This is a genomic window from Nitrospirillum amazonense (genome assembly GCF_007828035.1).
GTDB classification, from domain to species: domain Bacteria; phylum Pseudomonadota; class Alphaproteobacteria; order Azospirillales; family Azospirillaceae; genus Nitrospirillum; species Nitrospirillum amazonense.
Window position 1 is genome coordinate 625,469 of record NZ_VITV01000001.1, and the last position, 56,878, is coordinate 682,346.

The 56,878-nt window shown below is 68.3% G+C and carries 50 protein-coding genes and 1 riboswitch (2 of these 51 cut by a window edge); of the genes, 20 read left to right on the plus strand and 30 right to left on the minus strand.

Annotated features, from left to right (window positions below):
• From FBZ87_RS02690 to FBZ87_RS02700, 3 genes are all read right to left on the minus strand, one after another.
• A protein-coding gene (locus tag FBZ87_RS02690) for a prolyl oligopeptidase family serine peptidase (RefSeq protein WP_145608818.1) crosses the window boundary here: on the minus strand, positions 1-387 show its start. Its footprint begins 1,743 nt before the window's first position; 387 of the gene's 2,130 nt are visible here — the first part of the coding sequence; its start codon is at positions 385-387; its stop codon lies beyond the left edge, outside the window.
• 136 nt (positions 388-523) lie between these two features.
• A complete protein-coding gene (locus tag FBZ87_RS02695; protein WP_145608819.1) occupies positions 524-1,138 on the minus strand; it encodes a helix-turn-helix domain-containing protein in 615 nt (204 codons plus the stop codon).
• Between the two features lie 262 nt (positions 1,139-1,400).
• Positions 1,401-3,926, minus strand: coding sequence for a methyl-accepting chemotaxis protein (locus FBZ87_RS02700; protein ID WP_145608820.1), 2,526 nt, complete (start codon positions 3,924-3,926; stop codon positions 1,401-1,403).
• Between the two features lie 229 nt (positions 3,927-4,155).
• On the opposite strand from FBZ87_RS02700, the gene FBZ87_RS02705 reads away from it, so the two are divergent.
• Positions 4,156-4,677 carry a hypothetical protein gene (locus tag FBZ87_RS02705; RefSeq protein ID WP_145608821.1) on the plus strand — a complete coding sequence of 174 codons (522 nt, stop codon included), beginning with the start codon at positions 4,156-4,158 and terminating at the stop codon, positions 4,675-4,677.
• Positions 4,678-4,715: 38 nt separating this feature from the next.
• Here the strand turns inward: FBZ87_RS02705 and FBZ87_RS02710 are convergent, their stop codons facing one another.
• The 3 genes from FBZ87_RS02710 to FBZ87_RS02720 all read right to left on the minus strand — a co-directional run bounded on the left by FBZ87_RS02710 (position 4,716) and on the right by FBZ87_RS02720 (position 6,889).
• On the minus strand, positions 4,716-5,903 hold the full coding sequence (locus FBZ87_RS02710; protein WP_145608822.1) for a GGDEF domain-containing protein: 1,188 nt from the start codon (positions 5,901-5,903) through the stop codon (positions 4,716-4,718).
• Between the two features lie 130 nt (positions 5,904-6,033).
• Entirely contained in the window at positions 6,034-6,231 is a 198-nt protein-coding gene (locus FBZ87_RS02715) for a hypothetical protein (protein ID WP_145608823.1), read from the minus strand.
• Positions 6,232-6,262: 31 nt separating this feature from the next.
• Positions 6,263-6,889, minus strand: a complete 627-nt coding sequence (locus FBZ87_RS02720; RefSeq protein WP_145608824.1) for a PadR family transcriptional regulator — start codon at positions 6,887-6,889, stop codon at positions 6,263-6,265.
• Between the two features lie 163 nt (positions 6,890-7,052).
• Between FBZ87_RS02720 and FBZ87_RS02725 the strand changes: the two genes are divergently transcribed.
• From FBZ87_RS02725 to FBZ87_RS02745, 5 genes are all read left to right on the plus strand, one after another.
• On the plus strand, positions 7,053-7,829 hold the full coding sequence (locus FBZ87_RS02725; protein WP_145608825.1) for an SDR family NAD(P)-dependent oxidoreductase: 777 nt from the start codon (positions 7,053-7,055) through the stop codon (positions 7,827-7,829).
• Positions 7,826-8,221 (plus strand): Rieske 2Fe-2S domain-containing protein, encoded by a 396-nt coding sequence (locus tag FBZ87_RS02730; RefSeq protein WP_211106821.1) that lies wholly within the window; start codon positions 7,826-7,828, stop codon positions 8,219-8,221. The genes FBZ87_RS02725 and FBZ87_RS02730 overlap by 4 nt, the downstream gene beginning before the upstream one ends.
• Entirely contained in the window at positions 8,221-9,177 is a 957-nt protein-coding gene (locus FBZ87_RS02735) for an RHO alpha subunit C-terminal catalytic domain-containing protein (protein ID WP_145608826.1), read from the plus strand. Before FBZ87_RS02730 ends, FBZ87_RS02735 begins: the two co-directional genes overlap by 1 nt.
• Positions 9,174-9,734, plus strand: a complete 561-nt coding sequence (locus tag FBZ87_RS02740) for a GNAT family N-acetyltransferase (RefSeq protein WP_145608827.1) — start codon at positions 9,174-9,176, stop codon at positions 9,732-9,734. Before FBZ87_RS02735 ends, FBZ87_RS02740 begins: the two co-directional genes overlap by 4 nt.
• Positions 9,735-9,815: 81 nt before the next feature.
• On the plus strand, positions 9,816-10,787 hold the full coding sequence (locus FBZ87_RS02745) for a rhamnan synthesis F family protein (RefSeq protein WP_145608828.1): 972 nt from the start codon (positions 9,816-9,818) through the stop codon (positions 10,785-10,787).
• 6 nt (positions 10,788-10,793) lie between these two features.
• On the opposite strand, the gene FBZ87_RS02750 is transcribed toward FBZ87_RS02745, so the two are convergent.
• The 6 genes from FBZ87_RS02750 to FBZ87_RS02775 form a co-directional block, all read right to left on the minus strand.
• On the minus strand, positions 10,794-12,476 hold the full coding sequence (locus FBZ87_RS02750; protein WP_145608829.1) for a methyl-accepting chemotaxis protein: 1,683 nt from the start codon (positions 12,474-12,476) through the stop codon (positions 10,794-10,796).
• A 162-nt stretch (positions 12,477-12,638) separates the two neighbouring features.
• A complete protein-coding gene (locus FBZ87_RS02755; protein ID WP_145608830.1) occupies positions 12,639-13,199 on the minus strand; it encodes a TetR/AcrR family transcriptional regulator in 561 nt (186 codons plus the stop codon).
• A gap of 3 nt (positions 13,200-13,202) precedes the next feature.
• Positions 13,203-13,667, minus strand: coding sequence for a nuclear transport factor 2 family protein (locus tag FBZ87_RS02760; protein ID WP_145608831.1), 465 nt, complete (start codon positions 13,665-13,667; stop codon positions 13,203-13,205).
• Between the two features lie 119 nt (positions 13,668-13,786).
• Entirely contained in the window at positions 13,787-14,464 is a 678-nt protein-coding gene (ribB, locus tag FBZ87_RS02765; RefSeq protein WP_145608832.1) for a 3,4-dihydroxy-2-butanone-4-phosphate synthase, read from the minus strand.
• A 159-nt stretch (positions 14,465-14,623) separates the two neighbouring features.
• Positions 14,624-14,780: riboswitch (FMN riboswitch) on the minus strand.
• Positions 14,781-14,876: 96 nt separating this feature from the next.
• The gene (locus FBZ87_RS02770; RefSeq protein WP_246134198.1) at positions 14,877-15,797 is read right to left on the minus strand and encodes a heme-dependent oxidative N-demethylase family protein; all 921 of its coding nucleotides are present in this window, start codon (positions 15,795-15,797) and stop codon (positions 14,877-14,879) included.
• A gap of 5 nt (positions 15,798-15,802) precedes the next feature.
• Complete coding sequence (locus FBZ87_RS02775) at positions 15,803-16,885, minus strand: 3-oxoacyl-ACP synthase III family protein (RefSeq protein ID WP_145608833.1); 1,083 nt, start codon at positions 16,883-16,885, stop codon at positions 15,803-15,805.
• 75 nt (positions 16,886-16,960) lie between these two features.
• On the opposite strand from FBZ87_RS02775, the gene pseG reads away from it, so the two are divergent.
• Together pseG and FBZ87_RS02785 are read left to right on the plus strand one after the other, a co-directional pair.
• Complete coding sequence (gene pseG, locus FBZ87_RS02780) at positions 16,961-18,022, plus strand: UDP-2,4-diacetamido-2,4,6-trideoxy-beta-L-altropyranose hydrolase (RefSeq protein ID WP_145608834.1); 1,062 nt, start codon at positions 16,961-16,963, stop codon at positions 18,020-18,022.
• 19 nt (positions 18,023-18,041) lie between these two features.
• Positions 18,042-22,133 carry a DEAD/DEAH box helicase gene (locus tag FBZ87_RS02785; RefSeq protein ID WP_145608835.1) on the plus strand — a complete coding sequence of 1,364 codons (4,092 nt, stop codon included), beginning with the start codon at positions 18,042-18,044 and terminating at the stop codon, positions 22,131-22,133.
• Between the two features lie 6 nt (positions 22,134-22,139).
• On the opposite strand, the gene FBZ87_RS02790 is transcribed toward FBZ87_RS02785, so the two are convergent.
• The 8 genes from FBZ87_RS02790 to pseI form a co-directional block, all read right to left on the minus strand.
• On the minus strand, positions 22,140-22,373 hold the full coding sequence (locus FBZ87_RS02790) for a hypothetical protein (protein WP_145608836.1): 234 nt from the start codon (positions 22,371-22,373) through the stop codon (positions 22,140-22,142).
• Between the two features lie 71 nt (positions 22,374-22,444).
• The gene (locus FBZ87_RS02795) at positions 22,445-23,764 is read right to left on the minus strand and encodes an amidohydrolase family protein (protein WP_211106822.1); all 1,320 of its coding nucleotides are present in this window, start codon (positions 23,762-23,764) and stop codon (positions 22,445-22,447) included.
• A complete protein-coding gene (locus FBZ87_RS02800) occupies positions 23,761-25,290 on the minus strand; it encodes an amidohydrolase (protein ID WP_186454532.1) in 1,530 nt (509 codons plus the stop codon). The genes FBZ87_RS02795 and FBZ87_RS02800 overlap by 4 nt, the downstream gene beginning before the upstream one ends.
• Before the next feature lie 257 nt (positions 25,291-25,547).
• A complete protein-coding gene (locus FBZ87_RS02805; protein WP_145608837.1) occupies positions 25,548-25,814 on the minus strand; it encodes an acyl carrier protein in 267 nt (88 codons plus the stop codon).
• Positions 25,811-26,647 carry an alpha/beta fold hydrolase gene (locus FBZ87_RS02810; protein ID WP_145608838.1) on the minus strand — a complete coding sequence of 279 codons (837 nt, stop codon included), beginning with the start codon at positions 26,645-26,647 and terminating at the stop codon, positions 25,811-25,813. The genes FBZ87_RS02805 and FBZ87_RS02810 overlap by 4 nt, the downstream gene beginning before the upstream one ends.
• Positions 26,648-26,650: 3 nt before the next feature.
• The gene (locus tag FBZ87_RS02815; protein WP_145608839.1) at positions 26,651-26,884 is read right to left on the minus strand and encodes a phosphopantetheine-binding protein; all 234 of its coding nucleotides are present in this window, start codon (positions 26,882-26,884) and stop codon (positions 26,651-26,653) included.
• A gap of 14 nt (positions 26,885-26,898) precedes the next feature.
• Positions 26,899-27,663 (minus strand): cytidylyltransferase domain-containing protein, encoded by a 765-nt coding sequence (locus tag FBZ87_RS02820; RefSeq protein ID WP_145608840.1) that lies wholly within the window; start codon positions 27,661-27,663, stop codon positions 26,899-26,901.
• Positions 27,660-28,712, minus strand: coding sequence for a pseudaminic acid synthase (gene pseI, locus FBZ87_RS02825; protein ID WP_145608841.1), 1,053 nt, complete (start codon positions 28,710-28,712; stop codon positions 27,660-27,662). Before pseI ends, FBZ87_RS02820 begins: the two co-directional genes overlap by 4 nt.
• Positions 28,713-28,900: 188 nt before the next feature.
• Here pseI and FBZ87_RS02830 point away from each other — a divergent pair, with 188 nt between their 5' ends.
• Both FBZ87_RS02830 and FBZ87_RS02835 read left to right on the plus strand, forming a co-directional pair.
• Positions 28,901-29,560: a hypothetical protein gene (locus FBZ87_RS02830; RefSeq protein ID WP_145608842.1), complete on the plus strand. Its 660-nt coding sequence runs from the start codon at positions 28,901-28,903 to the stop codon at positions 29,558-29,560.
• Positions 29,561-29,702: 142 nt separating this feature from the next.
• Positions 29,703-30,497: a HEAT repeat domain-containing protein gene (locus FBZ87_RS02835; RefSeq protein WP_186454533.1), complete on the plus strand. Its 795-nt coding sequence runs from the start codon at positions 29,703-29,705 to the stop codon at positions 30,495-30,497.
• Here FBZ87_RS02835 and FBZ87_RS02840 read toward each other — a convergent pair.
• The 3 genes from FBZ87_RS02840 to FBZ87_RS02850 form a co-directional block, all read right to left on the minus strand.
• Positions 30,494-31,489, minus strand: coding sequence for a KpsF/GutQ family sugar-phosphate isomerase (locus tag FBZ87_RS02840; protein ID WP_088873952.1), 996 nt, complete (start codon positions 31,487-31,489; stop codon positions 30,494-30,496). The two genes, FBZ87_RS02835 and FBZ87_RS02840, sit on opposite strands and share 4 nt — an antisense overlap.
• A 159-nt stretch (positions 31,490-31,648) precedes the next feature.
• Complete coding sequence (locus FBZ87_RS02845; RefSeq protein ID WP_145608844.1) at positions 31,649-33,730, minus strand: O-linked N-acetylglucosamine transferase, SPINDLY family protein; 2,082 nt, start codon at positions 33,728-33,730, stop codon at positions 31,649-31,651.
• Positions 33,727-35,214 (minus strand): tetratricopeptide repeat protein, encoded by a 1,488-nt coding sequence (locus FBZ87_RS02850; RefSeq protein WP_145608845.1) that lies wholly within the window; start codon positions 35,212-35,214, stop codon positions 33,727-33,729. Before FBZ87_RS02850 ends, FBZ87_RS02845 begins: the two co-directional genes overlap by 4 nt.
• A 99-nt stretch (positions 35,215-35,313) precedes the next feature.
• Here FBZ87_RS02850 and FBZ87_RS02855 point away from each other — a divergent pair, with 99 nt between their 5' ends.
• Complete coding sequence (locus FBZ87_RS02855; RefSeq protein ID WP_186454534.1) at positions 35,314-36,432, plus strand: aromatic ring-hydroxylating oxygenase subunit alpha; 1,119 nt, start codon at positions 35,314-35,316, stop codon at positions 36,430-36,432.
• On the opposite strand, the gene FBZ87_RS02860 is transcribed toward FBZ87_RS02855, so the two are convergent.
• The 3 genes from FBZ87_RS02860 to FBZ87_RS30000 form a co-directional block, all read right to left on the minus strand.
• Positions 36,429-38,108 (minus strand): DUF885 domain-containing protein, encoded by a 1,680-nt coding sequence (locus FBZ87_RS02860; RefSeq protein ID WP_246134199.1) that lies wholly within the window; start codon positions 38,106-38,108, stop codon positions 36,429-36,431. The genes FBZ87_RS02855 and FBZ87_RS02860 overlap by 4 nt on opposite strands.
• 157 nt (positions 38,109-38,265) lie before the next feature.
• Positions 38,266-39,387 carry a glycosyltransferase gene (locus FBZ87_RS02865; protein WP_186454535.1) on the minus strand — a complete coding sequence of 374 codons (1,122 nt, stop codon included), beginning with the start codon at positions 39,385-39,387 and terminating at the stop codon, positions 38,266-38,268.
• Positions 39,388-39,649: 262 nt separating this feature from the next.
• On the minus strand, positions 39,650-40,288 hold the full coding sequence (locus FBZ87_RS30000; protein ID WP_145608849.1) for an RT0821/Lpp0805 family surface protein: 639 nt from the start codon (positions 40,286-40,288) through the stop codon (positions 39,650-39,652).
• Positions 40,289-40,628: 340 nt separating this feature from the next.
• On the opposite strand from FBZ87_RS30000, the gene FBZ87_RS02875 reads away from it, so the two are divergent.
• The 3 genes from FBZ87_RS02875 (at position 40,629) to FBZ87_RS02885 (ending at position 44,368) form a co-directional block, all read left to right on the plus strand.
• Positions 40,629-40,847, plus strand: coding sequence for a hypothetical protein (locus tag FBZ87_RS02875; RefSeq protein ID WP_040845900.1), 219 nt, complete (start codon positions 40,629-40,631; stop codon positions 40,845-40,847).
• A gap of 438 nt (positions 40,848-41,285) precedes the next feature.
• The gene (locus FBZ87_RS02880) at positions 41,286-43,385 is read left to right on the plus strand and encodes a methyl-accepting chemotaxis protein (RefSeq protein ID WP_186454536.1); all 2,100 of its coding nucleotides are present in this window, start codon (positions 41,286-41,288) and stop codon (positions 43,383-43,385) included.
• Between the two features lie 11 nt (positions 43,386-43,396).
• Entirely contained in the window at positions 43,397-44,368 is a 972-nt protein-coding gene (locus FBZ87_RS02885; protein WP_145608851.1) for a BMP family lipoprotein, read from the plus strand.
• Positions 44,369-44,571: 203 nt separating this feature from the next.
• Here the strand turns inward: FBZ87_RS02885 and FBZ87_RS02890 are convergent, their stop codons facing one another.
• Together FBZ87_RS02890 and ada are read right to left on the minus strand one after the other, a co-directional pair.
• A complete protein-coding gene (locus FBZ87_RS02890) occupies positions 44,572-45,300 on the minus strand; it encodes a 2OG-Fe(II) oxygenase (RefSeq protein WP_211106823.1) in 729 nt (242 codons plus the stop codon).
• A gap of 8 nt (positions 45,301-45,308) precedes the next feature.
• Positions 45,309-46,382 carry a bifunctional DNA-binding transcriptional regulator/O6-methylguanine-DNA methyltransferase Ada gene (gene ada / locus FBZ87_RS02895; protein ID WP_145608853.1) on the minus strand — a complete coding sequence of 358 codons (1,074 nt, stop codon included), beginning with the start codon at positions 46,380-46,382 and terminating at the stop codon, positions 45,309-45,311.
• Between the two features lie 232 nt (positions 46,383-46,614).
• Here ada and FBZ87_RS02900 point away from each other — a divergent pair, with 232 nt between their 5' ends.
• Both FBZ87_RS02900 and FBZ87_RS02905 read left to right on the plus strand, forming a co-directional pair.
• On the plus strand, positions 46,615-46,881 hold the full coding sequence (locus FBZ87_RS02900; RefSeq protein ID WP_145608854.1) for a metal-sensing transcriptional repressor: 267 nt from the start codon (positions 46,615-46,617) through the stop codon (positions 46,879-46,881).
• Between the two features lie 111 nt (positions 46,882-46,992).
• Positions 46,993-48,153 carry a hypothetical protein gene (locus tag FBZ87_RS02905; RefSeq protein WP_145608855.1) on the plus strand — a complete coding sequence of 387 codons (1,161 nt, stop codon included), beginning with the start codon at positions 46,993-46,995 and terminating at the stop codon, positions 48,151-48,153.
• A 192-nt stretch (positions 48,154-48,345) separates the two neighbouring features.
• Here the strand turns inward: FBZ87_RS02905 and FBZ87_RS02910 are convergent, their stop codons facing one another.
• Both FBZ87_RS02910 and repA read right to left on the minus strand, forming a co-directional pair.
• Positions 48,346-49,344, minus strand: a complete 999-nt coding sequence (locus FBZ87_RS02910) for a ParB/RepB/Spo0J family partition protein (protein WP_145608856.1) — start codon at positions 49,342-49,344, stop codon at positions 48,346-48,348.
• Positions 49,341-50,597: a plasmid partitioning protein RepA gene (gene repA / locus FBZ87_RS02915; RefSeq protein WP_145608857.1), complete on the minus strand. Its 1,257-nt coding sequence runs from the start codon at positions 50,595-50,597 to the stop codon at positions 49,341-49,343. The genes FBZ87_RS02910 and repA overlap by 4 nt, the downstream gene beginning before the upstream one ends.
• 1,159 nt (positions 50,598-51,756) lie before the next feature.
• On the opposite strand from repA, the gene FBZ87_RS02920 reads away from it, so the two are divergent.
• From FBZ87_RS02920 to FBZ87_RS02935, 4 genes are all read left to right on the plus strand, one after another.
• Positions 51,757-52,695 carry a replication initiator protein A gene (locus tag FBZ87_RS02920; protein ID WP_145608858.1) on the plus strand — a complete coding sequence of 313 codons (939 nt, stop codon included), beginning with the start codon at positions 51,757-51,759 and terminating at the stop codon, positions 52,693-52,695.
• Positions 52,696-52,795: 100 nt separating this feature from the next.
• Positions 52,796-54,907: a S46 family peptidase gene (locus tag FBZ87_RS02925; protein ID WP_145608859.1), complete on the plus strand. Its 2,112-nt coding sequence runs from the start codon at positions 52,796-52,798 to the stop codon at positions 54,905-54,907.
• Between the two features lie 234 nt (positions 54,908-55,141).
• Positions 55,142-55,591 (plus strand): hypothetical protein, encoded by a 450-nt coding sequence (locus tag FBZ87_RS02930; protein ID WP_246134200.1) that lies wholly within the window; start codon positions 55,142-55,144, stop codon positions 55,589-55,591.
• Positions 55,592-55,859: 268 nt separating this feature from the next.
• On the plus strand, positions 55,860-56,878 hold the start of the coding sequence (locus tag FBZ87_RS02935; RefSeq protein WP_246134201.1) for a S46 family peptidase. It continues 1,027 nt past the right edge of the window; 1,019 of the gene's 2,046 nt are visible here — the first part of the coding sequence; the start codon lies at positions 55,860-55,862; its stop codon lies beyond the right edge, outside the window.

A 56,878-nucleotide genomic window follows, 5' to 3' on the forward strand; every position in this document is an offset into this window, starting at 1 on the left:
GGTCTGCCAGTCGGGCTTGTCCTTACGGAAGCTGGCCAGGGTGGTGGTGCGCCACAGGCCCTGCACGTGGTCGGCGTCCTGCCAGAAATTATAGACGGCGTCGCCGCGGAAGCTGACGCCCGGCACGCGGTCCTTGCTTTCGGCGATGGCCGTCGCCTCCGCCAGCAGGGCGGGGTAGCGCGGGTCGGCCTGCAGCACGGCGGTGGAGCGGTCCGTTTCCGCCTTGGCCCAGGCCAGGGCGTCTGCGTTGTTCATATCCTCCATCCACGCCCGGCTGTCCTCGGGGATGCCGGTGGGCGGCGTGGCGGGTGTGGAATCGGCGAAGGCGGCGGTCGCCCCCAGCATCAGGCCGGGCGACAGCAGAAGTGCGCTGATCGTGTTTTTCATGAACCCCATCCGTGAGGGCGGCCGACCGCTGCCACGGATCGCCCCTGCCCCTGTCTGTTGCCTTTAGTAGTGGGTCAGGACGAGGCCGGATGCAATACGCTGCTTAGGACAAATGGAGGTGACCCGGAAGTCGATCTCAGGCATCGGCCTCGCCGGCCTCGATGACGCCATCGGCCGACTTGCGGAAGATGGACGGGGTGCCGACGTACAGCAGCACCACGTCCTGGTCCGAGGCGTTGCGGGCGCTGTGCGGCTGCAGGCTGTCGAAATGCAGGCTGTCACCCGCACCCAGCTTGGCCTTGGTCTTACCCACCGTCCCCGTCATCTCCCCCTCCACGACGTAGAGGAAATCCTCGCCGTTGCGCTGGTCGGTGGGGAAGGCATGGCCGGGCGGCACCCGCATCAGGATGATGTCCAGCTTGCGGTCCGCCAGGTTGCTGGCCAGGTCGATGTAATCCACCGGGCTGTCGACCTCGATGCGCCGGGGCTTGGCCGCGCGGTGAACGATGGTGCCGCTGTCCGGCACCTCCATGAAATAGGTGAGGTCCACGGTCAGGGCGTCGGCCAGGGCCAGCAGCGAGACCAGCGAGGGCACGCTCAAATCCCGTTCCGCCTGGCTGATAAAGGGGGCGGACAGGCCGGAGCGCTCGGCCACCTGCTGCAGGGTCAGGCCCAGCGCCTTGCGCCGCGCGCGGATACGGTCGCCCATAGGCATTTGCCGCCGGCGGTCGGTGGCGCTGACGATCTGCATGACTGTATGCCCCCCTTTAACTCAGGCCCATCCCGGCGCCCCCCGGCACCGTCCCGTCTTTACCCCGGTTGGTCCCGGGATACGCGATGGCGGCTTAACGTTTGTCCCTCCCTGGTAATGCGCCCTCGCGCGCGGGTAAAGCCGTCAACCCCCGCCGCCGCCGCATAGCGGCGACGCCTGGGGCGGGACGGTTCAAATTTGTGGATGCGTCAAAATTTTGCATGGGCGGCCGAATGGCCGCACCCCCGCGATTTGGGGCACGCTATTCATCCTTGAACGCCACGCGGACATTGCCCCAGATGCGGCCGCGCACCCGGATGGGGGCGTCCACCTCCTTCAGGCGAACGATGACCCCGCCGCCCATGTCTCGCGAATAGGACTGCACCAGGAAATCGCCGGTGTTACGGCCGGCGGCCAGGCCGGCGCGGTCGTTAAACAGGCGGCGGTTGCGGCTGTGCGCCATGTTCCAGGTATAGTCGCCCGGCCGTTGCGGCTGCGACACCCGCTTCATGTGGGTGGGCAGATAACCCGAGGGCACAACGGCGGCGCAGAACTGGATGCGCGGGTCGCCTGCCGCCACCGGTTCCTGGATGTCGGGGAACAGGCGGTCGGTGATGGGGGTGTAGGCCGCCATGTACTGCTGCGGATCGGTGTCGGGAATGGGGTCCAGGTCGTGCGAGAACAGCGCCGTCTCGGTGATTTCGCCCGCCTGCAGGGCCCTTTCCAGCGCCTGGCCCATGCGGCCGGCGGCGCCCAGCGCCAGGTCGATGAAGCCGCGGTGCCGTTCCAGCGCCCGGTCCAGCGTCGCCTTCAGCCGGCTTTGGGTCGCGGCATCGACATGGATGAAGCACAGGTGCAGGCCCAACTCGCTGGTGCCCGCCACCACCGCCGCCACCGTGCCCACACCCTCCACGGCCAGCGCCACCTCCTGCTGGTCGGCCAGGGCGGGCAGGCCGTCCGCCGCGACCAGGGCGCCGCGCGCCGACAAGTCCTGTAGCCGGCCGGCGTAGGGGCGGCCGTTCACCTCCACCGTCGCCGGCATGTCGCAGGGCACGCGGTCGGCGGCGCGGCGGTCACCGGCCAGCGACTGGCGCAAGGCGATGGTCATGCGCCGCTTCAGGTCCACCACCGCGGTCTGCGTTTCGCCAACCCGCAGATCCAGGTCGGCGGCGATGGTGGCGATCTCATCAGATTGTCCCCGGATGCTGCCCACGCTGTGCGACACCTGCCGGGCGGCGCCGGCGGATTCCGACGCGCTGCGCCCGATCTCGGCATTGGCGGCGGATTGCTGCTCCACAGCCGCCGCCGTGGCGGACGAGGCCTCGTTGATTTCACTGATCACGGTGATGACAGCACGGATGGCGTCCACGCTGGCCGACACGGCGCCGCGCAAGCCCGCCACCTGGGTCCCGATGTCGTCCGTGGCCTTCTGCGTCTGGCCAGACAGCGACTTCACCTCATGCGCCACCACGGCGAAGCCCTTGCCGGCGTCACCGGCCCGCGCCGCCTCAATGGTGGCGTTCAGGGCCAGCAGGTTGGTCTGACCGGCGATATCGGCGATGAGGTCGGTGACGGTGCCGATCTGGCGCGTCGCCTCCTCCATGCGTTCGATGGCGCCGGCGGCCAGGCGGGCGCTGTCTACGGCGCGGCGGGCCACGTCGCTGGAGCGGGCGGCCTGGCGGGCGATCTCATCCCCGGCGGCGCCCAGCTCCTCCGTCGCGGCGGCGACGTTGCCGGCGTTGCCGCTGGCCTGCTCCGCCGCGGCCGACACGGCCACCGTGTTCTCCCGCACCACGGTCACGGCCTGCTTCAGATGGGCCACCCCATCCACCGCGCGGTGGCTGCCCCGCTCCACCCCCATCCAGGTGGCGGTCAGGTCGGCCTCGATGGCGCGGCAGGTTTCCAGCAACGCCAGGCGCGCCTCCTCGCGCGTGCGCTCCATCAGTTCCACCCGCTCGTCTGTGCTGAAGGCCAGGCGCGCCCGCAGGGCCCGCAGCGTCGCGGTCATGGCCTGGAACTCCGCCACCGGGTCCGCCGGCATGGCGTGGTCGAATTCCCCCGCCGCCACGGCGGCGAAGTGCCCCTCCACCCGGCCCAGGGCTTGGCGCAGAGTGCGCAGGATCAGGCTGCCGCCCAGCACGGACACGGCCAGCGACACCAGGATGATGGCGGCGTTGGCGCCCAGCCACAGGGCGCTGTTGGCGCCCGCGTCCATCTTTTCGCCAAAGGGCCCGAGGAAACGCAGGCCGCCCGCCACCAAGGTGCAGGCGATCATGGTGCCCATGGTCAGGATCATGCGGCCGCGCACACTGCCGGCGTAGTGGCGCAGGCGGGGACCAAGGCCATTGGCCACGGCCACGCCGTCCTTGAGAGTCCCCCGGCCAGCGCGAAGCTCGGCATACAGCGCCTCGGCCGCGCGCACCTCGTCCCGGCCGGGCTTGCTGCGGATGGAGATGAAGCCCGCGACCGTGCCGCCCTCCATCACCGGCGTGACATTGGCGCGCACCCAATAATGATCGCCGGCCTTGGTGCGGTTCTTGACCAGCCCGTCCCAGGGCCGGCCGGCGCGGATGGTGGCCCAGAGGTCGGCGAAGGCGGCCTTGGGCATGTCGGGATGGCGCACCAGGTTGTGCGGTGCGCCGATCAGTTCCTCATGGCTGAATCCGCTGAGGCGGACGAAGGCGCGATTGGCATAGGTGATGCGGCCCGACGGATCGGTGCGGGAGACCAGCAGCTCCCCCTCGCGCAACTCCACCTCACGGTTGGTCACGGGCCCCGTGTCGCGCATCGCATTCCTCCCCCGAGTACCTGTCCCAGGCCGTTCCTTTCGCCCCCGATACGGGCTCTGGCCTGGTGTCCAGCCTCGCGCCGGAAAGGTTAACCCGGCGTAAAGGCTTTAGCCGCCTGACCAAAAGTAGTGAATCATCCCCCTAAAAAGTCATTAATCTCTGATATTGAAATTAATAATGATTCTCACTATCGTGGTCCGACCGGAAATCACAGCTGCCAGGCCCGAGATGCCCCACGATCTGATGATCACCCACCGCGACAGCCTGCCTCAGCCCGCGCCGCTGGAAGGCCTGAGTTCCGGGGAAAGATTGCTGGTATGGAGCCTGCGCCACATGGCCCAACCGTATTCCAGCCCGGCCCGGCGCGGCTGTCCCCTGATCCGCCACGCCTTCCTGCAGGCCTGCGGTGAGGACGCGGACGAGGTGATGGCCACCTTCCGCGCCTTTCTGCTGCTGTACGGCCGCTCGGCCCGGCAACAGCCGCTGGTGGGGTGCCCCGGTTGCCAGGATCTGACGCCGGATGAGCGAAAGCTGCTGCGCCTGCTGGCCTTGGCACAGCCCTCCGCCGACCCCACCGCCGCCGCCCGGCTTTATGCCTTGGTGGAGCACCTGATGCGGCCGGGGACCACCGACGGCCTGATGGTGGCGTCCCGCGCCATGGCCGGCGCCCTGGCTGCCCACGGCCTTTCCCTGCCGGTGCGGCCCATGGCGCTGGAACGCACCGCCACCCCCGGTCGCTATGACGCCTGACGCAGCGTGACACCTTCCGTGGTCCGGAAAGGCGGCGATCAGGAATCCGCGCTGAGGTGCACGCGGTTGCGGCCCGCCGCCTTGGCGGCGTAGAGGGCCAGGTCGGCCCGGCGCAGCGCGTCGGCCAAGCCGTCGTCCCCGCCGGACACTCGGGCGGCGCCGATGCTCACCGTCCAGGCCAGGGTGGCATGGCCGTTGACCGGGGCCGCCTCCACCACGCGACGCAAGGTCTCGGCCCGGGCAGCGGCGTCCACGGTATCGGCGTCCGGCAGCAGGACGGCGAATTCCTCGCCGCCGATGCGGCCCGCCACCTCGCCCTCCCGCAGCCAGCCTTGCAGCAGCCGGCCGAACTGGGACAGCACACGATCACCCGCAGCGTGGCCCAAGGTATCGTTGATGGCCTTGAAATGATCGATGTCGATCATCAACAGGGCTTGGGGCTGGCCCGCCTCACGCCCGCGGCGCACCTCCCGCTCCCCCACATCCAGGAAATGGCGGCGATTGGGCAGGCCGGTCAGCACATCGCGGGTGGCCATGTCGTAGAGGCGGCCGGCATAGGCCTTCAGCCGGCCGACCAGGGGGCGGAAGATGAAAACGGCCTCGGCCAGCAGGGTGGTCAGCAGGATGGCCAACACGCCCTGCTGCGCCCGCCGCAATCCTTCGATGCGCTCCGTCGCCTCGGTCTCGAATTGGCGGACCGCCTGGTCCAGCATGGGCATGATGATGTCGCGGGTTTGATCGCGGATCTCGCCGAAGGCGCGGGCGCGGATGTCGGCCGTGCCCGCGTCCAGGGGCTGCGGCCCCTCCGACCCCGCCAGGATGCGGGCGGCCAGAACCAGATCGCGGGTGCGGCGGTCCAGGTCGGTGGGCGGGGAGAAGTAAAGGGCGCGGGCGGCGTCCGACAGGCCATGGGTGATGCCCATGTCGCCGGTGCCGCCCAGCAGGGCGCGATGCGCCCGTTCCATGGTGGCGGCCGCCTGCAGCAGGGGGACGCGCGCCGCCTCGTCATGGCCCTCATAGAAGTCGCGGGCCAGCAGGCCGATGCGCTGCGACAGCATGCGCTGACGGCCGGCGACATTGATGATGGTGCCACTGTCGCGCTGCTGGGAAATGACATGGTCCAGCAGCAGGTGCACCGATCCCGACAGCAGGGCGATCAGGGACAGGGCGGCGACATAGGCCACCGTCAGGCGGCGCGTCGGAAGGCTGTCGTCGGCACGCGTCATGGTATCGGGGCGGTCCTGCGAAGGGGACGGGCGTCCCCTGCAGGGATACGGCCGCGCTTGCCAAGTGAAACTGGCCTGATCATCAACCGGACCGTTTCGTATGACAAGTGTTGGCGCCCTGACCAGAGGGCTAGTGCCGGTCCCCGGGGCCGGGAACGTCCCTGCCTTGTTCGGAGTCTTCCGGGAAACGGGCCGCGTCACGGTCTTCGCTCAGGTGAACGACCCGCCGCCCCAGGGATTGGGAACGGGACAGGGCCTGCAGGCGGCCCCGGATGTCGATGGCGTTCACGTCACGGGTCCGGGGCAGGTCACGGGTACGGGTGGGCATGGACGTCCTCTCCGTTCACGTGGGATGGCCGTCAGGCCTGTTCGATGGCTTGCGCGGCTTGGTCCAGGGCCTGGGCGATGGCGCGCGCCTGCTCTTCCGTCAGGGTCCCGCCGCGCAGACGCAAGCGCAAGGCCATTTTCAGGTTTTCCATGGCACGGACGACGGGTGCCGGGGGCATCCAGCCGCGCACCGCGCTGATCTTGTCCAGCCGTTCCTTGATGGCGGCCAGGACGTGGCGGTTTTCCTCCAGGAAGGCGGCGCCGCTCTCGGTCAGGGTGTACAGCTTCTTGCCACCCTCGCCCACCGAGACCTCGGTATGGCCCATTTCCTCCAGCAGGGTCAGCGTCGGGTAGACGACGCCGGGGCTGGGGCTGTAGCCGCCGCCGACCTTTTCCTCGATGGCCTTGATGATCTCGTAGCCATAGCGGGGCTTTTCCCGGATGAGGTCCAGGAACAGGAAGCGCAGGTCGCCATTCTCGAAGACGCGGGCGGCACCGCCTCGGCCACCCCGGCCGCCGAAGCCCTCACCCCGCTCGCCCCGGCCCCAATGATCGCCGTGGCCGCCCCAGGCGCCCCAGAAGCCCTCGCCGTCGCGGCCCCGGGCGTGGCGACGTCCCCCCTCGGGGTGTTTGCCGCCATGATGTTTGAAAAAGTGCATGATGGTCTCTCGATCCTATCTCGTCTGTTATTCGATATATCGTGAATTAAGATATATCTCGATCCTTTCTTGAGTCAAGGCGTCACCGCCGGAATTTATCGCAGATCATTGACGGCCCCGCCTCAGGGCCCGGATAGTCGGGGCGAAAGATAAGGAAATGCCCATGCCCCAGCCCAGCGACACCCTGCACAATCCCATGAGCCTGGCCGGCCGGTCCCTGCTGGTCACCGGCGCGTCGGCCGGCATCGGCCAGGCCACGGCCGTGCTGCTGTCGCGCCTGGGGGCCCGCGTAACCCTCAACGGCCGGGACGAGGGGCGGCTGGCCGACACCCTGTCGCGCCTCACGGGTGAAGGGCACCGCGTGGCCCCCTTCGACATGGGCGACCTGGACGCCATCCCGGCCTGGATGAAGGAGCAGGCGGCCCTGTCCGGGCCCTTCGACGGGGTGGCACACTGCGCCGGCATGCAGACGCTGCGCCCCATCCGCATCTTCTCCCAGGAATTCTTCGACCAGGTGATGCGGGTCAACCTGGGCTCGTGCCTAGCACTGGCCAAGGGCCTGCGGCAGAAGGGCGTGCGGGCCGAGCGCTCGGCCATGGTTTTCATCTCCTCCACCGCCGCCACCGCCGCCTCGCCCGCCAACATCGTCTACGCCGCGGCCAAGGGTGGCATCATCGCCGCCACCAAGGGCCTGTCGGCCGAGTTGCTGCCGGACGGCATCCGCGTCAACTGCGTGGTGCCCAGCATCGTCATGACCGACCTGATCGAGCGCGGGTTCGAGAAGCTGAGCCAGGAACAGATCGACCATCTGCAGCGGCTGCAGCCCCTGGGCTTCGGCCATGTCGACGATGTGGCCCACGCCATCGCCTATCTGCTGGCCGACACCGGCCGCTGGATCACCGGCACGGCCCTGACCGTCGACGGGGGACGCACGGCGTGACGGCCCCCTGGATCAAGCTGGGCGACGCCGCCAGCGTGGCCGGCCATGGCGATTACCTGACGGGCCGGGCGCCGGATGCCGCCGGGGCCGCCATCCCCGTGGTGGTGCAGAATTTCCAGGGTGCCTTGAAGGCCTTCCGCAACGTCTGTTCCCACCGCTACGCCCTGATCCACGACCAGCCGTGCGGGCGTGGCCTGCTGCGCTGCCCCTATCACGGCTGGGTCTATGACGCCGCCGGCGTGCCCATCGGCATTCCCTTCGACGACAGCGACTTCCGCCTGGATGCGGAGGCTCGCCGCCGCCTGGCCCTGGCGCCGGTGGGCCTGGCCGTGGCCAACGGCCAGGTGTGGGTGAACGCGGACGCCGCCGCCATCTTCACGGAGCCGGCGTGATGGGGGAAATGCTGCCCGCCCGCTGGTTCGATGATCCCGATTGCCACGCCCGGGAACTGGCGGTGTTGCGTCGGCAGTGGCTGTACGTCGGCACCCGGTTCGACACGCCCCTGACACGTACGGTACTGGGCACACCCGTCACTGTGACCGCCGCGCTCACGGCCACGGATGGCCAGGGCCGCGCGCTGGAGGTGGACGCCTGCGGCGCCTTCGTCTTCGTGCGGCTGCAAGGCGGCGGCCCGGGCCTGGCCGACCACCTGGGGCCGGTCGCAGGGCACCTCGCCCGGCTGTCGGGCCAGTGCGACCAGCCCATCGCTGAGGACCACGTGGAGTTCGCCGCTAATTGGAAGGCGCTGGTGGAAAACACCATGGACGACTTCCACGGCTCCACCGTCCACCCCACCACCATCCATCCCGCCGTGCACGCCGACTGGCAGACACATCTGGAAACCACCCGCCACGGCCGGCACAGCACATCCAGCTGGCTGTTGTCCGATGGGACGGAGACATGGTGGCGGCGTATCGACGGCAAGGTGGGTCTGCGCCGCGTGGTGGACCACGCCCGCTATGACCATTGCTTCGTCTTCCCCAACCTGTACGTGGCCAGCTTTTACGGTGCCATGGTCATCACCCACACGGTGACGCCCCTGGCGCCGGATCGCAGCCGCCTGGACTGGCGCCTGTTCCTGCCGGTGACGGCCCCGGACAAGCCGGCCGTGGCCGCCTTCCGCCGGTCGCTGACCAGCGTGCTGGCGGGGTCCGCCCGTGCCGTGATCCTGGAGGACCAGCCGCTGTGCGAACGGGTGCAGCAAGGGCGGGCGGCGGCCCTGGGCCCCGGCATCCTGGGCCGGCGTGAGCGCCGCATCGCCGATTTCCATCACGCCTGGGCCCGCGCCCTGGGACTGGACGCCCCGCCGCTGCCGGCGGATGCGCCCTATGAGGAGAATGCCGTATGACCCTCAGCTATCGCCGGCCGACGGAAGAGGATGCGCGCCTGCTGCTGGACTGGCGCCTACGCCCCGACATCTCCCGCCACCTGTTCACGCAGGTTGAGGACGACATCGGGAAGCAGCGGGCCTGGCTGGCGCGCAGCAACGCGCGCGATGACTATCACCACCGCATCATGATGGTGGATGGGGTGCCGGTGGGTTACGCCTCCATCACCATCACTCATGCGGCCTGGGGTATCGCCACCCTGGGCGCCTACATGGCCGACCGGCGCGGGCGCACCGGCTCCGCCCCGCTGAATTTCGCCCACGCCCTGAATCACGTCTTCTACGCCCTGGGCCTGCGCAAGGTGGTGAACCAGGTCATGGCCGACAATGACCGTGTCCTGCGCGGCCAGACCATGCTGGGCTATCGCCATGTCGGCGTGCTGAAGGACCATGCCGTGAAGGAAGGTCAGGCATACGATGTCCACCTGTTCGAGATATCGGCGGCGGAATGGGCGGAAAAACGGCTGAAATTCAGGGAATATGCCGATTGGGATGGCCATATGTGGCCCCCTGGCTAAAAGGCGGATAGGCCGCAAGGTCTCTTGGTTAACGGTCGTGGAAGGGACAAGCAATTAGTTCCCAGGGCAAAGACCCCGACCATGATCCCGACCGGTTATCCCCCCATTATCATCCCCCGCCGCGTGGCGCTGTTCGCCCATTTCGACCGCGACGGCCAGATCGACGACCATGTCCTTTATTACCTGCGCAGCCTGCGCGAGGTGGCGGAGCGCATCCTCTTCGTATCCGACGGCGCCCTTATGGAGGGCCAGGCGGAGCGGCTGGCGGGCTTGGCCGAGCTGGTGCATGCCGGCCGCCACGGCGCCTATGACTTCGGCAGCTGGAAGCTGGGCGTCCAGGCCCTGGGCGGCGACCTTGCCCTTTATGACGAGGTCATCGTCGCCAACGACAGCTGCTATGGCGGCGTGTTCCCCTTCGCCCCGGTGTTCGACACAATGGCGGGGCGGGACTGCGACTTCTGGGGGCTGACCGATGGGCTGGTGGATGGCGACATCCGCTATCTGACCAGCAACTTCCTGGTTTTCCGGCCGGCGGTGACCGGCCATCCGGAATTCAGCCGCTTCTGGGACGAGGTGACGCGACAACCCGACAAGGCGGCCGTCTGCCGCGCCTACGAATTCGGCCTCAGCCAACGGCTGCTGGCCCTTGGTTTCCGTCCCGGCCGTTACCTGCCCCGGCCCTTTGTGGCCAAGGAGCTGTATTCCGACGTCTATTTCGACGCGTGCCTGGAAACATACCGCATGCCCCTGGTGAAGGTGGCCGTGTTCAGCCAGAACCAGCAGCGCGTGGCCCGCCTGCGTGAGCGGCTGGAGCGCATGGCCCAGTACTATCCCGTCAACCTTATCGAGGCGCACGTGGCCCGCCTGTGCGGCACCCCCCATCCCGTCATCCACGACCTGCCCTGGCGGCAGGAGCGTACGCGCCTGGCCCCGCTGCCCGGGACGTACAGGCGCAGCAAGTACAGCCGGAGCCTGCGCTGGTGGCTGTGTTACATTCGCGTCCTGGGCGTGCCGGTGTTCGCCACCGCCCGGCGGGTGCGGGCGGTGGCATAGCACGGGTCAGGCGGCCCGGATTTCCGACAGGAAGCGGACCACTTCCGACCGCAAAGCGATGGACTGGCTGCCCAGGGAGCGGGCGGCGGCCAGCACCTGGGACGCCGCGGCACCGGTCTCCCCCGCGGCCCCCGTCACCCGGGTGATGTTCGACGACACCTCCTCGGTACCCTGCGCCGCCTGGGTGACGTTGCGGGCGATTTCCAACGTAGTGGCGTTCTGTTCCTCGACCGCCGCCGAAATGGTGGCCGAAATGCCGTTCACCTCCTCGATGGTGCCACTGATGCCCTGGATGGCGGCGACGACGCCGCTGGTGGCCTCCTGCATTTCCTGAATTTGGCGGGCGATGTCCTCAGTCGCCCGCGCCGTCTGGTTGGCCAGGCCTTTCACCTCGCTGGCGACGACGGCGAAGCCCTTGCCGGCCTCGCCAGCCCGTGCCGCCTCGATGGTGGCGTTCAGGGCCAACAGGTTGGTCTGGCCCGCGATGGATTGGATCAGTTCCACCACGGTGCCGATGCGCTGCGCCGCGTCCGCCAGTCCTTGGACCAGGGTGTCGGACCGGGTCGCGGCCTGCGCCGCCTGGGACGCCACGCTGCTGGACCGGGCGGCCTGCCGGCTGATCTCCTGGATGGAGCTGGTCATCTCCTCCGCCGCCGATGCCACGGTCTGCACATTGGCGGAGGTCTGTTCCGCCGCCGCCGCCGTGGCGGCGGCCTGGGCCTTGGTGCGCTCCGCCACGTCGGTCATGCTCTGCGCGGTCGAGTCCAGTTGGACCGCGGCGCCGCTGACCGCCTCGAGAATGCCGGCGACCGCGCCGTCGAAGCTTTGGACCAGCCGGTCCACCGCCTGGGCGCGGCGCAACTTGGCCTCTTCCGCCTGGCGCTGCTCCGCCGCCAGCCGGTCCGCCTCAATGGCGTTCTGCTTGAACACGTCCAGTGCGCGGGCCATGGCACCCACCTCGTCCCGGCGCTGCAGGCCGTCGACCACGATGCCCCGGTCGCCCTCCGCCAGCCGGCGCATACGGTCGGTCAAGGCTGAGATGGGGGCCGCGATCGTACCGGACAGCATCAGCGCGGCCAGGATGGCCACCACGATCGCGGCGATACCGCCCAGCACCGTGGTCCAGTAGGTCATGTGGAAGGCCGCCTGCTGCTCATCATGCCGCTGGTCCAGCAAGTCCCGCTCCGCCGCCGTGATTTCGGCCACCTTGGCGCGGATGGCGTCCATTTGCGCCTTTCCGCCGTTCACCGACTCCAGCGTACGCGCCTGGTCCCGCTGGTCCGTCTTCATGCGCGCCACCAGCTTTTCCGCATAGTCGTTGCGCCATGCGCGGGCCAGACGGTCCATATCGTCCAGGCGCCGCTGCTGGGCCGCATTATCCGCCGTCAAGGTGCGTGCCGTGGCCATCGCCTGGGCATAGGCGCCGGCCCCGCTGTGGTAGGGGGCCAGCACCGCCTCGTCCGCCGCCACCAGATATCCCCGCAGGCCCGTTTCCTGGTCGACCAGGGCGGCAAGCGCCCCATCGACGGCGTCCAACACCTTGTAGCTGTGTGTGGTCCACCCGGTGCTGTCTTGGATGAAAGACACGCGGGTGTAGGTCAGGCCGCTGACCACGAAGGAGATGACCAGCACCAGGGAGAAGGCCGCGGCCAGTTTCCCCAGGATTCGAAGATTGCTTAGCAACGTCATGAGGCACGCTCCGCCAGGTGGATTTCACCCAGGGATTACGCAAAGAGGATAGGTTTCAGACCACAAGACCTTGGTTTTGCTACAAAGGTGGTATTTCAGACGATAGATACGCCCGCGGCCGGGGGACCGCGGGCCGAGGGAATAGGCCATTCGGACGCCCTCTTAATCGTCTGCCAAGGTCCGCCGCAGCCGCGCCAGCGTGCGGGTGAAGACACCAGTGTCGTTCAGCGCCCGCGACAACACCAGGGCGCCCTGGATGCCGGCCACCACCTCCTCCGCCTGGGTCTGGGCCTGGTCCGGGTCGCGGCCGGCCCGAACCAGGGCCCCGGCCAGGGCCCGGACCCAGGCGGCGAAATAGCCATGCACCTGTTCGGTGAACAGGTCACGGGCGTCACCCAAGGCGAAAACGCCCACGACGCACACCCGCTGGCCGGATCGGAAATAGGCGTCGGTGGCCTGGAACATGGCCTCCACCGCCTTCAAACCGTCTCCCGTCCGCTCGAGCGGCTCGAAGACGTGGGCGCGGAACCACCCGTCGATATGGGCCAGCACCACCTCCGCCATCTCGGCCTTGCCGCCGGGGAAGAAGTTGTAAAGGCTGCCCTTGCCCAGGCCCGTGCGGGCGGTGATGGCCGACAGGCTGGCGCCTTCGAACCCATGGTCGCGGAAGACCTCGGCCAGGACGGGGATGACGTCCTGGCGGTCGGCGAGGGTGCGCGCCATGGCCTACAGGCCCAGGTCGCTGAGGCCGGGGTGGTCATCCGGACGGCGGCCCAGCGGCCAGTGGAATTTGCGGTCCGCCTCCTTGATGGGGTGTTCATTGATGCTGGCGTGGCGCGCCCGCATCAGGCCGTCGGCGTCAAACTCCCAATTCTCATTGCCATAGGCGCGGAACCAGTTGCCGCTGTCGTCGCGATATTCGTACGCGAAGCGTACGGCAATGCGGTTTTCGGTGTACGCCCAGATTTCCTTAATCAGCCGGTAGTCAAGTTCCTTGGCCCACTTGCGGGCCAGGAAGGCCTCGATGGCCGGGCGGCCGGTGACGAACTCCGCCCGGTTGCGCCAGCGGCTGTCGACCGTGTAGGCCTGCGCCACCTTGGCGGGATCGCGGCTGTTCCAGCCATCCTCGGCGGCGCGCACCTTCTGGATGGCGGTCTCCAACGTGAAAGGCGGCAGGGGCGGACGGGACATCGGAACCTCCATGGATTAGGGTTTGTACCAATCGGTACGTTGTGGACCGATTGGTACAATGAAGCCCAACCTTTAGCAAGGGGCTTTTTTGCCCCGTCCGCGTTTTCAGCAGGGAGTCGTCAAGCGACGGCGCGCAGCGGGGCCGCCACCGCCACCAGATCCTCGATGCTGACCAGCGGCATGCCTTGGGTTTCGGCATACGCCACCAGGTCGGGCAGGCGGGCCATGCTGCCGTCGGGCTTCATCACCTCGCACAGCACGCCGGCGGGGATGCGACCCGCCCGGCGCACCAGGTCGATGGTGGCCTCGGTATGCCCGCGACGGGCCGCCAGCCCGCCGGGATGGGCGCGCAGGGGGAAGACGTGGCCGGGGCGGGCCAGGTCTTCCGGCTGGGCGCCATCGGCGATGGCCGTGCGGATGGTAGTGACACGGTCCGCGGCCGAGACACCGGTGGTGACGCCGGTCTTGGCCTCGATGCTGACGGTGAAGGCGGTGCCGTAGCGCGAGGAATTGGCGCCCACCATAGGCGGCAATTCCAGGACGCGGGCGTGTTCGTCGGTCAGCACCAGGCAGACGATGCCGCTGCAATCACGGATCAGCAGCGCCATCTGTTCCACCGTCAGGCTGTCGGCGGCGTAGATGATGTCGCCTTCGTTTTCACGGTCGGCATCATCGACGACGATCACGCCCTGGCCCGCCTGGATGGCGGCCACGGCGCGGGCCACCCGGGTTTCGGCGTCGCCGAACCGGGACAGCAGATCGTCGTCATGGGCGGGGGTTTGGGAAATCTGACTCAAGGGTCTCACTCCGTTGAACAATCGGGCGAGCCTGAATCAGGGCAAAAAGAGACTATGGGCGAACGGGAGGTTCCCCCGAGGCAGACCCCATCCGCGGACGCGCGCCCAAACCCGAGGCCCGGCAGGGCCCCAGGGGGTGCGCCCGCACATCGCGGGCCGGCTCATCCTCTTCCATCCGGACTGTAACCGTCGGCCCCGGCATTTCACCGGGTCTGCTGACCCCGTGGGCGTTACCGCCCCCGGGCGCTCGCGGGCTCCCCCTCCATCAAGAGGGGATACCGCCGGTCGGGATTTTCACCCTGCCCTGAGAACAAGCGTGTCGCCATCCGGCGATGGCCGGATGACCTGTCGGATAGGACAGGCCCGCGCCCACCCTGTCAACACGGGGACGGTTGGAATTTCCTCATGGGCCTTATGAGGGGCCCAGGCCTTGCGCCAAACGATCCAGGAAGCCCAGGGCGGGGCCGCCGGTGCGCAGCAGGCCTTTGTAGCGGGCCACCGGTTCCGGCACCGTGCGCAGGATGTGGGCGAACTGCGCCGCCTCGGTTGCGGTCAGGTCGGCCAGGGCGCGCTGATAGGTGCGGATGGTGAACAGCACGGCGCCGGTGGCGGGCAAGCGGCGCAGGGTCTGGCGTTCGATACGCAGGAACAGGCGGTGCGCGGCGTTGTCGGCGATGATGGCGCCATCGGCGGCGGTGTGCGCCACCTCATCCGGCTGGAACAGGGCAGAATCGTCGTTCAGGCCCCAGTTCATGCGCCATACCGGCCGTTCCGGCGCCAGGGTTTCCAGGAAGCGGTCCACCGGCCGCCCCAGTTTCTCGCCATACAGGGCGACGGGCGCGTGGATACCGGCCATGGGCCGCCCCAGCTTTTCATGCAGACGCCAACGGTTGGGAAAGCACAGCACGGCGGCCGCCAGCACCGGCACGCCATCAGAGTCCGGCAGCAACAGGCAAAGATCCTCCGCCACCAGGCGGCCGGCGACCTCCAGCGGATTGGCGCCGGCGGCCGCCAAGTCCCATACCTCCCCGGTGATGTGGCAGGTGAAACGGTGCCCCTCGCGGGCGTAGGCACGCGGGAAGTGATGGGGCAGATGGTCCGCCAGCAACGCCAGCACTTCCCCCTGGGCCGCCTCGCTGCCCGGCAGGAAGCCGGTCACGGCCCCGTGCCGCTGGGCCAGCAGCTGGCGGCGCTGCGCCAGCAGGGCGGGGCAGCTGTCGTCCACCATCAGCCACCGGGCGGGGTCCAGGGCCATCAGGCCCATGGCCATGCGCCAGTCGCCGCCGTTGAACGGCCAGCACGGCTGCTCCGGCGGCAGGTCCCAGGCGTTCACGGGCGTCAGACTTCCAGCGGCGCGAAATCGTCCGGCATCTCCGCCAGCGTGGGCTCGGCGATGGGCCCGACCTCCGCCACCAGGGTGCCCCAGGACCAGCCGACGCCGAAGCCGGCCATCAGCAGCTTCTTCGGACCTTCCGCCAGCATGGGGCCCAGGCGATGGCAGATGGCCAGCGGGACGGAGGCCGAACTGGTGTTGCCGAATTTCTCCATGTCGATCAGGAAGCGCTCGGGCGCCGCCCCGATCTTCTTGCGGATGTGGTCCAGCATCATGCGGTTGGCCTGGTGCGGGACGATCATATCCAGATCGTCCAGCGTCACGCCGGCATGCTCCATGGCCTCGCGCAGCAGCGGCGGGACGGAGCGCAAGGTGAAGGTGAAGACCTCCGCCCCGTTCAGGTGCAGGCGGGCGTCGCGGTAGAGGCGCTTGTGCTCTTCCTCCGACCAGGGTTCCTCCCCCGGGATCAGGCAGTCGCGCTTGCCGCCGGCCTTGACGAAGATGTGCTTGGCCCCGCTGCCATCCGTACCCAGGATGGCGTGGATGGGGGGGGCATCGGCATCCACCTCCAGCGCCGTGGCGCTGCCGGCGTCGCCGAACAGGGGAAGGGTGGCGCGGTCATCCGGGCGCAGCCAGCGGGCGGAATTGTCACCGGCCAGCACCAGGGCACGCCGCGCCGTGCTGCCGCCCAAGAGGCGCGCCGCCATCCAGGTACCGTAGGCGAAGCCGGAACAGCCCAGCGGCACGTCGAAGGCCGCCGTGCTGGTGGGCAGGCCCAGGCGCCGCTGCATGACCGCGGCGGTGACGGGCAGCACGTAATCAGCATCCTGGCTGACGAAGATCAGGAGATCGACCGAGGCCGGGTCCCAGCCCAGCTGTTGCATTAGCCCCTCGGCCGCCGCCACGCACATGTCGGACGCCATGTAGGGCCGGGGCAGCAGACGCCGCTCCGCCACGCCGATGGTGGCGTAGAGCTTCTTCGCCTCATCTTCCGTGAACAGGGTGTGGTCTTCCAGATAGGAATGCCGTTCCTTCGGCACCACGGCCCGGAAGCCCTTGATCCGCACGCCTTCGACGATGGCCTTCACCGCAACCCGCCCTGAGAGAAGTGTCCTTAGCTGCTATACTATGGCCATTCCCGCCCCGATGCCAAAGGCCCTCTGTTGAGCACCATCCTGATCCGCGCCGACGCCACCGCGTCCATGGGCACCGGCCACGTCATGCGCTGCCTGTCGGTGGCGGAGGCCCTGAAGGAACGGGGGATATCACCCCTGTTCGCCGCCGTGGACCTGCCGCCGGCCCTGGCGCATCGCCTGGATGCCGCCGGCTTCGGCGTAAGCCTGGTGCCGGGCCCGGCGGCAAGCGGGGCGGATCTGGCCGGCCTGGCCGAACAGATCCGCCGGCACCACGCCGGCGCCGTGATCCTGGACGGTTATCACTTCAACGATGACTATCGTGCCGGACTGGCGGCGCTGGGCAAACCGGTCATGGCCTTCGATGACGGGCCGGGGACGCGGCCCTTGCACGCCCATATGATCGTGAACGCCGGCGCCGCCGTGGACGCCGCCGCCTATCGGGCCGCCAACCCGCATGCGGTCCTGGCGCTGGGGCCCGCCTATGCCCCCCTGCGGGCGGAGTTCCGCCGGGCGCGCGGCCAGGCCCTGCCCCCCCTGGACAGCCGCGGCCGCCTATTGCTGACCTTCGGCGGCACCGACCCGGCGGGCCTGACGCTGCCCTGCCTGAAGCGCCTGGCCCCGGCCCTGCCCGCCGGCGTCGGCCTGGACGTGGTGGTGGGCGGCAGCAACCCCAACACCGACTGCATCCGCACCGCCGGAGACCGCTACCCCAACACGGTTGTCCATGTGGAAACACCGCGCATGGCCGACCTGATGCGCGAGGCCGGCCTGGCCCTGTCCGCCGCCGGCGGCACGCTGGGGGAGCTGGCCTGCCTGACGGTGCCCACGCTGCTGGTGGTGGTGGCGGACAACCAGGCCAGCAGTGCCGGCGCGGTGGCGGCATCGGGCAAGGCCCGAGTCATCGATGCACGCAGCATGGACAAGGCCGAGGCGGCGGAGCGCATCACGGCCGACGCCCTGGCGCTATGGGCCGATGCCGACGCACGCGCGGCCCTGAGCCACCGTATAGGCGAGGGCGATGACGGCCACCTGGTGGATGGGTTGGGCGCGGTGCGCATCGCCGACGCGTTGCTGGCCCTGCCAGGCTGATCGCCGTTATGGTCGCCGCATGACCCCGCCCGATCTCGACGCGCTTTCGCCGCTAGACCGCATCCTGCTGCGCCTTATCGCCCTGATCGGCCCGCTGCCGCCGGCCCGCGCGCTGCTGGATTGCCTGAACCAGGCGCGCGTTAGTCCGGCGCTCTGGACCCATGAGGCGTTGACCGAGGCGCAGAACAGCCTGCGCCGACACGGCCTGCTGAACAACAAGATGGCCTGCGCGCCCGCGCTGGCCCACACCGTGGCGACCACGGCGCTCGAAACGGCGGAGGGCAAGGCCCTGGCCATCGCCATCCGCACCCAGTTGCCCGGCGACTCGAAAAGCTATTGGGACCCCAAGCTGGTGGAGATCGATTTCGCGCGTGGCCTGAGGTTGGCCGCGTTGCAGAACGATGGGGCGGAGGTCCAGCGCCTGCTGGGCCTGGTCAGGCGTCCCGCCCATGCGCTGCCGGAGCTGTTCAATCGCCATTTCACGCTGGTGCCGCTGGGGGTCGACTGGCTGGCCGGACGCGCGCCGGTGATCCAGGCGACGCTGCTGGCGGCGAAGCTCGGCCATTGGATGGCCACGGCGGAAATGTCGCCGGATTTACCGGCCCTGGTGGACCACGCCCAGGCGCACCCGATCCTGCGCCGCGATTGCTTCACCCTGATCGCCGACTTCCGGCTGTTGAGCGGGCAATTGCCAGCGTTGCAAGCGTTGCTGGCGGATGCGCCGACGCCGGAGGCGGCCCTGCCCTATGCCGCCGCCCACGCCCTGCTGTCGGAGGACGCGCCCCGGGCCCGTGCGCTGTTCGGCGAGGCCGTGACGCAGCACCGCCGGGCCCTGCGCAAACGCAAGGGCGGCCTGCCTGGACACCTTGGCGTGCTGCATCTGTGTGCGCAATTGGCTGGGGGCGACCCGGCCCAGCACGCCGCCATCCCCGCCCTGGCGCAGGACATGGCCCAGGCGGGGCAGATCCCCCTGGGCTCCATGGCCGTCGAGGCCCTGGCCAGCCTGGCCGCCAACAAGCCGGAAGCGGCGCTGAACGGCGTGAAATGGTTGCTGAGCGCCACCGACACCATGGCACGGCCCTCCCCCCTGGGCCTAGGGCTGGTGGCCGTGGCGGCGGCCGTGGTGGATGCGACGCTAGCCCGCCAGCATGCCGACGCCTGGGACCAGTGGTTCCGCCATCTGGCCCCCACCATGCCCCTGGCCGCCGACCTGATGGCGGAGGTGCTGGCCCGGGTGGCCAACGACCCGACCCCCTATCAAACCCATCTGGCGCGGCCCGACAGGTGGGTGACGCTGCGCTTCTTGACCCTGCTGCCGGTCAAGGAACCGTGGGAGCGGGCGCTGGAGAGCCTGGAGGTGCTGCTGGAACCGCCGGCGCCGGTAGAAAAGAAGATGACGGGCAAGCGCCTGGCCTGGCTGGTCGATCCCAGCAGCGGCGCGGTGGAGCCGGTGGAACAGGTGCAGCAGCGCGGCCCGACCAAAAGCCCGACCCAGGGCTGGAGCGTAGGCCGGCCCATCCCGCTGAAGCGCCTGTACCAGGGTGACGCCCAGCTGAGCTATCTGGATGAGTTCGACCGGCGGGTCATCGCCACCATCGCCCGCGATTACGACGGCTGGGGCCACGGCCGCTCCCGCTACGACTATTTTCTGCCACCACGCGACACGCTGCCGGCCCTGGTGGGCCATCCCCGCGTGTTCTATCGCCGCCAGCCGGGACCGCCGGTGGAGCTGGTGCTGGCGCGGCCGGAGCTGGTGCTGGCCGGCACCCGGGGCGGCTACCGCCTGGCCCTGTCGCATCCGGCCGAAGAGGTGGACGCCATCATCGAGGTGGAGGGGCCCACCCGCTGGCGTGTGGTGGTGATCGACGACAAGGCCGTGGCGGCGGGCAAGCTGCTGGGCGCGGACGGCATCACCGTGCCGGCCATGGCGCGCGACCGCCTGGCCGCCATCGCGCGCTCCCGCATGCCCGACCTGCCGGTGCGGGTGGAGGCCGCCGACCTGGACGAGGGCCGGACGGAGGCGGGCGACCCCGCCCCGGTGGTGCGGCTGCGCCTGCTGGACCCTGGTTTGAAGGTCTCGCTGGTCGTGCGGCCGCTGGGCCCCGATGGCCCCCATTTCGCACCGGGCCAGGGCAGCCGGCGCGTCACCGGCAACGGCCGGCGCGCCCTGCGCGACTTGGCGGCGGAGGAACGCCTGGCCCAGGCCCTGGCCGACGCCTGCTTCAGCCTGGGTGGCGAAGGCCGGGAATGGGAGCTGGAAGGCCTGAGCGCCGCGCTGGAATTCCTGAGCGAGCTGAAGGCCCTGCCCCAACCGCCGGCCCTGGAGTGGCCGGAGGGGCAGAAGCTGACCCTGCGCGGCGACGAGGCCGGCACCAGCCATTTCAGCACCACAGTCAAAAGCACCGAAAGCTGGTTCGCCGTGGCCGGGACCCTGAAGCTGGACGAAGGGCTGGTGCTGGACCTGAAGGATTTGCTGATCCGGCTGGAGGACGCGCCCGGCCGTTTCGTGCCCCTGGGCGACGGCCAGTTCGTGGCCCTGGACCGCCATTTCCGCCAGCAGCTGGATCGCCTGCTGCGCATTGGGGGAACAAAGGTGCCGCGCGCGGCCGGTACCGCCCTGCGCGGCCTGGTCGAGGAAGCGGCCTCGGCCCAGGTGGACCAGGCTTGGCGCGCCTTCATCCAGAACCTGGACGACGCGGCGGCCTGGCAGCCGCGCCTACCCAACGGCCTGACCGCCGAACTACGCGACTACCAGGCGGAGGGTTATTTCTGGATGAGCCGGCTGGCGCGCCTGGGGGCGGGCGCCCTGCTGGCCGATGACATGGGCCTGGGCAAGACGGTGCAGGCGATAGCCCTGATGGCGGCCAAGGCCGGCGACGGCCCCATGCTGGTGGTGGCCCCCACCTCCGTCGCCGGCAACTGGCAATCGGAACTGGCGCGCTTCGCCCCCGGCCTGACCGTCCACCGCCTGGCCGAGACGGGCGGGCGGCAGGAGGTGCTGCGCGCCCTGGGGCCCGGCGACGTGCTGGTCACCACCTATGGCCTGCTGGTGCGGGAGGAAGCCTTGCTGGCGGCCGTGCCCTGGGCCGTGGCCGTGCTGGATGAGGCGCAGGCCATCAAGAACCCGGATACGCGCCGCGCCCAGGCCGCCCGCGCGGTGAACGCCGGCTTCCGCCTGGCCCTGACCGGCACGCCGGTGGAAAACGACCTGGAAGAGCTGTGGAGCCTGTTCCAGTTCACCAACCCCGGCGTGCTGGGCAGCCGCAAGACCTTCGCCCAGCGCTTCGGCACGCCCATCCAGGCGGCGCGCAGCCCTGGCGCCCGCGCGGCCCTGCGCGCGGTGGTCCAACCCTTCCTGCTGCGCCGGACCAAGGGCGCCGTGCTGGCCGAACTGCCGCCGCGCACGGAGCAGACCCTGCTGGTCGAGCGTGGGGCGGAGGAGATCGCCTTTTACGAAGCGTTGCGCCGCCGCGCCTTGGAAAAACTGGAGGAGATGTCGGGAGAGCGATCCCGCATCCATATCCTGGCGGAGATCACGCGCCTGCGGCAGGCCTGCTGCCACCCCGACCTGGTGGCGGCCGACGCGCACCTGCCCTCGGCCAAGCTGGACGCCTTCCTGGAACTGGTGGAAGAACTGCGCGAGGGCGGCCACCGCGCCCTGGTGTTCAGTCAGTTCATCGGCCACCTGGACCGCGTGCGCACCGCCCTGGACCGCATGGGCGTCACCTATCAACTGCTGGACGGCAGCCTGGCGGCGGCGGAGCGGCAGCGGCGGGTGGCGGCCTTCCAGGCGGGCGAGGGCGATCTGTTCCTGATCAGCCTGAAGGCCGGCGGCGTGGGCCTGAACCTGACGGCGGCCGACTATGTCATCCACCTGGACCCCTGGTGGAACCCGGCCGTGGAGGACCAGGCCTCCGATCGCGCCCACCGCATCGGCCAGCGCCGGCCGGTGACCATCTATCGCCTGATCCTGAAGGGCAGCATCGAGGAGGGCATCGTGGCCCTGCACGGTCGCAAGCGCGACCTGGCCGACGCCCTGTTGCAGGACGCCGACACCGCTGGGTACTTGTCGGATGAGGATCTGCTGGCCCTGATCCGGGGTGTGGGGTGAATCCGCCTACCAGTGCCGGTCCACCCAGATCCACGCTTCGATGAAGCCGCCCAGGACGGCCAGCAAGGCCACGGTCAGGCCCAGGCTGCGGGCGAATTCGCCGAACTCGCCCTGCTTATGGGCGCTGCGGGCGGTCAGCACCAGGTAGGCCGCCACCATGGCACCGATGATCACCCAGACGGAGACGCCGTGGATCCAGCCGCTGACGGTGTCGCTGAGGTCGTAGTACCAGTCGGGCATGGGGCCGGGTCCAAGAGAAAAGGGCGGGGCGCCCCGTCGGAACACCCCGCCCCCCCTTTAGACGATAATGCTCAGTTGCGATAGGCCGGCGGCAGGGCCGCGTCGGGCGTCTGGTAGCGATGGGCCAGATCCTGTGCCCGACTGGTCAGGGGCGCCTCGGTCCCGCGGACGAAGACATGCTCCGCCACCGACAGGATTTCCAAGGGGTCGCCGGACCACACCACCAGGTCGGCGTCACGGCCGGGCTCGATCGAGCCCGCCCGGTCACTGAAGCCGAAGACCTTGGCCGGGGTGGCGGTGATGGCCGCCAGCGCCGCCGGCCACGGCATGCCGTGGGCGACGGCGTTGCCGGCGTTGTAGCGCACCTGGCGGGCGTAGTGGCCGACGTAGGGCCCCTTGATCACCACGGTGGCACCGGCCGCCTGCAGGATGGCGGCGTTTTCCAGGCGCGCGTTCAGGCTTTCGAAGTCACGCGGCAGGTTGGCCAGGGGATCGACCACCACAGGCACGCCCGAGGCCGCGATCTCCGGCGCCATCATCCAGCCTTCCTCCACCCCATCCAGGATGAGCTTCAGCTTCAGGCGCTTGCCCAGTTCCAGGGTGCGGCGGATGTCGGCGACCCGGTGCACGCCCACCAGCAGGGGCATCTTGCCCTGGATGACCGGCAGCAGGGCCTCAAGGTCCTCCTTGCTCTGGCGGTAGGGCCGGTGGGTGCCGTGCTCATACCCGCCCTTGTTGGCGGCGTAGCTGGCCGCCTCCTCCAAGCTGGATTCCAGCAGTTGCAGCACGCCGCCATGGCTGCCGCCCAGATGCTCCATGGCCTCGATACCCACATCGACCACCAGCACGGCGCGGCGCTTGGTGATGCTGTCCGTGCCGCCGGACATGTCGACCACGGCCGCCTGGCCGGCGAACAGCTTTTCCCCCTTCTTTTCGCCCCGTCCCGACAGCTCCGGCGTGACCAGGGCCCGGGTGACGCCGCCCACGCGGGCCACCGGCACCAGCATGGAGGCGGGGTTGATGCCCAGCGACACGTCGAAGGACGCCGACATCTCGGCCGTCGCCCCGGCGAAATCGTTGCTGGAGGCCTCGCCCTCCACCTCGCCGGCGCCCAGGCTGGTGTCGCTGGCCACCAGGCCCGGCGTCACGATGTGGCCCTTGGCGTCCACCCGGCGCGCGTCGGCCGGAATGGATACCGAGGCGCCCACCGCCTGGATACGGCCATCGCGGATGAGGATGGTGCCGGACGGAATCTCCCCCGCCGGACCCATGGTCTCGATACGCGCGTTGGTGATGGCCACCGTCTCGGCGCCGGCGGCGCCGGCCAGCAGGACCAGGGATGAGGCCGCGGCCATCAGGGTATGGCCCATTAAGGTGTGACGGCGGCTCATTGCGGCTGCTCCGTGCTGGTGGTCAAGACGGGGCGGCCGGGTCCGACGCCCTGGGGCCCGGGATGGGCAGGCCCGGTCTGGCCCAGTTCGAAGTCGGACTTGGGTTGTGCCGCCGGGTCATGGCGATCGTAGACCAGGGCGCCGTCGATGAAGACTTGGTCGGCCGTGGCGTAGACGCTGAAGGGATCGGCGCTCCACAGCACCACGTCCCCCATCTTGCCGGGTTCCAGCGTGCCGGTCTTGTCCAGCACGCCGATGGACTTGGCGGGGTTGGCCGTCACCCACTTGATGGCCTCGGCCTCGTCGATCTGGATACCCATGCGCCGGCCGGCGGCCAGGGCGATGGTCGCCTCCTGCACCAGGTGCTGGGTCAGGATGTCATCGTCGGAGTGGATAACGGTGCAGACGCCGGCCTTCTGCAGCAGGGCGGCATTCTCCTCGATGCCGTCGTAGGCCTCCATCTTGAAGCCCCACCATTCGCCCCAGGTGGCGACGCAGATGTCCTCCTTCTTCAGGATGTCGGCGATCTTGTAGGCCTCCGACCCATGGTGGAACATGGCGATGTGGAAGCCGAACTCGTGCGAGATGTCGATCATCTGCGCCATCTCGTCAGCGCGGTAGCAGTGGTTCTGCACCAGGATGCTGCCGTCCAGCACGCCGGCCAGCGTGTCCATCTGCAGGTCGCGCTTGGGCGCGTCGGGCGCCTTGTCGCCCTTGCCCGCCTTGTAGTCGGCCAGCTTGCGGCGGTAGTCGTCCCACTTGCGGCGGTATTCCTGGGCGTCGATCCAGGCCTTGCGATAGCCGAAGACGTTGCCCATGCGGGTGGCCGGGGTGCGACCCTTGCTGCCGTAGACGCGCTTGGGGTTCTCACCGCAGGCCATCTTCAGCCCATAGGGCGCGCCGGGGAACTTCTTGTCCTGCACCGTGCGGCCGGGCACGTTCTTCAGGATGACGGCGCGACCGCCGAACAGGTTGGCCGAACCCGGCAGGATCTCCAGCGTGGTGATGCCGCCTTCCAGCGCGCGGATGAAGCCCGGATCCTGCGGCCAGACGGAATGTTCGGCCCATACCTGCGCGGTGTTGGGGTCCGTCATCTCGTTGCCGTCGGAATTGGCCCAGACGCTGGGCGTGGCATAGACGCCCAGGTGGCTGTGGGCGTCGATGATGCCCGGGGTCACGTACTTGCCATGGGCGTCGACGACCTTGGCGCCGGCCGGCACCGCGATGTCCTTGCCCACCGCCGCGATCTTGCCATCCACCAGCACCACCGTGCCGCCGTCGATGCGGGCGCCCGTGCCGGTGAAGATGGTGGCGCCCACCAGGGCCGTCGCCACCGACGGCAGGGGATGGTAGGTGCTGGGGAAGGGGTTCTTGTCATCGGCCGGATCGAGGCCGGCGTAGACCGGCTTGTCCTTGCCTTTGTCAGCCGGGGATGCGGCCGGGCTGTCCTGGTGCGCGCTGGAAGCGCAGGCGCCGAGCAGCGCCAGTGCGGCCACCAGCGGGACCACGCGATGGTGTCGTTTCATGGAAGTATCGTCTTCCCGTTCTGCCGGGTGCCCGAAAAGGCGCCCGCCCCGGGATGGGAACGCCGCCTTCGCCCCTGTTGATTGTTGTAACGCCCCAAGGGGTTAAGGCAGGCCGCCTCAAAAAAGCGCACTGCTTCAACCTTGTTGATCAGGCTAACAGAGGCCGGGGCGCCTGGAAACGGCGCGATACAGTTCCGTTACAAATCGGATAGAGTATCCGATCTGTTCCCGATGCGCCGGCGGCGGACGCAGCGGTATTACGCTTCCAGGTACAGCGCCGCCAGTTCGCCGGCGGTGGTGAACTGGCGAAAGCCGGCCCGGAAGGGATCCATGCCGGTCAGCTGCTCCAGCGCCACCAGCAGGGTGGCGAGGTCCAGGCTGTCGAAGGGCAACCCGCCGTCCAGGAACCGTGTCTCCGGCCCGAAGGATCCGGTCCAGGCCTCGCCCTTGTCGGCCAGGATCTTCAGGACCTCACTATGGATCAGCGCGAGCATGGCGCCCTCGTTCAGTCCGATCGTGCTCATGCGTGGAACTCCGTCAGCAGGGCATTGACCCGCGTGGCCGCCTGCGCCTGGGGCATGTGGCCGACGCCGGGCAAGCGATGCAGGATGATATGGGGTGGGATGGCGCCTGCCTCCGGCGGCGGCACGATATCGTCGGCCTCGCCCCAGATCAGCTGCAGCGGCGGCAGCGGCTGGGTCCAATCGAACTGCCGCGGGGCGGCGTCGATGTCGGCCACCAGTCGGTCCAGCAGCCGGGTCAGCGGGCCGCGCGCCACGGGGTCCGCCAGGCGGGACAGGAAGGCGCGCGCCAGCACGTCGCGGTTGGGCGGCGCCCCCGCGAACAGCCGGTCGATCAAGGCGCGGGCCTGGTCCAAGGTCTCCAGCGTGCACAGCGCGTGCAGGAAGGCCGCATCCACCCGGCTGCCCAGCCCGGCGCAGGCGATCAGGCTCATGCGGCGCAGCCGGTCCGGATGGCGTTCGGCCAGCAGCAGGCTGACCCTGCCGCCCATGGAATGGCCGATGATGTCAGCCTTGTCCACGCCGGCGGCGTCCATGAGCCGCACCACCCAGTCGGCGACACCGCCCAGGCCGGACGGCACGTCGAGGGTGGAGGCGCCATGGCCCGGCAGATCCACGGCCAGCACTCGGCGGCCGATTGACCCCGGCGCACCCTTCACCAGCGCCTGGATGTTGAATTGCCAGGACAGCGCGTCGCCGCCGAAACCGTGGATCAGCACCAGCGGCGCGTCGCCGGTCTCCTTCGGGCCCCGGTCGACGGCGGCGCCGGGGCCGCCGGCGAAACGCAGCATGCGGCGGCCCGCCAGCAGCCGTTCCGGCTCAGTCCCTGAACTCACCGGTCAGGCCGTGACGTGGTCCGACACCAGGGCCAGCAGGTCGTCCACGGTCTTGGCCTTGGCCAGATCCTCGCCCGCCACCACGGTGTTGAACTTCTCGTCCACCAGGGCGATGAAGCTGATGACCGCCAGGCTGTCCCAGCTGTCGATGTCATCCAGCGTTTCGCCGCCCTTCAGGGTGCCGGGGTCCAGCTCCAGCATCTCATCCAGCGCCGCCAGGAATTCGTTCCGGTTCATCTCTTCTTTTCCTCTCAAGCCAAGGGTTTCTGCACCACGTCGCGGTTCAGCAGCACCCAATCGGGGTGCCGGCGCAGCACGTCCAGACAATCCGTCCAGGTGAAGTGCGGCTTGGCCGGCAGCAGGGTTTCAAGCAAACGGCGGACCAGTTGGAAGTCCTCCACCGTGTCCACGCACCAGCGCTGCGGCCCCATCTCCACCGGCGCCGGGCCTGCCGGCGGCAGGGAACCCAGGCGGAAACGGTCCGGCCGGCGGTAGATGAAGGGCGTCACATGCTCACGCTCGAACGGTTCCCTTGCCTCTTGCCACGCCGCCTGCAAGGCCGTCATTGATATGGCTTCGGCGTCCAGGCCGCGCGGGTAATAGCCGATGTCAACGGAGGCGTGGTCCAGCGGCGGGTCCGCCGCCAGGAAAAGGGTCAGCAACTGGTCGATCAGGCCAGGGTCGATCAGGGGGCAATCGCCCGTCACCCGGACCGCCACATCGGCATGATGGGCAAGGGCGGCCCGGCAAAAACGATCCAGCACGTCATGCTCGCTGCCCCGGAAGCAGGCGACGCCCAGGACGCGGCACTGGTCGGCGATGGCGTCGTCGGCCGCGCGGTCGCTGGTGGCCACCACGACCTCATCCACCAGGGCGGCACGGCGCAACCGCTCCACCTGGTGGGCCAGCAGCGTCCGGCCCGCCACGGTCAGCAGCACCTTTCCCGGCAGGCGGGTGGACCCCATGCGCGCCTGGGTGATGCAGACGACCCGGTGCTTTTGGGCCGCGGCCGTCACGGCTGGACCATCCCCCAGTCCAAAGGCTGGCCGGCATCGATATCCCGGGTGGCGCGGGCGCCCAGCACTTGGTCCAAATGCTTGGGCGACAGCCCCAGGCCCGGGCGGACGGAGCGGACGTTGGCCGGCGTGAACACCTCCCCCGCCTTCACGGGAGCGGAGACGTAGAGCGAGCGGCGGAAGGACCGGCCGCCGGCCTCGGACGGCTTGACGGCATAGCCGACCTGGCCCAAGGCGGCATGGGCCACGCGGCAAGCGTCGGCCATGGCCTTGAACTCCCCCGGTTCCAGGGAGAAGGAGGCGTCGACGCCGCCCTCGGCCCGCGACAGGGTCAGATGCTTCTCGATAACGATGGCGCCCAGCGCCACCGCCGCCACCGGCACGGCGATGCCATGGGTGTGGTCGGACAGGCCGGTGGGCACGCCGAAGGCCTGGGCCAGGTGAGGGATGGTGCGCAGGTCGCATTCCTCCGGCGGGGTGGGATAGCCGCTGGTGCAATGGAGCAGCACGGGGTCGGGCGTGCCCGCCGGCGCCGCCTCGCGCGCGGCCGTCACCGCGTCGTCGATCTCACCCAAGGTGGCCATGCCGGTGGAGATGATCAGCGGCTTGCCCTTGGCGGCTGCGTAACGGATCAGCGGCAGGTCCACGATTTCATAGGAGGCGATCTTGAACGCCGGCGCGCCCAGCCGGTCCAGCAGATCCACCGCCGTGGGATCGAAGGGTGAGCTGAAAATGGTGATGCCGATCATGGCGGCATGGGCGAACAGCTGGGGATGCCAGGCCCAGGGGGTGTGCGCCTCCTCATACAGCTCATGCAGGCTGCGGCCATCCCAGGGACCGCCATGGATCTGGAACTCCGGGCGGTTGGACTTCAGGGTGATGGTGTCGGCCGTGTAGGTCTGCAGCTTGACCGCGTCCGCACCCGCCGCCTTGGCGGCATCGATCAGGCGGATGGCGCGCTCGATCTCCCCCTTATGGTTGCCGGACATCTCGGCGATGAGATACGGCACCTGGCCGGTGCGGAAGGTGAGACGGGCGGGATCGGACATGGCGCGGACCCTTGGGCGGCGGCGGATTGCTCACAATGCTGTCACCCTTGATAGCACTTCGCGGGGGGCCGCTGGAATGGCGCTGCGGAGGACGGACCGCCACCAACCGGCCCACTGTCCCGCCAGGCGTCATCGACACCAAAGAAGTTGCTTATCGCGCAACTTGCGCTCATGCTGAGTTGTGGACGGTGGTGCAAGACATCCCACGGGGCGAGGTCATGACGGCGGAGCATTCGGGTTTTGACGGCGAAAGCGCCGGCGCGCGCAACCTGATCAGCGGGAAGCCGCGCCACTGGCCCTATCGATTGGCCGGGGAGCTGCTGCGCCTTCGGGCCGAGGGTCTGCGGCGACGGTGGGCCAAGGGCACTCGCGGGCGGACGCCCGAGGGGGCGACAATGGTGGATGAGGCCCTGCTGATGGAATTGGGGACGGCGATCCTGGCCGTGACGACCGCGATCAACACCCAGCTGGTGGCCAGTTGGCAATCGCCTGATGATCCCTGGACGCCCAAGGCCATTCAGGCGGCCTGCGACGCCGTGGCCGCCGCGGCGGTGACGGCCGTCGCCTGGGGCGAAAAGGTCCGGGCCCTGCCGCCGTCGCCGCTGACGGATGCGGTTCGTCCGCTGCTGCTGGAGCAGGTGGACCATTTCCTGACCGAGTTCGAGGCGATACCCAAGCGGTTCTCGGGCCTGTCCCTGGTGCTGGCCTTCGGGGGGCCGCCGCGCCTGCGCATCACCTTCACGTCGCCCCCGGGGTGGAAGCGGCGATTCAAGGCCGCCATGCGGCGGGCGCGATCCCTTATCGTGCAGGAGGCGCTGGCCGAGATGCGCGCGCGGCGGTCCGCCTGAACGGCCCCCTTTCCAGACGTACAGGGTTCGCCCGTGCGGGCTTGCCTGTCGGCGTCCTTGATCGCACGCTCGTCTGGATGGGTTGGCCCGGATCGGGCTGGAACCACGTGTCGAGGTCGAGGCCGCAATGCCGTCAACGCCCTTGGAAACCAGTCAAAGCGACCTTCCCTCCATTGACAGCCTGATCGAGGCGGCGGTGGCGGAGATGCGGCGCGACGATGACCGCACGCCGGCCCTGGTGGCCCTGCAGGGCATGGGCACCCAGGCTGGGCTGGCCCGCATCCTGGACCTCAGCCGTTCACCTGAGCCGATCCGCCGGCGCCTGGCCGCCGTCGTCCTGGGGCAGATGCATGGCCCCGGCCAGCGCAGTGACGAACGCGCCTTTCCCGAACCGGCGTGCAGCGTCCTGCTGCGTCTGCTGGACGATGAGGACGCCGGCGTCATGGTCGATGCGATCTTCGCCCTGGGCCATCTGGGCAACCGGCGCTGCGACCCGGTCCTGGCCGCCCGCTGCCACCATGAAGATCCGCACGTCCGCTACGCCATCGCCTTTGCGCTGTGCGGCAGCACCACGCCGGTGGCGGTGGAGGCCCTGCTGGCCTTGATGGAGGACGTGTACGACCAGGTACGGGACTGGGCGACCACCGGGATTGGGCAGACCACCGAATTGGACGGCCCGGAGATTCGCGCAGCCCTGCTGCGCCGGGTGGATGATGAGGATGTGTTCACCCAAGCGGAAGCCATGCATGGCTTGGCACGGCGGCGGGACGCGCGGGTACTGCCGCCCCTGATCCACGCCCTGAGCCACGAGCACCTGATGCCCCACCTGTTCGTCGATGCCGCCTTCGCCTACCTGGGCCTGGAGCAGGACACCGACATCACGGAAGCGGACCTGATGGCCCGCCTGCGGGCGTTGCTGGAAAGCGAGACGCCTTAGCCGGCGGTGCGCGCCACGTCCAGGCCGGCCAGGTCATGCATGCGCAGCAGGCCCAGCACCTTGTTGTCCGCATCCACCACCGGCAGGACATAGACCTGCGAGGGGCTTTCCATCTGGGCCAGCGCCGCCATGGCGGTGGTGCCGGTGCGGCAGGTGCGCGGCTTGGGCGTCATCAGGGCGCGGGTATCGCGGTCCAGCAGATCCTTGCCCACGCGGGCCAAGCCGCGGCGGATGTCGCCATCGGTGATAAGGCCCAGCAGCCGGTCATCGGCATCAACCACCAGGGCGGCGCCGGCAGGGTGGCGCGTCATTTCCAGCAGGGTTTCCAGGATGGGCCGGTCGGGGCCCACCAGGGCCACATGATCCGGAGCCCTGGCCATCAGGTCATCGACATAGGCGCCCAGCACCACGCCCAGGGTACCACCGGGATGGTTGCGGCCGAAATCCTTGGCGGTGAAGCCCTTTTCCGTCGCCACCGCCACCACCAAGGCGTCGGCGAAGGCCAGCATGGCGGTGGTGCTGGCGGTCGGCAGCTTGGTGTCCGTCGCCTCGGACTCCACATGGACCTTCAGCGTCCAGTCGGCCATGCGCGACAGGGTGGAAGGCACGCGCCCCACCATGGCCGCCACCTTGACGCCGCGCGGCTGCGCCGCCTTGGCCACGTCCACCAGTTCCTGGGTCTGGCCGCTGTTGGACAGCAGGATCAGCAGGTCGCCCTCGCGCAGCAGGCCCAACTCGCCATGCAGGCTGTCGATGGCGCTGTAATAGAAGGCGCGGGCGCCGATGCTGGCCAGCTTGCTGGCGAACTGGCGGGCCACCAGGCCCGACTTGCCGATGCCGGCCACCAGCGTGTTGCCGTGTTCACCGCAGATATGCTCGACAACGTTCAGGAAGTCGCCATCCAGCGCCTCCACCTGGTGCAGGACGGCGTTGGCCTCGATGCGCAACAGATCGGAAGCGGCGGCGAGAACGGCGGCGCGGTCGATGGTCATGCGGACGGTATCCATTCCCTTGAGAAGGCTGGCGGCGAAGCGCCGGCGAAATTGGGCACGGGTGTAACGCAAAGTACAAGGACCCACCACGCGCCAGATCACAGCGGCAGCCGTGTGTTACCGGTATGGTGGGTATCCCTCGCGCCGGGCGAGGTATGCTTACGTCACATCGAACCCCAGGGGTGGTAGCCGGTCCCGCACCCGCCCCGCCATGCGGGCGTACACCTTTTCCAGCCGGCGGCAGAACGTGTCCGTGTCGAAGGGCCCGCCGGGGAGCGTCCGGGCGGCGGCCAGACGGGCGCGTACATTCGTCAAACGCGCCGAATCCCGAGCCAAACTCAGGGCTGCGACCTCGTACGCTTCCAGGCTGTACGTCACCAGGTCCGGTAATCCCAAGGCCGTCAGCAGGCTGGCGGCCACCCGGGAAATGAAGGGGCCGCCCGCCCGGGTCAACACCGGCAGGCCGGCATAAAGCGCATCGGCCGCCGTGGTGTGGGCGTTCACCGGATGGGTATCCAGGAACAGATCGGCGCAGGCGTGGCGGGCCAAGTGGTCGGCCATGCGCGCCTTCGGCAGGGCCGGCGCCACCACCAGGCGGCCGGGATCGACACCCTCGGCTGATAGCATTGCCTGCAATGCCGGCTGAGCGGATCCCGGATCCAGCAGCCACAACACCGATCCCGGAACCTTGGCTAACAGCCGGGCCCAGCAAGCCACGACCTCCGGCGTCAGCTTGTAAGCGGCGTTGAAGCAGGCGAAGACGACGCCGTCGGCCGGCAGGCCCCAGTCCGCGCGTGTGGTCGGCGGGCCGATGGGCCGCTTCCCATCGTTGGCTTGATAGCAACCAAGCAGGCGCACCACCGCCTCATCCCAGAAGCCCGTCCGCTCCGGCGGCAGCACCACGGCGTCGGCCAGCACATAATCAATGCCCGCCCCACGGCCCAGGGTGCCGGGATAGCCCAGGTACTGAACCTGAACCGGGGCGGGGCGCAGCTGGGCGATGCCGGGCCGCCCCCCCTCGGTATAACCCTTGAGGTCGACCAGGATGTCCACGCCGGCAGCACGAATGGCTTGCGCCGCCGCCCGGTCATCCAGGCCACGCAGTTCAACGAAGCGGTCGGCCCCGGCCCGCAGCCGCGCCCGCATTGGGCTGCCGTCGTCGGGCCCATAGGAAAAGGCGGTGACCGCTACCGCCGCACGGTCATGGCGTTCCAACACGCCGGCCATCAGGTAGGCGGTGGGGTGCTGGTGCCAATCAGCGGAGAGGTAGCCGACGCGCAACGGTTCTCCGGCGGGTCCCAGGCTGGCCGGCGGCAAGGGCGCGCCGGCCGAGCGCGCCACGGTCGCCGCGTGCAGGCGGGCCGCCCGCTGGTGCCAGGCCTCATCCACATCCAGGCACAGCACGGCGAAGGGCGGAGCACTGTCGTCGCCCGCCTGCACCGCGGCCAGCAGATCCGACGTCCGCGCCGCGACGTCGTCCCAGCGGCAGAGGCGGGCGTCGATGTGCACCAGATGGGCCAGGGTGCCCGCCCGCCGGCTGGTGCCCCGGTCCAGCGCCGCCTGCAGGCAAGGGCGCGCCTCCACATCGCGGTGCCGGCGCTGCAGCAAGATGCCCAGGTTCAGCCAGGCATCGGCCATGTCCGGCCGCTGGGCCGTCAGCGCCCGGTATTCCATTTCCGCCACATCCAGCTGCCCCAGGTCTTCCAAGACGGAGGCCAGGTTGAAACGGGCGATGGCCTGCGTAGGATCGGCCTCGACGGCGGCGCGCAGAACGCCTTCGGCCTCCACCAGGCGGCCCATGCGGTGCAGGGCCACACCCAGGTTGGCATGGGCCGCGCCATGCGCCGGGTCCAGCGCCGCTGCCCGCTCCAACGGTGCCAGCGCTTCGCCCGGACGGTTCAGGTTCAGCAGCAGGGTGCCCAGGGCGAAGGCGGCGCCGGCATGGGAGTCATCGCGGGCCAGGGCGGCGCGGAACGCGGCCTCCGCCGCCGGCAGGCGACCCAGCGCTGCGCGCAGGCGGCCCAGGTTGGTCAGAATTTCCGCATCCGGCCGCAGGGCGGCGGCGCGCGCCACCAGCCCCTCACCCGCTGCCGGATCCCCTTGCTGCCCGCGCAGCACACCCAGCAGATGCAGGGCATCCGGGTGATGCGGCTCCGCCGCCAGCACCTGGGCGTAAAGGTCCGCCGCCTCATCCAAGGCGCCCGCTTGGTGGCGGGCCACGGCCTGATGCAACGGCGTCATGGTGTCGGGGCGGCCAGCCAGGCGCCCAGCCGGGCGGTCAGGCGGGACAGGGGCGCGCGCCAATCGCCCATCTCTTCCTGCCGCAGCTGCACCAAGCCGGGATACCAGGGGCTGTCCACCCGCCCCTTCTGCCAGCGCCAGCAACCGTCATAGCGGTTCAGCAGCCAGACGGGGCGGCCCAGCGCGCCGGCCAAATGGGCGACCGAGGTGTCGACGGTGATCACCAAGTCCAGGGTGGCCGCTAGGGCGGCGGTGTCGGCGTAATCCGCCAGCTCCGCCGTCCAGTCGATCAACGGCAGGGCGGCCGGGGCGGCAGGGCCACCCTTCTGCAGGCTGACGAAGGCCACCCGATCATGGAAACGCGCCAAGGGGGCCAGCAGTGCCGGATCCAGGCTGCGCCTGGCATCGACCGGATTGCCCGGCGCCCCCGCCCAGCACAGGCCCACGGTCCGCCGGCCGGCCGCGACGTCGTTCAGGCGCGCGCGAAACGTCGCCACCTGGGCCGGATCCGGCGTGAGGTAGGGCCCGGCCGTCGCCAGCTCCGAGGCGCTGGTCAGACCCAGGCGACCTGGCAGGCTGAGCAACGGGCAGTAAGCGTCATAGACGGGCAGCAAGGGATCCGCCGTCGACACGACCTGGGCCACGCCGGGCGCTGTGGCCAGCAGGCGGACCAGTTCCGGCTGGCAGGCCAGCACGACGCGGGCGCCCCGGGACGCCAGGGGCGCGATGAAGCGGACGAATTGCAGGCTGTCGCCCCGGCCCTGTTCGCTGTGCACCAGGATGGTGCGCCCGGCGGGGTCGGCGCCATCCCATTCCAGCCCGTGCGGCCGGGCCAGGACATGGCCGGCGCGGCCCCGCCGCGCCTCGAACTGGGGCCAGCCGGCGGCGTAGTCACCAGCCATTAGCAGGGCCAGCGCCAAATCCCAGCGCGCCTCTCCGCCCCGTTCGCCCAGGGGTTGGCCGGGCGCGGGGGCGGTCACCTCCACCGCGCGGCGCAGCAAACCCAGGGCGCGGGGCAGCTGGCCCCGGTCCGTCAGCGCCACACCCAGGTTGATCAGGGTGACGGCATGGTCGGGCGCCAGGGGCAGCGCCCGCTCCAGGCACGCGATGGCGGCGGCCAGCCGGCCGGTGGCGTGCAACACCCCGCCGAGGTTGGCCATGGCGTCGACATGACCAGGATCAATGGCAAGCGCCTGGCGATAGGCTTCTTCTGCCAGATCGAATCGGCCTTGGGCCTTCAGCGCCGTGCCCAGGTTGCTGCGATAGGTGGGGTTGTCCGGGACGATGGCCGCCGCCAGCATCATGCTTTCGGTGGCGCCGTCCAAGTCACCCAGCTGGATGCGGGCCAGGCCCAGGAGATGCAGAGCCCCGTGGTTGCGCGGCTCGGCGTCGATGATGCGGCCATAGAGTGTCACCGCCGCGTCCAGCCGGCCGGCGACGTGATGCTCATAGGCAGCGGAGAGGGCTTCGGTCACACTGGCCATGGCGGCAGAATGAGGGTTCCCAGGCGGCGGAACAAGGCCCGGTTGGGCTCGGGAACCGGTTGGACTGGGGAAAGAGATTTGGGGCAAAGGATTCAGGGCATGACGGATAGGTTGGACGCGATGCGGGCGGCGGTGGGGCCGGAGGATTATGGTGCCGCCGCCGCCGCGGCGGAGACGCAAGCCCTGTTCGCCCGCCTGTGGCACTTCGTCGGCTTCGATGACGAACTGACGGCGCCCGACGGCTATCTGGTACGCACCATCGCCGGCGTGCCGGTGGTGGTGCAGCGTTTCGATGACGACATTCGTGCCTTCCGCGACGTCTGTTCCCACCGCCATGCCCGCCTGCACACGGCGGAGCGCGGCCACGGCCCCCTGCGCTGCCCCTATCATGGCTGGACCTACAGCCGGGAGGGGGTTCCGGTGGGCATACCGGGCAACGATCCCTGTTTCCAGCTGGACAAGGCGGACAAGGCCGCCCTGGCCCTGACCGGATATGAGGTGGCACGGCGCGGCCGCTTCATCTTCGTCCGCCTCATTCCCGGCGGGCCCGATCTGGACATCTGGCTGGGTCCGCTGGGCGCCTGGCTGGACGCCGTGTCCGACGGCTTCGCCGCGCCCTTCGACCAGGCGCCGCTGGACTGGCGGGCCGACTGGAAGGTGGGTATGGAAAACGTGCTGGAGGTCTATCACGTCGACAGCGTGCATCCGGAAACCTTCCGCACGGTGACCGAGGGCGTCTGGAAGTGCGCCGAGCACGGCGCCCACAGTACCGGCACCATCGGCCTGACCGCCGAAACCCGCCGCTGGTGGGAGGGGGTGGCCAAGCGGCTGAAGCTGACGCCCCTGACCGCCTTCACCGACTATGACCACGCCATCATCTTCCCCAACCTGGCCATCGGCCTGACCGCCGGCCTGATGGCCAGCGTACAGACGTACGAGCCGGTGTATGCGCCGGACGGCACGGTACGGCCGGGCCGTTGCCACCTGCGCTACCGCCTGTCATTGGCCAGGCAGCAGCCGGGCGCCAGCGCCGCCGCCCGCCAGGGCGTGGAAGGGCATCTCGCCGACTTCAACCGCCGGCTGCTGGCGGAGGACCAGTCGGTGGCGGAGGCGGCCTGGGCCGGCAGCCAGCAGGCCGACCGCCCCGCCCTGCTGGGCCATAACGAGGGACGCATCCGCGCCTTCCACGCGGCCTGGCTGAAAGAGATGGGCCGCTAGCGCCCCTGCGCCGCGATCCAGCCATTCACCTGCTCCTCCAGCAGATCCAGCGGCAGGGAGCCTGAAAGCAGCACGGCGTCGTGGAAGGCGCGCTCATTGAAGCGCTCGCCCAGCCTGTCCTGGGCCCGCTGGCGCAGTTCCAGCAGCTTCAGCTCGCCGATCTTGTAGGCCAGCGCCTGCCCCGGCCAACCGATGTAGCGCCGCAGCTCCGTCTCTATGTTGTGCGGGGCCAAGGCGGTGTTGTCGATGAAGCAGGCGCGGGCCTGGTCCAGGGTCCAGTGCTTCCAATGGATGCCGGTATCGGCCACCAGGCGGCAGGCCCGCCACATGTCGAAAGACAGGCGCCCAAACCGCTCATAATCATCGCGGTAGATGCCCATTTCCTCCCCCAGCTGCTCGGAGTAGAGGCCCCATCCCTCGCCATAGGCGTTGATATAGGCGCGGCGGCGGAAGGGCGGCAAATCTTCCAGCTCCGCCGCCAGCGCGGTCTGCAGGTGATGGCCCGGCACCGCCTCATGCAGGGCCAGGGCCGGCAATTCATAAAGGGGCCGTTGGTCCAGCTTGCCGGTGTTGACCATAAAGCCGCCGGCAATGCCCTTGGCGGCGTCACCGGGGAAATAGCGGCCCGTGGTGTACGTGTCCTCGATATCGCGCGGCACCTCGCGTACGCCATAGGTCAGGCGCGGCAGCCGGCCGAAGTGCCTCGGCAGCTGGTCGTCGATGCGCTTCGCGATCTCCGAGGCCTTTTCCAACAACGCCTGGCGCGTGGTGACGTAGAAGCGCGGATCGGTGCGCAGGAAGGCGAGGAAATCCGCGAAATTGCCGGTGAAGCCGGTGCGGCGGATCAAGGCCTCCATCTCCCCCCGGATGCGCGCCACCTCCTTCAGGCCGATCTCGTGCACGGCATCCGGCGCCAGGCTGGTGGTGGTGTGGTGGTGGACCGCCCAGGTGTAATAGGCCTCACCATCGGGCAGGTCGCGCGCCGCCAGGCTTTCGGGGGCCGCCGGGCGATATTCCCGCTCCAGAAAGGTGACAAAGGCGCGCTGGGCGGGACGCACAATGTCGGCCAGCACCTGGCGCGCCCGCGCGCGCCATTCCGTCATCGCGGCGGGGTCCCCCGACCCGGCGAAGGGTGACAGCAGGCCGTCCTCGTCCAAAGGGGTGTCCGCCTGTCTGCGGGCGATGTCCAGCACGGCGTCCACGATCAACCTCGGCTGGACAAACCCCGTGGCGATGCCACGCCGGGCGTTGGCAATGTTGGCGGCGTAATAGTCGGGCGCGGCCTCCAGGCAGGCCAGCCAAGCTTCCGCCTCCGCTTTCGTGCGCACATGGGTGCGGCTGGCAGTGTAGGTCAGGGTGGCGTAGAAGCCGCTGTCGCTGTTGAAGGGCATGCGGTCTTGGTCGAAGGCCATGCCGGCCAGTCGATCCTCCGCGTCCCAGCGCATGAAGCGATAGGTCAGGCGGTCGGCCGGCGTCAGGCCGGCGGGGTCGATCGCGCCCAGGCGGTGGACGAACGCCTCCAGGCGCGTCCGCCGCTCGGCCGCCGCTTTGGGACTGACATCCGGCAGGCAGCGGCCGTCTTCTTTCCCGCCCTGAAGCAGGGCATCGTAGTCGGCGACCAGAGGGGCTATGGATAGCGGGCCGGCTTCAGCTGCCAGCGGCGCCAGCAACGCCATCAAAATCAGAGGAAAAATCGCCGCTTTGCCCATTGCCGCCTTCCTTTCGTTGACTGGCAGGAAAGGCGAAGGAGCCACGAGGGGCAAGCCTGATGATGGACATGGACGGGTTATTCGCCGGCAGGCGACCTGAAAGGCCCCACAGCCGCGCGCGCGTCTATATGGCCACGGGCGCCTGCGCGCCGGCCAGCTGGGCGTATAGCGCGCCAACCTTGGCCATCTGCACCTCCGGCCGAAAGCGGGTGAGATCCACGACCCGGGCGGGCGTCCGGCCGTCCAGTGCGGCCAGCAAGGTCTCGGCCATGGCGTCCGCGTCCTCGGGCGGGCAGAGGAAGGGATAGTCGAAGCCCAGGATTTCCAGCGGCCCGCCGGTGCGGGTGGCCACCAGGGTCACACCGGCGTCGGCGTATTCCAGCAGGGTGAGGCCGAAAGGTTCATGGCGGGAGGCGACGACGCCCAGGTCGAGGGCGGGGAGGTAACGGCGCACATCGGGGCGGAAGCCCGCGAATACCACCCGATCGCCCAAGGCCAGCTGTGCCGCCTGCTCACGCAGGGCGGCCATCTCCGCCCCCTGACCGAACAGCACCAGGCGGGCATCCGGCCGGTGGGCGCGCAAGCGGGCGTAAGCATCCACCAGCACATCGAAGCCTTTGCCCAGTTCCAGCCGGCCCATGCCGCCGATAACGGGCGCGTCTTGCGGCAAGCCCAGGGCCAGGCGCGCCTCCGCCCGGGTCAGCGCGCCCCTCTGCGGCAACACCCAGTTGTGCACGGTGACGGAGCGATCACGGGCCGCCGCCGGCATCATGCGGGCCTGATAGTCGGCGATGCGGATGATGCCGTCGAAGCGGTCATGCAGGCCGGCGCGGAAGCCATTGTGCAGGGTGACGACACGGGGACAGCCCGGCCGGCAGCGCAGCACCCGCCGGGCGGCGGTGTTGAGGTGGGCGTGGACGATGTCGGGGCAAAGGGCCAACAGCTTCCAGAACAGCGCGGCCGTGCGCATGCGCGCCGGCAGCCACACCACCGACACGCGGGGGTCCAGAGATTCGGCAAGGTGCCGGGCGCCGACGCCCCCGTCCTCCCCCGGACCCAGGATGACCATCACCTGGTGATCGTCAGCCTGGAATTCCGCCAGTTCCATCACATGCTTTTCGGCCCCCCCGAAGCCGTGGGGGATGATCACGTGGGCGATGCTGGTAACGGCCCCCGTCGAGGACGGGATCAGGCGCCGGGTGGCACCTCGCGCGGCCGGGTTGTCTGACAGGGCGATGGAGGACATGCCGGCGCACTGCTCCCCTACGGATTGGAAAGTCCTGCGATCGGCGGGGTGGGCGATGCGAAGCGGTGCCGCCGGACTGCCGCCGGCCATCACCACCACTGCCTGGCTGTTGCTTCGGCGCGCCCCACCCGTCGCCCACAGAATGGCAACTGTTCCGTTATACGCGGGGGAAGGTGCTAACCTGTCGCAGGGCTGTAACATAGAGGGCCATAAGGGGTATCCGACCAGGACACCCCCGCCGAGCCGTTACTGACACGGACTATCAGTTGTCCGCGACCACATGCCAAGCGCCGTCGGGCTGCTGACAGGCGGTGCCATAGGCCTGTTGCGTCTGGCCGCCTATGGTCACGTTCTGCTGAAACTCCCGGCAATACTGGCCATCGGTCGTGTGGCCGTCGCGCAGGGCGGTGACGCTGCCGCTGGCCGGGCCGTCGTTCCAGACGACAGGCTGGCCCACCGGCGCCATGGTGGCCCGGATCTGCGCATCCTCAAGCGCGCGTTGCTGCTGTTCCGCCAGACTGTCCAGCAGCGTCAGGGTGATGGCCGTCAGGCCCAGCCAACGATAGGCCTCTTCGTCCCGGTAATAGTGGCCATAGCCGGTGTAATAGACGCCGTAAGGGCGCAGCACGACCACGTCGCGGTACACATGGCGGCGATATTCCGGAACGATGACCGGTCCGCGGCCATAGATGAAGACGTCATGGTCGCGGAAATGGCCCCAATGCGGCGCCCAGGGGCCACCCCTGTGGTCGTCCCCCCTGTGGTCGTCCCACCGGCGTTCCTCACCCCGATGATGATCATCCCAGCGATCCTGGGCCAGGGCCGGCACGGTGGCGGCGGTGACGGCCACGGTGACCGCCAAGGCAAGGGAACTGAGGGCACGGAACGTCAGGCGTCGCATACGGGAATTCCTGTTCATCGAAAACAGCATGGCCCCTGCGGGGGCCGTCACAGCCAAGCGGCCGGGCAGATTGATACAACACCGCCATTGCGTCCGATTTATGGCCGGTCACGGGCTGGATCAAGCGGCAAGCCGTTGTATCGGGGTGAGATAAAGCGTCGCGCGCGGCGCCCTTTTGACCGCCTCAATAGTGTTCCAATTATGGAACGCGGAGTGCCGACAAGCCCAACTACCGCCAAAATCGTTCCAGAAATATAGTTCAGACATCAAACACGTTAGACCCCGGCCCCGAGCCCCGCTGCACCGCCGCTAGGACCCGACGCCAGGAAAGGAGACGACGATGACCACGCTTTGCCTCGCTTGCGCCGCCCGTTCGGCTCCGGCCCTGTTCAGCCGCGCACCGGCCCGCGCCGCCGTGATGGATACCCTCGGCCGCCGCGCCCGCACCCTGCTGCCCGCCCTCCTGGCGCTGACCGGCTTGTCCTTCGACCAGATGGTCGTGCTGCGCGCTGGGCTGGACATGGTGCTGCAGAGCACCCGCAACGGCCGTTTCCACTGATCCCCCCGCGACCGGGATTTCTTCCCGAGTCGCGGGTACGGTGCCGCACCGATATCGCGGCCTGATCCGTTTATCCAATATACATCGCCAACCTTAGGCGACCTGTGGCTTTCAGCCCGCTGCCCTCCCTGATTTTTGCCTAAAGAATCCGCTGTCTGCCGCCCGGTTGGGCGCTAGCCGGAAGGATAGGCCGTGACTTGACCATATGGTCAGTTTTTTCTTTGTCCGCCCCCCGGACTGTCACACAGTGATCATCAAGATTTCCTATGACTGCACGGACGTCCAACCGGCCTGATGGGGGCTTCTGAGGACGGCGGTCGGGGGACGGGACGGGGCTGAACTCCGCCCGGTGACATGGGGGAATGACGCGCCCAGGCCTCTCCAACCGCATCGGGAAGGGACGGAGCCATGGTCGCCGTGACGACACTGCCTATAATTATGCGGAACACCGACTTAGGCCAGGTGGGCAAACGGCGGTTGGGCTTGGCCGTGCGCCTGGGCCTGGCCTTTGGCGCCATCATCCTGGCCATGCTGGTCATCACCGGCCAGAGCTGGCTGACCTACGCCCGTGTGGACAGCACGCTGAATGGCATCGTCGGCGAGACACTGCCCCGGCTGGACACGCTGGACGCCCTGTCCCGCGCGGCAGAGGGACTGGCCGGCACGTCCATGGACGCCTCCATCGCCACCACGCATGAAGAGGCGCAAGCCACCCGCAAGGCCTTGACCGTGGCCGAGAAGGCCTTCAACGACGCCTTGCGTCAGGCCAACGCCCAGTTGGGCCAGACGCCGCAGCTGGATGAGCTGCGGGTACTGGGCGGCCGCTTCTCCGCCCTGCTGCAGGTGCTGAACGGCGCGGAAGATGCCCGCTGGCGCCTGCGCCAGGCCGTGGCCGCCGCTGAGAAGGCGGTGGCCGAGGCCGATGCCAGGGCGCAGGCCGCCCTGATGACGGCACTAGGTCGCAGTCCCAGCCCCGCGGTCCTGTCCGCTTTGGCTGAGATACGGGCCTTCGACGCGCTCCTCGCGACGCCGGCCACGGCGGGGGAAGACCCGGCGGCGGCCAAGGCGGCCCTTTCCGCTGCCCTGCAGCATCTGCGCGCGACGCAAGCGGCCCTGCCCGCCGATACCCGCGCCATCGTCGCCGCTAGCCTGGACGTGTTGACCCGCGTGGCCTTGGGCGAGGCGGTTGCCGCCACACCCGGCTTCGGCGACGTCACCGCCGGTGGCCTGGCCGTGATGAAAAGCCGCCTGGCCGACGCGCAGGACCAGAGCACCGGCCTGCTGCACCAGAGTGCCGCCATCGCCGCGCGGGTGCAGAAGTTGGGCGCGGAACTGGGCGCCCAAACCCAGGCGGAGGTGCGCACCAAGGCCAAGGCGCTGGAGGACGTGGTGTCCTTCGCCCGCGGCCTGCTGATTGCGTCCGGCCTGGCGGGTGTCGCCATCGCCGTCGGCGTGGCGGTGTTTTATGTCGGCCGCAGCATTGCGGGCCGCGTCGCCAACCTGTCGCGCAGCATGCTGGCGCTTGCCGGCGGCGACCTGGATGTGGAGATCGATACACGCGGCAGCGATGAGATCGCGGAGATGGCGCGCACCGTCACCGTTTTCCGCGCCAACGCCGTGCAAGTGCGCGAGCATGACGTGCAGCTGGCGACCGAACGACGTGAGTCGGCGCAGAAGCGGCAGGCGGCCATGTCGGCCATGGCCGACAGCTTCGAGGAGTCGGTGGGCGGCATCATCGCCGCGCTGGTGGATGCGGCGGCGCAGATGACCGCCCTGTCGCAGAGCATGGGCCAGTCGGCCGATGCCACCGCCGAGCAGGCCAACACCGTGGCGATGTCCAGCGAAGCGGCCTCGCGCAATACCCAGACCGTGGCCGGCGCCACCGAACAGCTGTCCCTGTCGGTTCAGGAGATCAGCGGCCAGCTGCAGCAGGCCATCAGCATCTCGCAGCGCGCCAATGAGGAAGCCGATGGGGCCGCTGACATGGTGGAGCGTCTGACCGGTGCCGCCGAGCGCATCGGCAGCGTCACCCGGCTGATCGACGACATCGCCGGCCAGACCAATCTGCTGGCGCTGAACGCCACCATTGAGGCGGCGCGGGCCGCTGCCGCCGGCAAGGGCTTCGCCGTGGTGGCGTCGGAGGTGAAAAGCCTGGCGGGCCAGACCTCCAAGGCCACGGGCGACATCGCCGGCGAAGTCGCCGCCGTGCGCAGCGCGGTGGGCGCCGTGGTGGATTCCATCCGCCAGATCGGCGGCACCATTGTGCAGCTGAGCCAGGTGTCCAGCACCATCGCCGCAGCGGTGGAAGAGCAAAACGCCGCCACGGCCGAGATCAGCCGGTCGATCAGCGAGGCGGCGCTGGGCGTGGAAGAGGTCAACAGCACCATAGGCCGCGTGCACACCGCCGCCCTATCGACTGGCGAGTCGGCCGGACAGGTCCGGGCCAGCGCCCAAGGACTAGCCGATCAGGCCGCGCGCCTGGATGAGGCGGTGCGCCGATTCCTGGGCCAGGTCCGCGCCACCGAAGCCGCCGCTTGAGGAGAGACAGCATGATCCGGATCGCCCTCGCGGCCGCCCTATTTGCCAGCACTGCCAGCATCGCCAGCGCCGCGGCCTTTAAGCCTTGTGTCGTTTATACCGAGGCTGGGAAGTTCGATAAGAGCTTCAACGAGATGGCTTATGACGGCAGCCAGACCTTCGCGCAGAAGACGGGCGTCGCTGTGGCCGAGTTCGAACCGGCGGGCGAGGAGGCCTACCCCGGCGCCCTGCAATCCGCCGTCACCGCCGGCTGCACCGACGTGGCGCTGATCGGCTTCCGGTTTCAGACCGCGTTGGCCGCCTTCGCGCCCCAACATACGGACGTACGCTTCACCCTGTTCGACGGCGTGGTGCCGGGCGCCAATGTCGCTTCCGTCCTGTTCGCGGAGAATGAAGGTTCCTATCTCGTTGGCGTGGCGGCGGCCCTGGCCAGCAAGAGCGGCACGGTCGGTTTCATCGGCGGCATGCCGGCGACGGTGATCGAGCGGTTCGAGAAGGGCTACGCCCAGGGTGTCAAGGATACCCGGCCGGATGCCACGGTGATGACCGGCCTGGTGGCGGGCGATCCCAAGGGCTTTTCCGACCCCTTCGCCGCCTCGGAAATTGCACGGGACATGCTGCGTCACGGCGCGGACGTGCTGTTCCCGGCCGCCGGCGTGTCCGGCTTGGGCGCGCTGGACATCGGCCACGCCAAGGGCGCCCTGGGCGTGGGCGTGGACAGCAACCAGAACTACCTCTATCCCGGCCACATGCTGACCTCGATGGTCAAGCGCCTGGACGTGGCCATCGCCCGCGCCTTCGAAGCCGGCCGTAGCCAGACCTTCACTTCCGGCATCACGCGCCTGGGCCTGAAGGAGGGCGGGGTGGACGTGGTGGTGGACGCCGACAACCGCGCCGTCTGGACCCCCGCCATCGTCGAGGCCGTGGCCCGCGCCCGCCAAGCCATCGTCAGCGGCCAGGTGAAGGTCGCGAGCCCTAGTTAGGATGCCCTGCGGGCGCGGGCATCCGCCCGCTTGCCATCCTCGTTTTGCAGTCCGCTACGCTCCCCACAAAACTCGGGCGAACGCAGTCGCCTTCTACAGCGGTATAAGGCACCACCTCATGCCGCTCATTATATATAGAGTGCACTTAGGCCGGCAGGCGCCCGGTCCCGCACGAAGATCGGCCAACCGCGGATGCCAGAGCATCAAACAGCATCATGGAAGATGATACCCAGCGTGTGCCGCTGGCCCGTGCGCAGTCGGCTGACGCCGTGGCGCAGGTTCACCCGGTAGGTGCCTCGCGTTCCTGACAGCGGCCGGTGGTGGACGGCGAAGATGACGCCGTCACCCTGGCGCAGGGGCACCACCTCGGCCCGCGACTGCATACGCGGCCGCTGCTCGGTGATCACGAACTCCCCGCCCGTGAAATCCCGCCCCGGTTCCGACAGCAGGACGGCCACCTGCAAGGGGAACACCCAGTCGCCATACAGGTCCTGGTGCAGGCAGTTATAGTCGCCCGGCCCATACCGCAGCAGCAGCGGCGTGGGCCGCACCTGGCCACTCTGATGGCACAGCGCCAGGAAGTCGGCGTGGCTGTCCGGATAGCGCACTTCCTCCCCCAGTCGCTGGTTCCACCGATTGGCCAGCGGCGCCAGCCGGAAGTAGAGACCGATGCGCAATGCCTGTACCGGGCCCGGCAGGGGGTAGGCCCAATACTTGTACTCGCCCATGCCGAAGCCGTGCCGGCCCATGACCACCCGGCTGCGGAAGCCGTGGTCCCGCGCGTACAGGGACGACAATTCCCCGCACGTCTCGGGATTCAGCAGCCCGGGAAGTACAGCGCAACCGTACGCATCCAATTCGGTGGAAATCGCTGACCAGTCATAGCCGTCGATGCTGGCAATGCCATCGCAGCCGGCATCGCGGGAGCCCATGTCCCCCATCACACCCTCTCGCACGCCAACAGGGCCCGCTTGCGCTCCACGCCCCAGCGGTAGCCGGACAGCGCGCCATCGGTTCGCACCACGCGGTGGCATGGGATGGCGACGGCGATGGCGTTGCTGGCGCAGGCTTGGGCGACAGCCCGCACTGCCTTGGGCGCACCGATGCTGGCCGCCACCTGGGCATAGCTCACCGTTTCCCCCGCGGGGATGGCGCGCAGCGCCTGCCACACCCGTTGCTGAAAGGCAGTGCCGCGCACATCCAGCGGCAGGTCCAGGCCCAGTCGCGGCGCCTCGACGAAGCCCACCACCCGGGCGACCAGGGCGTCGAATTCCGGATCATCGCCCGTCAGCCGCGCCTTGGGGAAACGGTCCTGCAGGTCCCGCACCAGCATGTCCGGATCATCGCCCAAGGTGATGGCACAAATGCCGCGCTCGCTGCGCGCCACCAGGATGGCACCCAAACTGCACTGGGCGACGGCGAAGCGGATGTCGGCATTGGCGCCACCGGCACGGTAGTCGCCCGGTCGCATGCCCAGCATGCCCTCCGCCGCCTCATAGAACCGGCTGCTGGCGTTGAAACCCGCATCATAGAGGGCCGTGGTGACCGTGACGCCGGGGCGGCTCAACTCGTCCCGCACCCGGCGGGCACGGTGGGCCGTGGCATAAGCCTTGGGCGTCAGGCCGGTGACGGCCTTGAACACGCGGTGGAAATGATAGGGGCTGAGGCCGGCCTGGTCAGCTAGTTGTTCCAAGCCCGGCGCCTCCTCTGCAGTCTCAATGCTGCGGCAGGCCTCCGCCACCAGCTGGGCCTGGCGCTGGGCGATGCCCTGCTGGTCCGGCTTGCAGCGCTTGCAAGCACGGAAGCCTGCCCGCTCCGCCGCGGCACAGCTATCATGGAAAGCGACATTCCGCGGTTTGGCCAAGCGTGAGGGACAGGAGGGCCGGCAATAGACGCCGGTGGTCTTCACCGAATAGACGAAGCGGCCGTCCTGGCTGGCGTCCCGGTTCAGCAGCGCCTGCCAACGTGGATCGGCGTCGGCCTCGAGAGGGGCGCGGGTCGGGGCGGATGTCATCGGGACCTGAAGTGCGGGGATAGGGAGTGCGGTGACAGGCGGCATGGTCGTCATCCTGATATGGTGTCGTTCCTGCCTCTGATGTACCCCTGGTCCCCGGCCCCGACATCCCGGCTCTTGCGGTCAAATCCCGGGGCTCCGGCCGGCCGGTTTCACTGACACGGCGGCACATCGCCCGACATTTCCCATAGGTGATTTGACTTGACCCCCCTGGGGGGATAGGAGTCAAGGGATGACGCACGCCACCACCCCCGACATCCTGAACCGCCTGAAGCGGGCGCAAGGCCATTTCGCCAAGATCGTGCAGATGGTGGAAGAGGGGCGCGATGCCCTGACCATCGCCCAGCAGCTGCAGGCCGTGGTCAAGGCGGTGGACAAGGCCAAGATCGCCCTGGTGCTGCACCATATCGAGCATCATCTGGAGGAGGCCACCGGCCCCTTGCCCATTGAGACCCGGGCACGGCTGTCGGAAATGGCCGAGATCATCAAATACCTTTGATGCCGGACCGCTGGGGTGCTCGTTCCATCAGAGAAAAGCTAAATCCTTAATAACTTGCTTTCCACCCTGTACATCTCCAATGTTTCTGGGGACGCCGTGTGGGGGAATAGGATGAGCCAAGACTGGTGGGATGTGCCCGGGAACCCCTATGCCCCGGCCAAAATCCAAGACCCGGCCATCGCTGAGCCCCCGTCCCCCCCCGCCCCCGCTCCACAAGGTGGCGGCGGCCCTAATCAGCCCTACACCGCAGCGGAGCTGCTGGCGCTGGAGGGAGCCACTGCCGCCCTCGTGCGGCTGGATTGTGGGCTGGCCGCAAGCAGTCGCGCCGTCGCCGCAGGCTGGATCAACCGCATGGCCATTGAGGAGGCGGCGGCCTCCGCCCGCCTGAACGGCGTCCTTATCGACACAGCCGACCTGCGCCTGCTGGCCTGGGACAGCCTTGACCGTGCGCCCGACCCTGACTTGGCCCAGGCCCTGCCCCTTTATGATCTCGTGCGCCGCATCGTGGCCCGCCATCCCCGGCATCTTTACACCCCCCGTCGATTGGCGGCGCTGGACCGGACGCGCCTGACTCGGAGCACCGGCTTTTCCCTATGGAATGGGGCAGCCGACGATGTGGAGGCGGAGGAGCGTTGGGCCGTGTTGCAGGCCGCCTTGGCCCCCGATGACCTGACACGCCTCCGGGCCGCGCCTGCGCTCACCGGTGCGGCTGGTTTCCTGGCCCACTGGCATCGGGTACGGGCCGACCGCAGCGCCGGCGCCGCCCTGGGCCGGCTGCTGGCGGCTTGGTGGCCCGCCCGTCAGGGCCTGGTGATGGCCCGTCGTCATAATCTGGATGGGGCGACCTTCGAGGGTTCAGATACCTTCGTCAGCCCGACCCATCCTGCCTTCGCCGGCGGTCCGGTGCTGATGCCCTCCATCGGCTTCCTGGGTCATGCCCTGGAGTATCGGCCGGATCGGCAGGAAGGTTGGCTGCTGGCTTTCCTCAGCGCCGCCGCCCGCGGCCTGGCCCGGGGCGAGGTACTGCTGCGTCGTCTGCGCCTGGCCGAGGTTAGGCTGGCGGAGGCCTTGCGGCCCAAGCGTTCCACCTCGCGGGGGCCACAGGTGGCAACCTTTCTCTTGGCCCAGCCGGTGGTCACCTCCGGCCGGTTGGCCCAGGCACTGGACATGAGCGGAACGGCCGCCCGCACCTTGCTGGATGGGTTGCACCGTGACCGGCTGGTCCTGGAGATTTCCGGCCGGGACGCCTACCGCGCCTATATGGTGGAATGACATCCAGCCGCTCTGGCCCGCCCTCCGGCGCCGGTTTTTCTGAAAAAACTTCGGTAACCGTTCCCTTGAAGAGGCGCCCCGTTTGCCGTCCCGGTTTAAAGAAAAAAGCCCCGTCGCGGGGACGGGGCCGTTCCGAAGTTTTTTCAGAAAAACCGCAGGGATGAACCCTGGCCGTACAGATAAGGCGAACCCTTAATCCGGCACATCCAGGCCGCAGCGGCGCAGTGCCTCTGGCAACTGGGCGAACAGCGCATCCAAGGCCTGTGGTGGCAACCCCGCTGCCAGGCGCAGGATGGGCCGCCCCTCATGCAACGACAGGCGCACAAGCACTTGGCCTGTACGGGACCGGATGACCCGCTCCCCAGCCAGTTCCGGTTCCGGGACCCCTTCCCTCTGCGCCGCTGCCATCAGGGCACGCAGACGGGCAGCGAAGCTCAAATTATCATCCGCCCCCTTCCCGCTCAGTTCGGCGGCGGTTGCCTCCACCCGGGCGGCCACCTCTTCGCTTTCAGCCATCAGGCGAGCCAGCTTGGCCCCATCGCTGATTTTCAACGGCCTCGGATCATCCAGGGCCGCAACCACCGTGGCCGGCAGCTCGGCGAACTTCAGCAGGTTGGACAGATGCCCCTTGCTGAAGTCCAGCCGCTCCATCAACTCAGCCCGGCTCATCAGCCCGGTATCCAGCACAGTCTTCAGCTGCACCGCCCGTTCGTAGGCGGAGATGTCGGCGCGGGCCTCGTTCTCCTGCACCATCTTGATCAGCAGATCGCGGTCGTCCGCCTGCATCACCCGCGCCACCACCTTGCGACCCAGTTGACGGCAGGCCGCCGTCCGGCGATGACCGGCGATCAGCTCATATCCGTTGCCGTCCGCCGCCGGGCGCACCAGCACCGGTGCCAGCTGGCCATGACGCAGGATGTCCTGCACCAGGGTGGCGAAGGCGGCATCGGCGAAGGCGGCGGTGTGCCGGTCCTGGTATTGGGTGCTATGGATGTCGGCCGGATCCAGCTCCAGCAATACGCGTCCACTGTCGCGCAGCGTCTCCAGCTCCTTGGCACTGTCCTGGAACACGCTCTCGATCTGGTTGACGATTGGGATAGCGGATCGGGGGGAAACGGGCCGCGCCGCCCGAGTGGCGGTCAGGTCGCCGATGGCATTGTCCAGTTCGGCCATTCTGTCCTTGCGGCTCATCGCGTTCCCTCCCGCGCCGGCGTGCGCTTCCAGATGTCCCAGATAACCCGCTCGATCTCGGCGTTCACGTTGTTCAGATATTCCAGTCCGCGCTCATAGGTACGGCGGTTCACGTCGCTGGCCTCGAGCTCGTAATAGCTCTGCTTCAGGTTGCCGGCGCTATCCAGACCCGTGGTCAGCGCCATGCGGTTCTCCAGCAGCGTGTCGGCAAAGATGCTGCCCATCCACTTCACCAACTGGCTCTGGTTGCCATCGGCCGTCTGGTATTTGGAAACCAGCAGGCGCACGGCGTCGAAGGTCTTCACCCGACCGCCTTCGGCTTGCGCCAAGGTGGACAGCGTTTCATAGACCATCCGGAAGAAGCGGCCAGCGGAACTGAAATCCAGCATGCTGGGTGGAATGGGAATCAGCAGGAAATTCGCGGCCATGACGGCGTTGATCGACAGGTAGCTGAGCGATGGCGGGCAGTCGCAGACGATGATGTCGTAATCCTGGTCGATGCTGGGCAGGGCGTCGGCAAGGATGCGCCAGAAGCGAAGTTCCCGCTGGCGCATCTGCCGCACCGGCACTTCGAACTCCGTGGAGTACAGGCCAAGGTTGGCGGGGATGACGTCCAGCCCGTCCCAGTAGGTCTTCTGGATCAGCGGCCGCAGATCGTTGATCCGTTGGCTGTCGTCCAGGGTGAACAGGCGGTACAGCGTATCCAACCGGTCGAACTGCTCATCCGGGACGAAACCGAACAGCGATGTGGCGCTGGCCTGGCTGTCGAGGTCTATCATCAACACCCGATAGCCTTGCAGAGCCAGGTACTGCGCCAAGTGGACGGAGTGGGTGGTCTTGGCCGCCCCGCCCTTGAAGTTGGCGACGGTGATGACCGACAGCTTTTCCCCCGCTTCACGATCGCGACCCACGCGATAGCGCACGTCACCGGTCTGCTGGAACAGCTGGCGGCGAATCTGGTTCACCTCCGCCAGGGTGAAGCCGCGGCGGTTGTTGCCGCCGATGACGGTGCCCTGGGGGAACTGCTCGTTCTTCAGCAGGGCGCGCAGGTGGCTCTCCGAGATACGGATCAGCCGGGCCGCTTCCGAGGTCGGAAATAGGCGCAGGCTCTTGGCGTGGCCGGGATAGGCCTGCACCTCGATGATCTTGCGCTGGATGGCGTCACAGCCTTCCGAGTGGTCCAGGAAAATTTGCAAGGGGTCGTCGCCGGCCGGCATGGCGTTATCGGCGGGCGCGCTGACATCGGTGGTCATTGGTGTATCCGAGGGGCTGCCAGAGATGGCCGGATAATGCCCAACGGCGATCCGGACGCCAACCGCGATCTTCAGGCAAATATGCGGATAACTGACTCATCATCGATTTTTTGCCGATTAGGCGAAAAAATTCGCTGATGGGATTTCATCAATTGGCTGAGCCACCGCCTTTGGTAACTGTAACCTTGAAAGCGGGGCGATCGGAACTGCAAATCGTGGCGATCTTCTATTGGGCGCACCCCGATCTTCAAGGGAACGGATACCAATTCCAACGGATGAGGTGTCCCGTCGGAAATGGCGCATTTCCTGGGTTTTCTCTGAAATACCGATGACGAGCGCGCATCGATCGGGGAGTGAGCTTGAGGGGAAAGCCAGCTGTGGAACCCGCAAAGCTTGATCCCGTGGCCATTGTCCGTGTCCCGGAAAGGCTGGCCTGTGGATAGTTTCTTTAAAAGGATTCAGGGTTAAAGAGATATAGGGTTTAACTGTTACAGCGACAGAAAATGCCGTTTTCCCAATAGCTTAATGACGCATTTGGTAACCATTCCCGCGACTCCCGGTTTCCGAACCCTGGGGCTGCGGAGTCCAAACCCTGGAGTCTCGGGTCACCGAACCCTTGGCCGTTGGTTTCCAAACCCTGGAGTTGGGAAAAACGGTATCCGAACCCTTGAGGGAAAACAGGGCGAGTCGACCGGAGTCGGTTGCCATACCCTTGATCTTGGTTGCCGTTCCCTCAATCCCGGTTGCGGTTCCCTTGAGTTCGGGAGGTTGGGCGGTCCGGTTCCGGACTCTGATACCGCGATCCGACTCACCATGGGCCCGAGTCCGGCTGATTTCAACCCGCCGTGATGAGTCGGCCAAGTCTATCCCGAGTCGATTCAAGGGTTCGGTTACCGAAGCTCACGGGTTCGGATACCTGCGATCCTATCGACTCGACGTGGACACCAGATTTTGGGGGTGGCACCGCCAGAATCTCAAGGGATCGGCAACCAAGCGTGTTTTTGCCGTTGGCGGTGACGATTGGCCGCGTTCATCATCCGGAGTCCGAACGCCCTATCCATGGTGGATGGGGCCTGCTGTGTGAGGGGTGGCGACAATGGCGGGGACGATGACAGGGACTGCGGACAGGATTTCCGCGCCGGCCATGGTGGAAGCCCCGATGGCTGGCAGCCAGCTGGCCCTGGCCCTGGACAGCCCCCTGATCGGCAAGGTGAAGAACGACCGCCTGGTCATGGTCTTCAACTTCTTCGCCCTCAGCAAGGAGACGGTGACGGAGCTGCCGGTCTACGATGACGGCACCGTTCGCATCGAGGTCACCGGCACCAAGCACGGCGTCGCCAACATCTGGGACAAGGAGGTGCTGATCTACCTCGTCTCCCTGATCCAGGACAAACTGAACCGGGGTGAACCGGTCAGCCCGCGCCTCACCTTCACCGGCCATGATTTTTTCCGCGTGGTAGGCATCCACGCCACCAACACCGCCTATCAACGGCTGGAGGACGCGCTGAAGCGCCTGCAGTCCACCCAGGTGCTGACCAACCTGGAGACAGGGGGCGAGGGGGAAACGGGCGCCTTCTCGTGGGTGCTGGACTACCGCATCAACTACCGTCGCGACAAGGATGGTGGGAAGACCATGAAGTCGCTGACGGTGCAACTGTGCGACTGGCTGTACCGGGCGGTGGTCAAGGACCGCAAAATCCTCACCTACCACCCCGACTACTTCAAGCTGTCGCCCACGGAAAAGCGGCTGTACGAGATTGCGCGCGCCCATTGCGGCAACCAGGGCGCGTTCAAGATGAACATTGAGAAGCTGCGCCTGCGTGTCGGCGCCGAAAGCGACTTGAAGGTGTTCAAGGCCCGGCTGGTGGCCCTGGCCAAGAAGCGCCAGGCGCTGCCGGAATACGGGCTGACGGTGGTCGATCCCCGCCGCTGGGGCCGCGACCGCAACGCCCCGCCGCCGCCGGGTCGCACGCCGCTGAAGAGCCACATGGTCTATTTCTTCCGTACCGACAGTCTGTCGGCCATGGCGCCCTTCGACCAGGCACCGGAGTTTCCGGACGCCCAGCCCGATATGATGATGGGTGACCTGGCGGCCTAAGGGGCCGCCGCCAACCTTGCAATCCCACGACAGACATGCTGCAAGTCGGAAAACCCGGCTGCGGGGCACGGGATCGACCTGTCGTGAGGAATTTACTGGTATGCGCGATTTCCTGAAGGGCGTGTCGTTGAGCGCCCCGGTGGTCACCGTTTTGGCCGCCGCTTTGGCTGGCCTGCTGCTGGTGCCCACGGTGGCCGGCGCCGATGAAGGCATGTGGACCTTCAACAATTTCCCCAGCGCCAAAGTGAAGCAGGCCTATGGCTTCAGTCCGGACCCGAAGTGGCTGGAACGGGTGCAGCTGGCCTCGGTCCGCCTGGCGCGCGGCTGCTCGGGCGCCTTCGTCTCCGCCAGCGGCCTGGTGCAGACCAACCATCACTGCGCCCGCGCTTGCATCCAGCAGGTCTCCACCGCCGACCACAACCATATCAAAGACGGCTTTTACGCGGCCGAACTGAAGGACGAGGCCAAGTGCCCCGATATGGAAGTCAACCAGCTGGTCCAGATCACCGACGTGACCCAGCGGGTGAACGCCGCCACCGCCGGCAAGGAGGGCGATGCCTTCTCCGCCGCCTTGAAGGAGGTGCAGGCCGCCATCCAGACGGAATGCACCGGCGGCGCCGATGACACCCGCTGCGACGTGGTCGAGCTCTACCACGGCGGCGCCTACAACCTTTATATGTACCATCGCTATCAGGACGTGCGCCTGGTGTTCGCGCCGGAAGAGGACATCGCCTTCTTCGGCGGCGATCCGGACAACTTCGAGTTTCCGCGCTACGACCTCGACGTCTCCTACGTCCGCGTCTACGACAAGGACGGCAAGCCGCTGAACACCAAGGCGACCTATTTCCCTTACGCTTCCCATGATGCGAACGAGGGGGACCTGGTCTTCACCTCCGGCAATCCTGGCCGGACGGAGCGCTTGGACACCGTGGCCGAGCTGGAATATGAGCGCGACCATGCCCTGCCCGACCGGCTGCTGTACCTGTCGGAACTGCGGGGCATCCTGCTGCAGTTCACGGCTCAGGGTGAGGAGAACGCCCGTATCGCACGCACCAAGCTGTTCACCCTGGAGAACAGCTACAAGGCGCTGTACGGCGGGCTGCAGACCCTGGTCGACCCGGCCCTGATCAATGCCAAACGCAAGGAGGAGGCGGCGCTGAAGGCGCTCATCGACGCCGACCCGGCGTTGAAGCAGCAGTACGGCGACCCCTGGGCGGCCATCGCCAAGTCGGTGGACCACTACGCCGTGGTCGCCACCCGCTATCAGGTGCTGGAGGGCAGCCGCAGTTTCACCCAGTCCGACATGTTCACCTATGCGCGCAACCTGGTGCGCGCCGCCAGCGAACGACCCCTGCCGGACGGCAAGCGCCTGCGGGAATACACCGACGCCAACTTCCCCTCCATCCGCCAGCGCCTGCTGTCCAACAGCCCGGTCTATCCGGAGCTGGAACGGGTGCTGATGCGCATGCAATTGGTCTACATGCAGCGCCAGCTGGGCCCGGATGACCCCCTGGTGCGGAAGGTCTTCCGCAACCGCTCTGCCCAGCAGATCGCGGATGAACTGGTGAAGGGCTCCGGCCTGGGGGACCCGGCGGAGCGCAAGCGCCTGCTGGAAGGCGGCCAGGCGGCCCTCGACGCCTCCACCGATCCCATGATCACGTTCGCCAAGCTGGTGGACGCCGACGCCCTGGCCGCCCGCCGCGATGTCGAAGCCAACGTGTCGGCCGTGCAGCAGAAGAACGCTGGTTACATCGCCCAGGCCATGTTCAAGGTGCACGGCACGTCCGTCTACCCGGACGCCACCTTCAGCCCTCGCGTCTCCTACGGGACGGTGAAGGGCTATGAGCAGAACGGCCAGCACGTGGCGCCCTTCACCACCATGGGCGGCACCTTCGACCGCGCCACCGGCGCCTTCCCCTTCGCCTTGCCCGACAGCTGGCTGAAGGCCAAGGACGCCATCAACCCCGCGCAGAAGTTCGATGCCGTCAGTACCAACGACATCATCGGCGGGAATTCCGGTTCCCCCGTCATCAACAAGGACGCGGAAGTCGTGGGTCTGATCTTCGACGGCAACATCCAGTCGCTGGGCGGCGACTACGGCTATGACGGTTCGGTCAACCGCGCCGTCTGGGTCTCGGTCGGCGCCCTGAAGGAGGCGCTGGCCAAGGTCTACCAAGCCAACCGCCTGTCCAAGGAGCTGGGCGCCCATTGAGAACCAGGGGTGGGGGAGGGGCGGCGGATGCATACCGCGGGCCTTTTTCCATGCGCGGGCATCGGAGTAGGTAAACCAAATGCCGCACCCGCCGGGCCGTCAGGTAAAGGCCATAATCCCGTATTATAGGGCAGGGATGGCCCCGAGCGCCCCGGGGCCCTTACCTGACGTGACCAAGGGCGGCTTGGGGCGGAGTACCGCATCGGCGGCTCCGCCGTCTGAAAGAGGATGATCATGCAGCGCGTGTTCAAGGCTCCGTTCCTGGTGATGATGTCGCTGGTGGTGGCCTTGCTGGCGTTGGCCGGCGGCGCCGCCCCGGCGAGCGCCCGCACCTTCGTCAGCGTTGGTATCGGCGTCGGCCCTTTTTATCCGGCGGGTTATTACGGCGCCTATTGGCATGACCCTTACTGGCGCTGGCGCGGCCCTTACTGGGCGCCCTACCCCGTGGCGTACGCACCCTATCCCTACTACGCGCCTCCGGCCTATGTAGCGCCGGCCCCGGCCGTGGTTCAGGCGCCGCCGCCGGTGGTGGCACAGCCCGTCCAGGCTGTGGCGGCCAAGCCGGCCTATGACCAGGCCAACTGCCGCGAATACACCTCCACCATCACCGTGGCGGGACAGCCCAGCCAGCAGGTGGGTACCGCCTGCCGGCAGCCTGACGGGTCCTGGCGCATCGTCAACTGACGGGCCAGCCCCTGTCCCTGTCATTGAAGTCCCTGTTCATTGGAATAGGCGTCACGCGAACCCCAGGGCTTTCCCTGGGGTTTTCGCGTTCCGGGCCGCGACATTTGCACTTCCGTTACAAAATCCTGTCCCGCCCGCATCTGGCTTAGGGGTATGCTCATGAGAATGTACCGCCCGGCGGGGAGGCCGGGATCAAGAGGTACAAACGGGCATGCAAGGGACAGGGACCATGCGTACGGGGCTTAGGGTGGCTGTGGTAGGCGGCTGCTTGTCCGGGTTTTTCGCCTCCACGCCTTTCGGGGCCCGCGCCGATGAGGGATTGTGGACCTTCAACCACTTCCCCAGTGCCAAAGTCCAGGAGACCTACGGCTTCGAGCCTACCGCCCAGTGGCTGGACCATCTCCGCATGGCGTCCCTGCGGCTGCCCCGGGGCTGCTCCGCTTCCTTCGTTTCTCCCGCCGGCCTGGTCCAGACCAACCACCACTGCACCCGCGATTGCCTGCAGCAATTGTCCTCACCCACTAACAACCTGGTGCAGGACGGTTTCTACGCCGCCAAGCCGGAGGACGAGGTGAAATGCCCCGACGTGGAAGCCAACCAACTGGTGGGCATCACCGACGTCACCCCCCAGGTCAGGGAGGCGGTGGCGGGCCGTGAGGGCCAGGATTATGGTCGCGCCCTGCGCGAGGTGCTGGCCAAGCTGCAGCGTGACTGCGCTGGCGGGGATGAGGCCATCCGCTGCGACGTGGTGGAGTTGTACCGGGGCAGCGTCTACGACGTGTACAAATACCGCCGCTACCAGGACGTGCGCCTGGTGTTCTCACCCGAGGAAGACATCGCCTTCTTCGGCGGCGATCCCGACAATTTCGAATTCCCCCGCTTTGACCTGGATGTGGCCTTCCTGCGCGTTTATGACGAGCATGGCGCGCCCCTGAACACCCAGGCCAACTACTTCGCCTACGCCCCCCGGGATGCGCAGGAGGGCGACCTGGTCTTCACTTCGGGCAATCCCGGCACCACCGAACGCCTCGATACGGTGGCGGAACTGGAATATGACCGCGACGTCGTCCTGCCGGAATGCCTGGTCTATCTGGCAGAGCTGCGCGGCCTGCTGCTGCAATTCTCCGCCGAGGGGGCCGAACACGCGCGCGTGGCCTTCGCCAAGCTGTTCGCGGTGGAAAACGCCTACAAGGCCCGCCTGGGTCAGTTCCGCGCCCTGGTCAATCCGGGCCTGATCGACAGCCGCAGGCGGGCGGAGAATGAGCTGCGGGCCAAGGTGGCCGCCGA

Coding starts and splice junctions, on each gene's coding strand:
- FBZ87_RS02695 (WP_145608819.1), bottom strand. CDS start 1,138: ATGCAGATCGTCAGCGCCACCGACCGCCGGCGGCAAATGCCTATGGGC.
- FBZ87_RS02700 (WP_145608820.1), bottom strand. CDS start 3,926: ATGCGCGACACGGGGCCCGTGACCAACCGTGAGGTGGAGTTGCGCGAG.
- FBZ87_RS02705 (WP_145608821.1), top strand. CDS start 4,156: ATGCCCCACGATCTGATGATCACCCACCGCGACAGCCTGCCTCAGCCC.
- FBZ87_RS02710 (WP_145608822.1), bottom strand. CDS start 5,903: ATGACGCGTGCCGACGACAGCCTTCCGACGCGCCGCCTGACGGTGGCC.
- FBZ87_RS02715 (WP_145608823.1), bottom strand. CDS start 6,231: ATGCCCACCCGTACCCGTGACCTGCCCCGGACCCGTGACGTGAACGCC.
- FBZ87_RS02720 (WP_145608824.1), bottom strand. CDS start 6,889: ATGCACTTTTTCAAACATCATGGCGGCAAACACCCCGAGGGGGGACGT.
- FBZ87_RS02725 (WP_145608825.1), top strand. CDS start 7,053: ATGCCCCAGCCCAGCGACACCCTGCACAATCCCATGAGCCTGGCCGGC.
- FBZ87_RS02735 (WP_145608826.1), top strand. CDS start 8,221: ATGGGGGAAATGCTGCCCGCCCGCTGGTTCGATGATCCCGATTGCCAC.
- FBZ87_RS02740 (WP_145608827.1), top strand. CDS start 9,174: ATGACCCTCAGCTATCGCCGGCCGACGGAAGAGGATGCGCGCCTGCTG.
- FBZ87_RS02745 (WP_145608828.1), top strand. CDS start 9,816: ATGATCCCGACCGGTTATCCCCCCATTATCATCCCCCGCCGCGTGGCG.
- FBZ87_RS02750 (WP_145608829.1), bottom strand. CDS start 12,476: ATGACGTTGCTAAGCAATCTTCGAATCCTGGGGAAACTGGCCGCGGCC.
- FBZ87_RS02755 (WP_145608830.1), bottom strand. CDS start 13,199: ATGGCGCGCACCCTCGCCGACCGCCAGGACGTCATCCCCGTCCTGGCC.
- FBZ87_RS02760 (WP_145608831.1), bottom strand. CDS start 13,667: ATGTCCCGTCCGCCCCTGCCGCCTTTCACGTTGGAGACCGCCATCCAG.
- FBZ87_RS02785 (WP_145608835.1), top strand. CDS start 18,042: ATGACCCCGCCCGATCTCGACGCGCTTTCGCCGCTAGACCGCATCCTG.
- FBZ87_RS02790 (WP_145608836.1), bottom strand. CDS start 22,373: ATGCCCGACTGGTACTACGACCTCAGCGACACCGTCAGCGGCTGGATC.
- FBZ87_RS02795 (WP_211106822.1), bottom strand. CDS start 23,764: ATGAGCCGCCGTCACACCTTAATGGGCCATACCCTGATGGCCGCGGCC.
- FBZ87_RS02800 (WP_186454532.1), bottom strand. CDS start 25,290: ATGAAACGACACCATCGCGTGGTCCCGCTGGTGGCCGCACTGGCGCTG.
- FBZ87_RS02805 (WP_145608837.1), bottom strand. CDS start 25,814: ATGAGCACGATCGGACTGAACGAGGGCGCCATGCTCGCGCTGATCCAT.
- FBZ87_RS02815 (WP_145608839.1), bottom strand. CDS start 26,884: ATGAACCGGAACGAATTCCTGGCGGCGCTGGATGAGATGCTGGAGCTG.
- pseI (WP_145608841.1), bottom strand. CDS start 28,712: ATGTCCGATCCCGCCCGTCTCACCTTCCGCACCGGCCAGGTGCCGTAT.
- FBZ87_RS02840 (WP_088873952.1), bottom strand. CDS start 31,489: ATGACCATCGACCGCGCCGCCGTTCTCGCCGCCGCTTCCGATCTGTTG.
- FBZ87_RS02845 (WP_145608844.1), bottom strand. CDS start 33,730: ATGACGCCGTTGCATCAGGCCGTGGCCCGCCACCAAGCGGGCGCCTTG.
- FBZ87_RS02850 (WP_145608845.1), bottom strand. CDS start 35,214: ATGGCCAGTGTGACCGAAGCCCTCTCCGCTGCCTATGAGCATCACGTC.
- FBZ87_RS02855 (WP_186454534.1), top strand. CDS start 35,314: ATGACGGATAGGTTGGACGCGATGCGGGCGGCGGTGGGGCCGGAGGAT.
- FBZ87_RS02860 (WP_246134199.1), bottom strand. CDS start 38,108: ATGGCGTTGCTGGCGCCGCTGGCAGCTGAAGCCGGCCCGCTATCCATA.
- FBZ87_RS02865 (WP_186454535.1), bottom strand. CDS start 39,387: ATGTCCTCCATCGCCCTGTCAGACAACCCGGCCGCGCGAGGTGCCACC.
- FBZ87_RS30000 (WP_145608849.1), bottom strand. CDS start 40,288: ATGCGACGCCTGACGTTCCGTGCCCTCAGTTCCCTTGCCTTGGCGGTC.
- FBZ87_RS02875 (WP_040845900.1), top strand. CDS start 40,629: ATGACCACGCTTTGCCTCGCTTGCGCCGCCCGTTCGGCTCCGGCCCTG.
- FBZ87_RS02880 (WP_186454536.1), top strand. CDS start 41,286: ATGCGGAACACCGACTTAGGCCAGGTGGGCAAACGGCGGTTGGGCTTG.
- FBZ87_RS02885 (WP_145608851.1), top strand. CDS start 43,397: ATGATCCGGATCGCCCTCGCGGCCGCCCTATTTGCCAGCACTGCCAGC.
- FBZ87_RS02890 (WP_211106823.1), bottom strand. CDS start 45,300: ATGGGCTCCCGCGATGCCGGCTGCGATGGCATTGCCAGCATCGACGGC.
- ada (WP_145608853.1), bottom strand. CDS start 46,382: ATGACATCCGCCCCGACCCGCGCCCCTCTCGAGGCCGACGCCGATCCA.
- FBZ87_RS02900 (WP_145608854.1), top strand. CDS start 46,615: ATGACGCACGCCACCACCCCCGACATCCTGAACCGCCTGAAGCGGGCG.
- FBZ87_RS02905 (WP_145608855.1), top strand. CDS start 46,993: ATGAGCCAAGACTGGTGGGATGTGCCCGGGAACCCCTATGCCCCGGCC.
- FBZ87_RS02910 (WP_145608856.1), bottom strand. CDS start 49,344: ATGAGCCGCAAGGACAGAATGGCCGAACTGGACAATGCCATCGGCGAC.
- repA (WP_145608857.1), bottom strand. CDS start 50,597: ATGACCACCGATGTCAGCGCGCCCGCCGATAACGCCATGCCGGCCGGC.
- FBZ87_RS02920 (WP_145608858.1), top strand. CDS start 51,757: ATGGCTGGCAGCCAGCTGGCCCTGGCCCTGGACAGCCCCCTGATCGGC.
- FBZ87_RS02925 (WP_145608859.1), top strand. CDS start 52,796: ATGCGCGATTTCCTGAAGGGCGTGTCGTTGAGCGCCCCGGTGGTCACC.
- FBZ87_RS02930 (WP_246134200.1), top strand. CDS start 55,142: ATGCAGCGCGTGTTCAAGGCTCCGTTCCTGGTGATGATGTCGCTGGTG.